Annotated in this window: 50 protein-coding genes and 2 pseudogenes; 17 read left to right on the top strand and 35 right to left on the bottom strand. The window is 62.9% G+C overall.

What is annotated here, in order from left to right:
• Nucleotides 1-128 precede the first annotated feature (128 nt).
• Nucleotides 129-413 (top strand): annotated as a pseudogene (locus E3O19_RS11380) (ATP-binding protein); the annotation flags it as partial.
• A 65-nt stretch (nucleotides 414-478) separates the two neighbouring features.
• Here E3O19_RS11380 and E3O19_RS11375 read toward each other — a convergent pair.
• Complete coding sequence (locus tag E3O19_RS11375) at nucleotides 479-730, bottom strand: DUF6112 family protein (RefSeq protein ID WP_420898607.1); 252 nt, start codon at nucleotides 728-730, stop codon at nucleotides 479-481.
• 177 nt (nucleotides 731-907) lie between these two features.
• On the opposite strand from E3O19_RS11375, the gene E3O19_RS11370 reads away from it, so the two are divergent.
• A complete protein-coding gene (locus tag E3O19_RS11370) occupies nucleotides 908-1,096 on the top strand; it encodes a hypothetical protein (RefSeq protein ID WP_134567700.1) in 189 nt (62 codons plus the stop codon).
• Nucleotides 1,097-1,211: 115 nt separating this feature from the next.
• Here the strand turns inward: E3O19_RS11370 and E3O19_RS11365 are convergent, their stop codons facing one another.
• From E3O19_RS11365 to E3O19_RS11350, 4 genes are all read right to left on the bottom strand, one after another.
• Nucleotides 1,212-1,691, bottom strand: a complete 480-nt coding sequence (locus tag E3O19_RS11365) for a mycothiol transferase (RefSeq protein WP_134567698.1) — start codon at nucleotides 1,689-1,691, stop codon at nucleotides 1,212-1,214.
• Entirely contained in the window at nucleotides 1,684-2,235 is a 552-nt protein-coding gene (locus E3O19_RS11360) for an SRPBCC family protein (protein ID WP_241981340.1), read from the bottom strand. Before E3O19_RS11360 ends, E3O19_RS11365 begins: the two co-directional genes overlap by 8 nt.
• Nucleotides 2,216-2,557 carry an ArsR/SmtB family transcription factor gene (locus tag E3O19_RS18360; protein WP_241981339.1) on the bottom strand — a complete coding sequence of 114 codons (342 nt, stop codon included), beginning with the start codon at nucleotides 2,555-2,557 and terminating at the stop codon, nucleotides 2,216-2,218. The genes E3O19_RS11360 and E3O19_RS18360 overlap by 20 nt, the downstream gene beginning before the upstream one ends.
• A 1,034-nt stretch (nucleotides 2,558-3,591) precedes the next feature.
• Nucleotides 3,592-3,927, bottom strand: a complete 336-nt coding sequence (locus E3O19_RS11350) for a hypothetical protein (RefSeq protein WP_134567695.1) — start codon at nucleotides 3,925-3,927, stop codon at nucleotides 3,592-3,594.
• A gap of 188 nt (nucleotides 3,928-4,115) precedes the next feature.
• On the opposite strand from E3O19_RS11350, the gene mobF reads away from it, so the two are divergent.
• On the top strand, nucleotides 4,116-7,919 hold the full coding sequence (mobF, locus tag E3O19_RS11345; protein WP_134567693.1) for a MobF family relaxase: 3,804 nt from the start codon (nucleotides 4,116-4,118) through the stop codon (nucleotides 7,917-7,919).
• Nucleotides 7,920-7,931: 12 nt separating this feature from the next.
• On the opposite strand, the gene E3O19_RS11340 is transcribed toward mobF, so the two are convergent.
• The 3 genes from E3O19_RS11340 to E3O19_RS11330 form a co-directional block, all read right to left on the bottom strand.
• Nucleotides 7,932-8,612 (bottom strand): DUF3223 domain-containing protein, encoded by a 681-nt coding sequence (locus E3O19_RS11340; protein ID WP_134567691.1) that lies wholly within the window; start codon nucleotides 8,610-8,612, stop codon nucleotides 7,932-7,934.
• Between the two features lie 114 nt (nucleotides 8,613-8,726).
• Nucleotides 8,727-9,896 carry an XRE family transcriptional regulator gene (locus E3O19_RS11335; RefSeq protein ID WP_198413897.1) on the bottom strand — a complete coding sequence of 390 codons (1,170 nt, stop codon included), beginning with the start codon at nucleotides 9,894-9,896 and terminating at the stop codon, nucleotides 8,727-8,729.
• A complete protein-coding gene (locus E3O19_RS11330; protein WP_134567689.1) occupies nucleotides 9,893-10,669 on the bottom strand; it encodes a hypothetical protein in 777 nt (258 codons plus the stop codon). The genes E3O19_RS11335 and E3O19_RS11330 overlap by 4 nt, the downstream gene beginning before the upstream one ends.
• 562 nt (nucleotides 10,670-11,231) lie before the next feature.
• On the opposite strand from E3O19_RS11330, the gene E3O19_RS11325 reads away from it, so the two are divergent.
• The gene (locus E3O19_RS11325) at nucleotides 11,232-11,615 is read left to right on the top strand and encodes a hypothetical protein (protein ID WP_134369915.1); all 384 of its coding nucleotides are present in this window, start codon (nucleotides 11,232-11,234) and stop codon (nucleotides 11,613-11,615) included.
• Complete coding sequence (locus tag E3O19_RS11320) at nucleotides 11,615-12,346, top strand: RES domain-containing protein (protein ID WP_134567687.1); 732 nt, start codon at nucleotides 11,615-11,617, stop codon at nucleotides 12,344-12,346. The genes E3O19_RS11325 and E3O19_RS11320 overlap by 1 nt, the downstream gene beginning before the upstream one ends.
• Before the next feature lie 256 nt (nucleotides 12,347-12,602).
• Here the strand turns inward: E3O19_RS11320 and E3O19_RS11315 are convergent, their stop codons facing one another.
• Nucleotides 12,603-13,160: a hypothetical protein gene (locus tag E3O19_RS11315; RefSeq protein ID WP_134567685.1), complete on the bottom strand. Its 558-nt coding sequence runs from the start codon at nucleotides 13,158-13,160 to the stop codon at nucleotides 12,603-12,605.
• A gap of 284 nt (nucleotides 13,161-13,444) precedes the next feature.
• Between E3O19_RS11315 and E3O19_RS11310 the strand changes: the two genes are divergently transcribed.
• Nucleotides 13,445-14,182 carry a hypothetical protein gene (locus tag E3O19_RS11310; RefSeq protein ID WP_134567683.1) on the top strand — a complete coding sequence of 246 codons (738 nt, stop codon included), beginning with the start codon at nucleotides 13,445-13,447 and terminating at the stop codon, nucleotides 14,180-14,182.
• A 322-nt stretch (nucleotides 14,183-14,504) separates the two neighbouring features.
• Here the strand turns inward: E3O19_RS11310 and E3O19_RS11305 are convergent, their stop codons facing one another.
• On the bottom strand, nucleotides 14,505-14,897 hold the full coding sequence (locus tag E3O19_RS11305; protein WP_134567681.1) for a MerR family transcriptional regulator: 393 nt from the start codon (nucleotides 14,895-14,897) through the stop codon (nucleotides 14,505-14,507).
• 183 nt (nucleotides 14,898-15,080) lie between these two features.
• Between E3O19_RS11305 and E3O19_RS11300 the strand changes: the two genes are divergently transcribed.
• Complete coding sequence (locus E3O19_RS11300) at nucleotides 15,081-16,610, top strand: SulP family inorganic anion transporter (protein ID WP_134567679.1); 1,530 nt, start codon at nucleotides 15,081-15,083, stop codon at nucleotides 16,608-16,610.
• Between the two features lie 102 nt (nucleotides 16,611-16,712).
• On the opposite strand, the gene E3O19_RS11295 is transcribed toward E3O19_RS11300, so the two are convergent.
• Nucleotides 16,713-17,369, bottom strand: a complete 657-nt coding sequence (locus tag E3O19_RS11295; protein ID WP_134567678.1) for a GNAT family N-acetyltransferase — start codon at nucleotides 17,367-17,369, stop codon at nucleotides 16,713-16,715.
• Nucleotides 17,370-17,382: 13 nt separating this feature from the next.
• On the opposite strand from E3O19_RS11295, the gene E3O19_RS11290 reads away from it, so the two are divergent.
• The 3 genes from E3O19_RS11290 (at nucleotide 17,383) to E3O19_RS11280 (ending at nucleotide 20,943) form a co-directional block, all read left to right on the top strand.
• Nucleotides 17,383-18,051 (top strand): ATP-binding protein, encoded by a 669-nt coding sequence (locus E3O19_RS11290; RefSeq protein ID WP_134567676.1) that lies wholly within the window; start codon nucleotides 17,383-17,385, stop codon nucleotides 18,049-18,051.
• 375 nt (nucleotides 18,052-18,426) lie between these two features.
• Nucleotides 18,427-20,181 (top strand): ATP-dependent nuclease, encoded by a 1,755-nt coding sequence (locus E3O19_RS11285; RefSeq protein ID WP_166804547.1) that lies wholly within the window; start codon nucleotides 18,427-18,429, stop codon nucleotides 20,179-20,181.
• Between the two features lie 252 nt (nucleotides 20,182-20,433).
• A complete protein-coding gene (locus E3O19_RS11280) occupies nucleotides 20,434-20,943 on the top strand; it encodes a hypothetical protein (protein WP_134567672.1) in 510 nt (169 codons plus the stop codon).
• 85 nt (nucleotides 20,944-21,028) lie between these two features.
• Here E3O19_RS11280 and E3O19_RS11275 read toward each other — a convergent pair whose 3' ends face one another.
• Genes E3O19_RS11275 through E3O19_RS11235 form a run of 9 tightly spaced genes read right to left on the bottom strand, consistent with a single transcriptional unit; the run spans nucleotide 21,029 to nucleotide 30,733 of the window.
• Nucleotides 21,029-21,538: a hypothetical protein gene (locus tag E3O19_RS11275; protein WP_134567670.1), complete on the bottom strand. Its 510-nt coding sequence runs from the start codon at nucleotides 21,536-21,538 to the stop codon at nucleotides 21,029-21,031.
• Complete coding sequence (locus tag E3O19_RS11270) at nucleotides 21,535-23,253, bottom strand: type IV secretory system conjugative DNA transfer family protein (RefSeq protein ID WP_134567668.1); 1,719 nt, start codon at nucleotides 23,251-23,253, stop codon at nucleotides 21,535-21,537. The genes E3O19_RS11275 and E3O19_RS11270 overlap by 4 nt, the downstream gene beginning before the upstream one ends.
• Before the next feature lie 2 nt (nucleotides 23,254-23,255).
• Complete coding sequence (locus E3O19_RS11265; protein ID WP_241981338.1) at nucleotides 23,256-24,710, bottom strand: nucleotide-binding protein; 1,455 nt, start codon at nucleotides 24,708-24,710, stop codon at nucleotides 23,256-23,258.
• Nucleotides 24,707-26,320, bottom strand: coding sequence for a P-loop NTPase family protein (locus tag E3O19_RS11260; protein ID WP_134567666.1), 1,614 nt, complete (start codon nucleotides 26,318-26,320; stop codon nucleotides 24,707-24,709). Before E3O19_RS11260 ends, E3O19_RS11265 begins: the two co-directional genes overlap by 4 nt.
• The gene (locus E3O19_RS11255; protein ID WP_134567664.1) at nucleotides 26,321-27,817 is read right to left on the bottom strand and encodes an SCO6880 family protein; all 1,497 of its coding nucleotides are present in this window, start codon (nucleotides 27,815-27,817) and stop codon (nucleotides 26,321-26,323) included.
• An 18-nt stretch (nucleotides 27,818-27,835) separates the two neighbouring features.
• Nucleotides 27,836-29,257 carry a TrbL/VirB6 family protein gene (locus E3O19_RS11250; protein ID WP_134567662.1) on the bottom strand — a complete coding sequence of 474 codons (1,422 nt, stop codon included), beginning with the start codon at nucleotides 29,255-29,257 and terminating at the stop codon, nucleotides 27,836-27,838.
• A 1-nt stretch (nucleotide 29,258) separates the two neighbouring features.
• On the bottom strand, nucleotides 29,259-29,561 hold the full coding sequence (locus E3O19_RS11245; protein ID WP_134567660.1) for a hypothetical protein: 303 nt from the start codon (nucleotides 29,559-29,561) through the stop codon (nucleotides 29,259-29,261).
• Between the two features lie 24 nt (nucleotides 29,562-29,585).
• A complete protein-coding gene (locus E3O19_RS11240) occupies nucleotides 29,586-30,191 on the bottom strand; it encodes a M23 family metallopeptidase (protein ID WP_134567658.1) in 606 nt (201 codons plus the stop codon).
• A gap of 2 nt (nucleotides 30,192-30,193) precedes the next feature.
• Complete coding sequence (locus tag E3O19_RS11235; RefSeq protein ID WP_134567656.1) at nucleotides 30,194-30,733, bottom strand: hypothetical protein; 540 nt, start codon at nucleotides 30,731-30,733, stop codon at nucleotides 30,194-30,196.
• A gap of 508 nt (nucleotides 30,734-31,241) precedes the next feature.
• On the opposite strand from E3O19_RS11235, the gene E3O19_RS11230 reads away from it, so the two are divergent.
• Nucleotides 31,242-31,565 (top strand): ArsR/SmtB family transcription factor, encoded by a 324-nt coding sequence (locus E3O19_RS11230; protein WP_134567654.1) that lies wholly within the window; start codon nucleotides 31,242-31,244, stop codon nucleotides 31,563-31,565.
• A 424-nt stretch (nucleotides 31,566-31,989) separates the two neighbouring features.
• On the opposite strand, the gene E3O19_RS18355 is transcribed toward E3O19_RS11230, so the two are convergent.
• Nucleotides 31,990-32,472 (bottom strand): hypothetical protein, encoded by a 483-nt coding sequence (locus E3O19_RS18355; protein WP_241981337.1) that lies wholly within the window; start codon nucleotides 32,470-32,472, stop codon nucleotides 31,990-31,992.
• A 477-nt stretch (nucleotides 32,473-32,949) separates the two neighbouring features.
• Here E3O19_RS18355 and E3O19_RS18350 point away from each other — a divergent pair, with 477 nt between their 5' ends.
• On the top strand, nucleotides 32,950-33,978 hold the full coding sequence (locus tag E3O19_RS18350) for a hypothetical protein (protein WP_241981336.1): 1,029 nt from the start codon (nucleotides 32,950-32,952) through the stop codon (nucleotides 33,976-33,978).
• 185 nt (nucleotides 33,979-34,163) lie between these two features.
• Here E3O19_RS18350 and E3O19_RS17830 read toward each other — a convergent pair whose 3' ends face one another.
• The 9 genes from E3O19_RS17830 to E3O19_RS11185 form a co-directional block, all read right to left on the bottom strand.
• Nucleotides 34,164-34,325 carry a hypothetical protein gene (locus tag E3O19_RS17830; RefSeq protein ID WP_166804546.1) on the bottom strand — a complete coding sequence of 54 codons (162 nt, stop codon included), beginning with the start codon at nucleotides 34,323-34,325 and terminating at the stop codon, nucleotides 34,164-34,166.
• Nucleotides 34,326-34,541: 216 nt separating this feature from the next.
• Nucleotides 34,542-35,684, bottom strand: a complete 1,143-nt coding sequence (locus E3O19_RS11220; RefSeq protein WP_134567650.1) for a glutathione-independent formaldehyde dehydrogenase — start codon at nucleotides 35,682-35,684, stop codon at nucleotides 34,542-34,544.
• Nucleotides 35,685-35,988: 304 nt separating this feature from the next.
• Nucleotides 35,989-36,252, bottom strand: coding sequence for a hypothetical protein (locus E3O19_RS17955; RefSeq protein ID WP_174776928.1), 264 nt, complete (start codon nucleotides 36,250-36,252; stop codon nucleotides 35,989-35,991).
• Nucleotides 36,253-36,277: 25 nt separating this feature from the next.
• Nucleotides 36,278-37,195, bottom strand: a complete 918-nt coding sequence (locus tag E3O19_RS11210) for an SDR family oxidoreductase (RefSeq protein WP_241981335.1) — start codon at nucleotides 37,193-37,195, stop codon at nucleotides 36,278-36,280.
• Nucleotides 37,196-37,286: 91 nt separating this feature from the next.
• A complete protein-coding gene (locus tag E3O19_RS11205; protein WP_134567646.1) occupies nucleotides 37,287-37,907 on the bottom strand; it encodes a hypothetical protein in 621 nt (206 codons plus the stop codon).
• Nucleotides 37,904-38,485, bottom strand: a complete 582-nt coding sequence (locus E3O19_RS11200) for a DUF6286 domain-containing protein (RefSeq protein WP_134567644.1) — start codon at nucleotides 38,483-38,485, stop codon at nucleotides 37,904-37,906. Before E3O19_RS11200 ends, E3O19_RS11205 begins: the two co-directional genes overlap by 4 nt.
• A complete protein-coding gene (locus E3O19_RS11195) occupies nucleotides 38,482-38,793 on the bottom strand; it encodes a hypothetical protein (protein WP_241981334.1) in 312 nt (103 codons plus the stop codon). The genes E3O19_RS11200 and E3O19_RS11195 overlap by 4 nt, the downstream gene beginning before the upstream one ends.
• An 86-nt stretch (nucleotides 38,794-38,879) precedes the next feature.
• Nucleotides 38,880-39,074 carry a DUF2273 domain-containing protein gene (locus E3O19_RS11190; protein ID WP_241981333.1) on the bottom strand — a complete coding sequence of 65 codons (195 nt, stop codon included), beginning with the start codon at nucleotides 39,072-39,074 and terminating at the stop codon, nucleotides 38,880-38,882.
• On the bottom strand, nucleotides 39,071-39,508 hold the full coding sequence (locus E3O19_RS11185) for an Asp23/Gls24 family envelope stress response protein (RefSeq protein WP_134567642.1): 438 nt from the start codon (nucleotides 39,506-39,508) through the stop codon (nucleotides 39,071-39,073). The genes E3O19_RS11190 and E3O19_RS11185 overlap by 4 nt, the downstream gene beginning before the upstream one ends.
• A 175-nt stretch (nucleotides 39,509-39,683) precedes the next feature.
• On the opposite strand from E3O19_RS11185, the gene E3O19_RS11180 reads away from it, so the two are divergent.
• Genes E3O19_RS11180 through E3O19_RS11170 form a run of 3 tightly spaced genes read left to right on the top strand, consistent with a single transcriptional unit; the run spans nucleotide 39,684 to nucleotide 41,160 of the window.
• Nucleotides 39,684-40,196: an RNA polymerase sigma factor gene (locus E3O19_RS11180; RefSeq protein ID WP_420898606.1), complete on the top strand. Its 513-nt coding sequence runs from the start codon at nucleotides 39,684-39,686 to the stop codon at nucleotides 40,194-40,196.
• Nucleotides 40,193-40,834, top strand: a complete 642-nt coding sequence (locus E3O19_RS11175) for an Asp23/Gls24 family envelope stress response protein (RefSeq protein WP_174776927.1) — start codon at nucleotides 40,193-40,195, stop codon at nucleotides 40,832-40,834. Before E3O19_RS11180 ends, E3O19_RS11175 begins: the two co-directional genes overlap by 4 nt.
• The gene (locus tag E3O19_RS11170) at nucleotides 40,831-41,160 is read left to right on the top strand and encodes a hypothetical protein (protein ID WP_134567638.1); all 330 of its coding nucleotides are present in this window, start codon (nucleotides 40,831-40,833) and stop codon (nucleotides 41,158-41,160) included. Before E3O19_RS11175 ends, E3O19_RS11170 begins: the two co-directional genes overlap by 4 nt.
• Before the next feature lie 1,207 nt (nucleotides 41,161-42,367).
• Here E3O19_RS11170 and E3O19_RS11165 read toward each other — a convergent pair.
• The 5 genes from E3O19_RS11165 to E3O19_RS11145 all read right to left on the bottom strand — a co-directional run bounded on the left by E3O19_RS11165 (nucleotide 42,368) and on the right by E3O19_RS11145 (nucleotide 47,208).
• Nucleotides 42,368-43,033 (bottom strand): YoaK family protein, encoded by a 666-nt coding sequence (locus E3O19_RS11165; RefSeq protein WP_241981332.1) that lies wholly within the window; start codon nucleotides 43,031-43,033, stop codon nucleotides 42,368-42,370.
• Between the two features lie 91 nt (nucleotides 43,034-43,124).
• The gene (locus E3O19_RS11160) at nucleotides 43,125-44,699 is read right to left on the bottom strand and encodes a gamma-glutamyltransferase family protein (protein ID WP_134567634.1); all 1,575 of its coding nucleotides are present in this window, start codon (nucleotides 44,697-44,699) and stop codon (nucleotides 43,125-43,127) included.
• 42 nt (nucleotides 44,700-44,741) lie between these two features.
• Nucleotides 44,742-45,497 (bottom strand): amino acid ABC transporter ATP-binding protein, encoded by a 756-nt coding sequence (locus E3O19_RS11155; protein WP_134567632.1) that lies wholly within the window; start codon nucleotides 45,495-45,497, stop codon nucleotides 44,742-44,744.
• A gap of 51 nt (nucleotides 45,498-45,548) precedes the next feature.
• A complete protein-coding gene (locus tag E3O19_RS11150; protein ID WP_134567630.1) occupies nucleotides 45,549-46,337 on the bottom strand; it encodes an amino acid ABC transporter permease in 789 nt (262 codons plus the stop codon).
• 28 nt (nucleotides 46,338-46,365) lie between these two features.
• Nucleotides 46,366-47,208 carry an ABC transporter substrate-binding protein gene (locus E3O19_RS11145; protein ID WP_134567628.1) on the bottom strand — a complete coding sequence of 281 codons (843 nt, stop codon included), beginning with the start codon at nucleotides 47,206-47,208 and terminating at the stop codon, nucleotides 46,366-46,368.
• A gap of 120 nt (nucleotides 47,209-47,328) precedes the next feature.
• Here E3O19_RS11145 and E3O19_RS11140 point away from each other — a divergent pair, with 120 nt between their 5' ends.
• A complete protein-coding gene (locus E3O19_RS11140; protein ID WP_134567627.1) occupies nucleotides 47,329-48,048 on the top strand; it encodes a FadR/GntR family transcriptional regulator in 720 nt (239 codons plus the stop codon).
• A 486-nt stretch (nucleotides 48,049-48,534) separates the two neighbouring features.
• Nucleotides 48,535-48,612, top strand: a pseudogene (locus E3O19_RS18915) (ATP-binding protein); the annotation flags it as partial.
• Between the last annotated feature and the right edge of the window lie 108 nt (nucleotides 48,613-48,720).

The following is a 48,720-nucleotide window of genomic DNA, read 5'->3' as shown; positions in this document are numbered from 1 at the left end:
TGCCGACATCCACGCAGCCGACCCCAGACCACAGACATCGAAAGCACTGGGCGCAAGGCCCGCCGCCCTACCCGCATCGGCATAATCACGGAGTCGGCATAAATCGATTTATGCAGACATCTGCATAAGTCGATGAACTCGGCTACCTGCCGCTGCCCGCCGAGGCCGCGTCAGCGCTGTTCCAAGTCATCAACCAGCGCTACCTGAAAACGTCGATCGTGATCACCACGAACCGGCCCGTCGGCGCCTGGGGCGAGATCCTCGGCGACACGACCGTCGCCGCCGCGATGCTTGACAGGCTCCTGCACCGATCCGTCGTCGTCACCCTCGACGGCGGCTCCTACCGGCTCCGCAACCACGCCGCCCAATCCAACGAGCTCCGCCGCGTGACAACGGGCACAAACTTCCGCTAATCTAACCTCGCGACCTGGGGAGCTTCGATGAGCAGGACTGGGGAATTTCGCTGAGCGCCGTCACTTCAAAGTGTGACGCCGATGTCGAGCAGGAAGTTGATCCAGGCGACGCCGGAGCCCGTGAGGGCTGCCGCGGCGCAGGCGACCCAGAGCCCAAGCCGGGCCCGGGTGGCGGTCTGGAAGTTGCCGTTCGCTGAGGCGAGTGCCCAGGTGACGCCGCTGGTGATCATCATGAGCACCGCGATGATGAGCACGAACGTCAGCAGTGCCCCAACGATGCTCTGCAACTCTTCGGCGCCGCCGACGGCGCCGAAGATCTGAATCGAGACCGGCGGGCACCGACATGCGCGAACACGCCGCGGACAACGCGGCGTGACCCACGCCGGTGAGCGCGACCGCTGGCGCTCACCGGCACTACCCGGCGGCGCTGAAGCGCAATACCCAGTGGCGCTCAAGGGGTCAAATACTCAGTCGACCTCAACCGTGCGATCGCCGTGGCACTGGCGGAGGGGTCGGAGGCTGGGCTCGAGCTGCTGGACATCCTGGACCGCAACGCACATCTCGCCGACTACCACCTACTGCCCGCAGCCCGCGCCGACCTCCGCCGCGGCGGGCGATTCGCCGATGCCCTGCCGCACTACCTGCGCGCCCTCGAACTCGCATCCTCTGATCCGGAGCGTTGATTCCTCCAGCGGCGGATCGACGAGATGCGGACGACCACACAAACTCCGTCGTCGACGGCCCCCCGCCTGGCGGGCCGCATATGCAGGTTGATGCCACCTCACCTCATGTCGGGAATCACCCAACAACTAGGTTCTGATGACCGTCGATGAGCTCGCGCACGATGTCGAGGTGGCCCGCGTGCACGGAGGTCTCCGCAAGGACGCGAAAGATGACCGCGCGCCCGTTCCGCATCGGTGGCCCATCGTAAACGCTGGCTGGGGGCACCCAGAGCGGAGGGGCGTCGAGATCGATCCTTCTGAGCACCTCGTCACTGCGGGCTATCTGCCGCTCGTACACGTTGATTGCTTCAGCACCCGCCATCGGGTCCGACGACCAGCCGTCATGAAGGGCTTCGATCGCTTCCGCGTCATCACCAAGAATGGCTGATATCCAGAACATTTCGTCATCGTATGCGAGGTGGTTGAGAAGCCGGGTGATCGTCCAACCAGACGGGACGAATGCGCGATGCATGTCGTCCTCCGCCAGCCCCCTCACCGTTCTCAGCACATGTTGTCGCTCGTTCGCCAGCTGCGCGAGCAGGGGCGCATCACTCATGATCAGCAGTGTTTGCTCCATCGTGCGTTCTCGTCGGTTGGCGGAGGCGACCGGTGATGATGGCGGTGCTGTGTGCAACTCGGTCGATGGTGGCGCTCCATCCATCGCGGGTGCCGCCCTCGATGAGGTTGCGTACATCCTCATCCGCCAACTGGTCGGGAAAGGTAACCGTGAGCTCGAGGCGAGTGCCTTCTGCGACGTCGTGGAGGTCAACGGTCACGATCGGCGCTCTGTCCTCGTGGTTTCCGGTGAGCTCAGGCCATCCTCCAGTCGCTCCCCACCGAAAGACCAACCGCTCGTTGGGTACGACCTCAAGGTATAGGCCGCCGGTGGGGTATTGGAGGTCGTCATCGACCATCATCTGTTGACGCCACACGCCGCCCACCCTGAGGTCTACCTGGATAGGCGTCGAGGGAGTGGGCATAGCGGGGTTGTAGAACCAGACGAGGTGTTCCGGCTCGGTCCACGCCGTAAAAACTACATTGCGCGGCGCGGGCAAGACGCGGGACAGGGTGAAGCTTCGTTCAGTTCGTGTCCGAGACATCATCGCGCTCCATCAGATTGTCAGAGGTGTAATTCGGGCTGGGGCCAATCATGAGGTGCTTGTCGAGACCGTCTAAACGCGATTCGAAGAACTGGCGATAAGGCACCATCCACTGGTCCATTGCTGGAAGCGACGATGGATTCAAGCGGCAGGACCGCCATTGAGCGGTCCTAGTTTTGGTCACGAGCCCGGCTTTCTCGAGAACTTTGAGGTGCCGGGAAACGGAAGGCAAGGTCAGGGGATGGGGCGCGGCAAGTTCATTCACAGTTGCCTCGCCGTCTGCCAGCCGGGCAAGCAAGGCGCGCCTCGTCAGATCGGACAAAGCCGCAAATACTGCGGTAAACCCGTCCGTGCTTACATTCCATTGCGTTTTCCCGTAAGTACACCATCCGAGGACCAAGCAGTCAAGAGGTCCTCCGGGTGCTCTGGATGTCGATTTCCAAAGTCTTCTGCACAAATTCCCTGACTCGTATGCACAACCTTTTCTGATCTCACGTCGCACACTGGCCCGCCGCCGCCCCGGAACCCACCGACTACTAGGCTTCGGGCGAACTCTCCGCGCACACCAGTTGATCGGACCGCCCGGCATTGACCGGCGAGATTCTGGCGGGAAAGGTCGCGCCTTGGTGTTCCAACGAAGAGAACCGAACACGGGCAGCGTCGCAGCCGAGAGCCAAATGGGTTCAGAGGATAGGGGACTTCCTGGCTTCGCGAAGCGCGAGACCGAGGCGATTGGCCACCTCTGCTTTAGGCGTTTGGGACTGCCCCGAGTTCGAGTATTGAGGCCGCGGCAGTCGTCGCGGGCGGCGGTGCTCCGCTTCACAACGCGTTCTTGGAGGGCTGCGATTTTCGTCTGAGATGGCGCTTCTATTTCATCGAGCGAGTCAGTGGCAACGCCGGGTGTGACGGACTGTCCGATGTCCACGTATTGGCGAGGGCCCACTGCATACGCGGTGGGCCCTCAGCCATCAAAGTAACCGACGACCCTGACAACGCCACCCCGAAGGGGCTCAAACGGCGTGGCCCACAAGATTGAGCCTGGCGACTGACTGGACCGATTGCAGGCCGGGAGCGGGCCGCGCGCCTGCGGGTCTGGGCGACTGGGAGTTTCTTACGAGTTTGGTGAGAGCTACGAAAAAGCCCCGGCTTCACTACACCTGGGGGGAGGAGAGGAATCTACCGGGGCCAATCGTTCGGAGTGGGGGGGACTCCGTCACCAACCGTACGGGGGATGGGCTGAATGTCGACTGGACGAGCCACCGTGTCATGGAAAACCAGCAGACCGACTCTTCATTCACCGAGTTGGTCTGCTCAGGCAGAGGCCCGGGCCGAGCGTGAACCTGATGAGAGTCCGTGTCAGCCGGCGTTGCTTGCGGGGGAGGAGTCTGGCGCGATTGGGGTGGCGAGTGCGCGCAGACGTTTCACGTCTTTGGGATCAAGATCCAGCAGATCGGCGACCCGGCTCGCGTTCTCACCGAGCTCGAAGAGACGGTCCACGCTCTGCCCGATGGTGTTCTCGACGACGGCCAACTGGACGACCAGGGCATCCCGTTCATCACCGGCAGTGAAGAACTCCGCGAGGGTCGCTTCGATCTCGGTGTCGCGCTTCGCACGGACCTGATCAACCCGGGTGCGGGCGAGTCGCGCCCGCTCGCGAGCGTCCAGCTTCTTACCGGTCTGTTTCGTTGCCATCTTCCAACTACCCCCACGTATCCATACTCAGCACGCACCGAACCATCACGGCACACCCAATTAATCACAGAACCAACCAACCCTAAAACTCACTCCAAAAGCCCAAGCAAAGTAGTCACACCTCTTGCACTAATAGTGTCTGAACGGGATTGACCCGTTAACCTGTGTTGAGAGGGGGTGGTTTCACCATGATGACCGTGCATGTTCTTCACGCCGGTGATGGCTACACCTACCTGACCCGTCAGGTCGCAGCCGGGGATCATTCGGTGCGTCGCGGCGAAGACCTTACCGACTATTACACCGCCGAGGGCAACCCGGTGGGGGAGTGGCTCGGGTCTGGACTGGTGAACCTGGGCGTCTCCGGGAACGTCTCCGAAGAGCAGATGCAGGCCTTGTTCGGTGACGGGTTGCACCCGGACGCGGAGGCTGCGATCAGGGATGCTGTGGCCGGGGGAGCGTCCCCGGAGGATGCCGTGCAGGCGTCCCGGTTGGGGCGCCGGTTTCCGCGGATCCAGCCCAAACTGGACGGTTGGGACGACGCCGTCGCCGACGCGTACCAGGCGTTCGAAGTGGAGAACGGGCGCCGCCCCGAGGCCGGGGTGGAGCGGGATCTGATCCGTTGGAACATCGCCGCCGACCGTGTTGCCGCCACGCTGCAGCGTCCGGGCACGGACGCGGAAGTGGCCACGCACCTCTCCCAAATGGGCAAGGCGGCCAGGCAACCTGTCGCCGGTTACGACCTGGTGTTCACCCCGGTGAAGAGCGTGTCCGTGCTCTGGGCCCTCGGTGACGATGCCACCTCCCAGCAGGTCCGCGAGGCCCACAACGCGGCCTGGCAGGCCACGGTTACCTGGCTGGAAACAGAAGCTGGCGTTACCCGGGTCGGTGCCGGCGGTGTCGCCCAGGTCGACACGCACGGGTTCGTGGCCACCGCGTTTGAGCACCGCGATTCGCGCACCGGGGACCCGAACCTGCACACCCATGTGGCCGTGTCCACGAAGGTGCAGGGCTTGGATGGGAAGTGGCGTTCGCTGGATGGCCGGGTGCTGCACGCGCTCGGCGTGGCCGCGTCCGAACGGTACAACACCCTCGTCGAACAAGAGGTCCGGAACCGCCTCGGCGTGACGTTTGTGGATGAGACGCGGGGGCGGAACAAGCGCAGTGTCCGGGAGGTCGCTGGCGTCGGCCGGGAGTTGCGGGACTCGTTCTCGTCCCGTCGTGCGGCGATTGAAGACGCCTACGAAACCCTCGTCCAGGAGTACGTGGCCAAGCACGGGCACACCCCACCGAGGACGGTGCAGCTGAGCTTGGCGCAGCGGGCGACGTTGGAAACCCGTGAGGGCAAGAGCGCGCCGAAGAGCCTGGCCCGCCAGCGCGCTGAGTGGCGGCTGGCCGCGATCAAGATCATCGGCGAGGTCGCCGTCGACAGGATCGGGGCCACGGTGCGGCAGCCGCAGCAACTGTCCGTCACGGACGAGATTCTCGCCGCCTTGAGCGTCGACGAGTTGGCGGAGCGGGTGCTGAACACGGTCGAAGACAGCCGCGCCACCTGGCGCCGATCGCACGTCGCCGCGGAGGCCCAACGCATCGCCCGGGCGTTCGCGAACGTGCGCCCCGGCGTCGACGCCCAGCAGGTCGCCGACCAGGTCGCCCAGGCGGTGATGGCCCGCGTGATCGGCGTCACCGCCCCGGCGCTGAACCCGGTCCCGGAACAGCTGCAACGCCAGGGCGGTGAGTCCATCTATCGGGTCCATGGGACCGAGCGGTTCACGTCGGCGCGGATCCTCGCGATCGAAGACAGCCTCATCGACGCAGCCCGTACCGTCGCCGGCTTCACCGTCGACCCGGAAACTTTCACCACCACCATTGAGGCGTTGAACGCGGCCAGCGAGTACCCGTTGGATGCGTCCCAGGTGGAGTTGGCCCGCCGCTTCGCGTCAGGTGGCCGGCTCCTCGAGGTGGGGATCGGCCCGGCTGGAACGGGGAAGACCACGGCCATGCGCGCATTCGCCCGCGCTGTCGAAGCCGGCGGCGGCCGCGTGCTTGCGTTGGCGCCGACCGCGGCGGCGTCGACGGTTCTCGCGGAAGAGATCAAGGTGGAGGCGGAGACCGCGCACAAGCTCGTCGACGTCCACCGCCACGGCTCACCTGAGCAGCAAGAGTCCGACCAGTACCGCATCGACAGCAACACGGTGCTTCTCATCGATGAGGCGGGCATGGCCTCTACCCCGTTGCTCGCGGACGTCCTCGCCCTCGCGAAGCTGCACGGGGCGACTATTCGGCTCTTGGGCGACCCGGCGCAGCTGGCCGCGGTCGAATCTGGGGGAGCGCTGCGCCTGATCGAGCAGCGCGTGGGTGCCAGTTACCTCGACCAGGTCCACCGTTTCATCGACAGCGACGAAGCCGCAGCGTCCCTTCTCCTCCGCGACGGGGCGAGTGCGGCGCTCGACTTCTACGTCACCGCTGACCGCACCCGAGGCGGGATCCGGCAGGGCATGCTGGAAGAGATCTACGTGGCCTGGGCCGCCGACCGGGCGGCGAACCGACATTCGATCATGGTCGCGGGAACCAACGACGAGGTCGCCGCGCTCAACGCGCGCGCCCGTCTGGACCTGGTCGGCCAGGGCGTCGTTGGTAAGAGCGGGTCGGTGCTGCACGACGGGAACAAGGCCGGCCTGAACGATGTGATCGTGACCCGGCAGAACGACCGGAAGCTGCGCTCCAACCAAGGCAAGGACTTCGTCGCCAACGGCGACCTCTGGACCATCATCGACACCGAGGGCGGCGACCTCAAGGTCAAGAGCCTCCGGCACGGGGGAGTACTTACACTCCCCGCCGAGTACGTGGCCACCCACGTTGAGCTCGGCTACGCCGCGACCATCAATAGGGTCCAAGGCATGACCGTGGACACCTCACACATCCTCGTCGACCCGCAATCCACGTCCCGCGAGCAGCTCTACGTCGCCGCGACCCGTGGCCGCGAGTCCAACCGGATGTATGCCGTCGTCGAAGAAACCCTCGAGGTCGACGCGCACGCCCCCGACCACCTCCGCACCAACATCATCGACGCCCTCACCGCGGTTCTTGCACGGGAGAGCGCGGAACGGTCTGCGACCGAAGAAATACAACGCGCCCAGGACACCGCCGCCAGCCTGGCCACATTGCTACCGGCGTACGAAGACGCCCTCACCCGTGTCTACGACCCGAACCAGCTCGGCCGGATAGAAGCCGCGGTGCGGGACGTGCTCGACACGGAAATCGCCGACCGCGTCGTCCGCGACGAAGCGTGGACGCATCTGGCGAGCCGGCTCGCCGCCCACGAAGCCCACGGCGCCGACGTGCGCACACATCTCGCTGCAGCAGTGCGGGCCGAGGATGCCGGGCCAGGCTCGACCGTCGAATCGCTCGCGAAGATCTATCACCACCGCATCGGAGCGCCGGGGTCGCAAACGGAGACGGGACTCCCAAGCTGGGTCAGTCCACCGCCGGAAGGAGTGGACGGCGGCAATCGGGAGACTCGCGCCTGGCTGCACGCGCAGGCCGAGCTCATCCACGACCGGACCCAGGCGTTGGTTGATACGGCGGCCGCGAAACCGGAACCGTGGAGCGAAAGGATTCGTCCCGCCCCGGATGACGCCTCCCGGCAGAAGGCGTGGCGGCGCGACCTCGGCAACGTGGTTGCCTTCCGCGACCTGCACCAGATCACTGACACCGAATCGCCTCTCGGTGCTGTCCGCACCGACGACGACGCATACACGGCGGCCGCCGCGTCGCTCGAGCGTCTCCGTGTTGTTGAGGATAACGCTGCAGCAGTGGCACGCGGTCGCGTTGCCGGCCTCCGGCAGCGCCTGGCCGAAACCAACGGTGGCGGTCCCGCAGTGGAGGCCGACGAGCGCATCCAGCAGTTACTAGACCGCCAGCTGGTCCGGGAACCGCCGCACTGGGATGATGAACGAGTTCAACGCGGCCCTGGCCAACGCCCCACGGTGTAGGGCGAGCGGCCGTCACAATATGGGTCGATGACCAGCTACTGAATCATGGATCAGGCGGTGGTCCAGGCCAGCTCGACTGAGCGCGGGCGGCGGGCGGCGGGCGGATTCCGATGCTGTGGCGAGGCTGAAGACGGCGTGCTCGTCGAAGAAGGCGAGCCATCGGGATTCGACATCGGAGTTGAGGAGGTGGCTGCCGATTTGGATTTTGCCCCCACCTGAATGGATATCGATCGATTCCCATCCGCCTTCGGATTGCGCGAAGTGAAAAGAGAGCTGCTCCCAACTCGGCGCTAAGTAGACGACGTGGGCATCGGATTGGTGCTCGAACGCGGCGCCGCTAATGTCGCTCAGAACAGGCCCCGCCCCGGAGAACCGAGCTTCGCGATAGTCCAGGCGCCGGTCGGCCACCGCATGGCGTAGACCCTCTTTGACCCGTGACTTCGGGGTGTGGCTCTTTATCGCCGTTATATAGCTGAAGTCCTCCCCCTCTCCGTTGGTTCGGCGGATCCAGATGCCGGTGGCGTTCGGGGAGACAGTCGTTAGATCACCGTCGATGGTTCGGCCTATGTAGAAGTGGTCGATTCCATCTCCTCTCTTGATCGACGCGTCGGGATGCCTGTCGACTAATTCGTGAAGCATGCGGTCGTGCTCGGGGGTCAGATATGCGGTCGTAGACGCTGTACCGGGGGTCATAAAGAATCGCTCGGAATGCAGCCTGGGCGGCTGTTTTGCTTGGCCAAGTGAAGCTGTCGAGTTCCACGGGAATGCTCTTGCCCATCAGTCATGATCTTTCTGTTCGCAACGCGCTTAGACAAGCCGTAATACTGGGCGGTCGTCAATCTCACCAAGGAATACCCGGACTCGTGCTGGCTTCCATGCCAATTCCTTCGCCAACGCGACGACGCTTAGCCCCTGGGCTTCCGCCAGTTCGACCGCCTGCTTAAGTAGGACCGGGACCTCTCCCGGGAACTGATGCACTGGCTGCTCGACGAGTGCGCCTTGTTCCGCGAGTTGATTCAGGCGTATGTATGCGCGGCGGGCGGTGGGATCGGAGAGGAGTCCCATTTCTCGACTGCGGTAGACAAGAGACTTGATGGACACGCCCCACTCCTCGCTCAACCGGCCGAGACGCCCGAAATCTAGCCGTCGAGGCAACACGTTCTGGAGGACAGCGCCGGGAGTAAGGAACTCGGCGGCGAACTTGTCCGCCTCCCTTTCCAGGGACGGATCCCCAGCGGTCTTCCCGCCATGAAGCACCAAGTGACCTAGTTCGTGAGCTGCTGTGAACCGGTGCCGGTGCACGTCGTTGGCGCGGTCCGGAGACAGGACGATCACAGGTCGCGACAGTGACATCGTGGAAAACGCATCGATTCGCGCTACTTCGCGCTCGATGAATGGAACCAAGATAGTTACAATTCCGTGGCTTTCGATCGTGCGCACGACATGCGAAATTGGCTCGTTGCCGAGATTCCATGCTTGTCGGAGTTCACGAGCCGCGGCAGCTGGATCGTTAGAAAACGTTCCCGGCTCAATTTCTCCACCCATAAATCCGGGCAGGTCCACTCGTGGAAGTCGCACGCGCTTTTCTATCGCGTGGACGAGTTCCCACAGTTGCTCGGTGTACGCGGTCGCTTTAGCACGCTGCTTGGAAGTCGTCGATCGCAGGGAGCGGAAAAAGGCGTCACCAGATTCTAGCTTCGCTTGCGGACGGCCGGTCGCAAAGAATTCCCGCGGGACGTCCAAACTGCTCGCCATCTTGGGAATGTGGTCACCACGAGGAAGGGAAACGCCCGACTCATACTGGCCGATCATGGCCGGGGAGACGAGAATATCGCGGGCAAGATCCTGCTTCGTCTTGAGCGCGAGTTGACGAGCCTGTTGTAGTCGATTGGGATCGAATGCTTGGGCGATTTCTCGATCGCTGAGCGGCTTCGATGGTGGTGTGAGCGGTGACATCGCGTCCTTCAAATCGTTCATGACCCGTCAGGCGCATTTGCTGCGGCCGTGCCTTCGCCATCCAGGACCGGGTCGGCGTCGGCTTCGCCCTCGTTGAGCAGACGCAAGAGGTTGGTGGGGAGTGGAGCGTCATCAAAGCGACGAATCGGTTCATCATCGATAAGAGTGAGCAGCGTCGGGGCAATGATGAGTGCAGGCATCGGGAGCTCCTCGCGGTAGAGCCAGAGCACGGAGCCGTCCTGGAGAAGTGCTGCTTCGCCAATATAGACGTGTTGCATTCCGCCCTGCGCGGTGCAGTCGTACGCGACGAAAGCGAGCTTGGTCGCGCTGCCAAGCGATGCCGGGAGCGCCGCAAAGTCCTGTTGGGCCTCCTCTTCAAGATCGAGGCTGCCGAAGTCGAGGGGTTCGCTGACGCTGTCCCGCTCCTCGATGTCGAAGATGCGGGTGACTATACCGGATCTTCCGAGCTTCATGCGATCGGGGCCAACTGTTCCAGCAGGGCACTTGGCTGAGAACAGCACCATCTGATTGAAGACTGGCAGCTGATAGCGCCCACGGGTGGGGCGGATCGTCTCGACGCCAGGGAGGAAGGCCAGATGGGTCACCACTTCTTCGCGGAGGCTGAGCCAGAAGGTGCCATAGGCATCGTTCGTTCGTAGCCCGCTTCCATGCTTCGCCTCGAGGGACCGCTCATGGGCAGCCACTCCAGCTGAAACCAGCGCGCTCATGACCTGCAAGCTGTGCTCACCGAAGTGAGAGAGGAACCATTCGGATGGTTCGGGTGACTCGAGCATCGGGAACTCCTAGGGAAGTGACGGGGACATCCCTAACCCTACAGCATTAACTATAGTTTTTTACTGAAAACAATCAATAAAGCCATATTTATTCTCTGCCTGCGGTCCTAGAAGGGGTATTTTCTTGCATTTCTTGAGATCATCTTCACGAACCGGGGGGCTCCAACCGACGCGTGGCGAACGATCTTGCCGCGAGCGAGCGCGCACCCAAGCAGGTTGCGGACACTTTTCGCAGGTGCTGACTTCGTCGGAGGCGCTTTCTGCATTGAGGGTGCTGCGAGACGTGCCGGCTTGCTCGGTGGCCTGGCTGCCATGTGAACGTCCTTGTTCAGTTCGAAGGGTGCTGGCGACCCCCGATATGCTCCGTCAGCTCGTTCGATCCTCGAGCGATTGTGCAGCCGTCGATCGTGCAGTTGGCCAGCGAGAGACTTCGTACTGATTTCAGTGAAAAGGGCTTTGATCAGGGATTACTTGTCATAATAACTATTATCGGTCATATTGAGTGGGATTTGCATTGGGATATGCTCTGTCACTGGATCTGGGATAGCGGTAGGCTATTTACATGTCACTAACCACTCCCGGACTGCGGGCATACGAGATTTCCATTCGTTCGGATGTTGCTGAACTTGTCGGCCAGCTGCGCGAGCTCCTGGGCGCCCAGTTGGTTGCCTATCTAGGTTCCGTCACGGAAACCCGCGCCGTGCGGCAGTGGGCCGATGGCGTCCGAAAGCCGCCGGCCGAGGTCACGCGCCGGCTGAGGCTCGCGTACCAGGTCGCCGGGCTACTCACCGAGCGGGACCAGCCTCGAGTGGTTCAGGCATGGTTCCAAGGGATGAATCCCCAGCTCGAAGACATCGCGCCGGCACGACTCATCCGCGAAGGCAATCCGGACGAAGTTGGCCCACGAGTGCTGGCCGCTGCTCGCGCGTTCGCCGCCGTCGGATAGTGGACAACACGCCGGACAGAGCCGATCGCATGGCCGTCCGCTCCGACCCCGGCGAGGTCTGGCGCATCGGGTACGGGCCGGATCCCTGGAACTGGGTCGATTGGGCACACGCAATCAACGGCCGATTCAACGGTCGCTGGGACGCGCTCGACTCGGCCTACCGCACGATCTACGCGGGGTCGAGCCTGTTTGCCTGCCTCGTCGAAGTCCTCGCCCGGTTTCGCCCTGACCCGATACTCCAAACCGACATGGGCGGCATCCGCGTCGATGAAGCCGATGCCTCCCTCTATGCGTCCGTACCCGTCGGCATCGTCGACGAGTCCTGGCTCAGCGTCCGCCAGGCTTCCCGCGCAAACTTAGGCGGGCGATACTGCGACGTCGCAGACTCCGCAACGATCGCGGCGCTTCGCCCCACCTTCGTCGCACTCGCAGTTGGCTTTGGATTGGCTGATTTCGACTCGTCGGCACTTCAGAACAGCGAACCACGTGAGCTCACCCAGCGCGTCGGCCGTGAGATCTACGAGATGTCAAACGACGAGGGGCGGCCCTTGTTCGATGGTGTTCGGTTCCTGTCTCGACACGGCAACGATCTGGAACTGTGGACCATTTTTGAGCGGTCGACTGATGGCGCGTTCAGCGCGCAGCTGAGCAATATCGTTGTTGGTGACCTTCGACCTGGTAACCCAGATGTGGAGGCAGCGATGCGGCTCCACGGTCTGAGCTGGGGATAACAGCAGCCCCTCCAGTTCCAATTGCTGCCCCGTTTGACGCACGCGAGTGCGAATCCCTGCCGGGCGGGGCAAACGCGACGGCTCCTTCGGCACAAGTCCCGGACCCTATTCGTGGCGCCGGCGTCTGCGATCAAGGTCCGGTTTGCGGGACACCGGATTTGGGCGTCCTCAATCGGACGCGTCATTCCTTGCCACCGACAGCACCATGATTACGGGCGGGCGCCAGAGCGAAGATAGCCCTCCGCCCCACCAGCGGTCAGCGGAGGGAGTGCTCGGCGTTCGCGAGTTCGAGCGTGCGAGGGACGAGTGATCCGGCGGCCAGGAGGATCCCCAACGGCAGGGCGACCGCTTCGAGCGGCGCCCCCACCAGCAAAAGGATGTCGCGGGCAAGACCGGATCCGACATCCGCCGTACCCGACAGGTCGTACTGCCATGCGGCCAGCGACTCCTGCAGGATCAGCCCCAGCACGACAAGGCCGACACCGGTCCAGAACATTCTGACCAGGGCGCGCTGAGCGGATGCGGCGTCCGGAGCGGTGCCTTCGTGCACCGAGCCGTTCGCTGGCGTGCTGCCGGCCACGCGATGGTGTTCGATTGCCCGGACGACGACGAAGAAGGCGATGAGCGCGAGCCCGAGCTGGAACGCAACTTGAGCCAGAAGTATCTGCGTCCAGTGCAGCGCCGGATTGTTCAGTGCGTCGTTTCCCCAGAGCACGAACACGAGCGACGTGAGGTACAGTCGGGCGGCCAGGCCAACGACGGTGAGGACTATCCCTGTCCACAGCAGATTCCTCGAGGTGAGCGTGGGCGGCATTGCGCTCCTTCTTGTCGGTCGTGACGCGCTCACCCTATCGGAGCTCGAAGCAGTTCTTCACTCGCGGTTCCCAAATGCCACTCCCCCGAGACTTCGGAACTTCAGCGAATTGGCGCCGGATGTGCGTCCGTGAACCGGCCCGACGGGCTGACCGTCACCCTCACCTCGCCGGACCGGATTGCGGTCAGGGAAAGTGGACGGGGTGGCCGCCGCGCGTCGCCGCTAAGATTCGCCACAGGGGGTGCGCTATGGGCAGAATCGCAACGGTGTGCGGCGCGGCGGGGATGCTGGTGCTCCTGGCCGGCTGCACGGCAGGGGTCGGCGGCGCCGGGCCTTCCGCTCCGACGCCGGATTCGTCGCACGTTGACACCGCAACGGACCGTTCGGCGCCCACGGCACCGATCGGCACCATCGGCAGCGGAACGTTCACCTCCGACGACGGCGTGACGGGCACGGTGCGCTTCGACTCCGACGGTCAGCTCCTCAAGCTGTCACTGCACGATCTGGTTCTGCCCACGCAGACCCAGGTGGATGCGATGGCGGCAGTTCGGCCGCTCCCCGCCGGGCAGACCTGCTTCGACAGCGGCCCGCGCATGAGCTTCGGCCCCGCCGGGGCCGGCACCAGCGCCCAGGATGGGCAAGAGCTGCGCTTCGTCGGGGGCGACCCCACCGGCATTGATCAGGTCATTCTCACGACACCGTACGGCTTGGCCGTCGACGGGGATTGCCTGGCCACCATCGTTGCCCGTGCCGACATCAAGTGGACGTTCGCGCCGCTGCGTCCCGACCTCCGCGCCACCGATTCCGGCGAAACCGGCGGTGCTCGCGGCATCGTCGAGACGCGCGACGGCGCATGCGTTGCCTACGTCGTCGCTCCGGGCGATCTCATCGAGGAAGTCGCCGCCCGGTTGGGCATCACGGTCGACGACATCGGCTACCTCAACACGGTTCGGCTGCCCGAACCCCAACAGGCCATCCTGCACGACGGCGAGCGGCTCAACCTCCTCGTCGCCAACCGCTGAGCCGCAACTCGTCCGCCCCGCGTGTCGGATGCGGGCGGCGTCGAGGTGCCACTTGGTGCCCTCTCGGTGCGGCGCTTTGCCGGCGCTCAGACGGCTTCTTCTGGCACGTCGGGGCAGGGCGCCGACAAAGAAGACGCATCTGCCCCGACGCGGGTTCCCCTGCGAAACATCGAGCGAGTCGAGCCCTGGCTCTCCAGTTCGTCCAAACCCGCATCGTTCAAGGTCCGGCTTGCGGGACGGCTCCTGCTCTGTGACGGCACCGGTTGAGGATTCCTACCGTCGCCGACCTGAAACGCTGCTGGAGCGTGATGCCGGTCGGGCCTTATTGTTCGCGCAGGAGTGACAGAAACTCGTCGGCCATGGCGAGTTGCTCCTGTAGCTTCGCCCGGCGCTTGTCGGCCTCTGTGATGAAGGTGTCGAGTTCGCGACGAACCTCAGAGTCGACCGGTGTTGTGCTGTCGCTACTGCTGAGCGTGTCGATCACCCGCAGCAGGTCTGTCATTTCCTCGAGGGGGAAGCCAAGGGGCTTCATTCGTCGGATCAACATCAGTCGGCTGAAGTCCTGGTGCGTGTAGAGGCGGAAGCCGCCATCGGTGCGGCCAGTGGGCTTGAGGAGTCCGACCTCGTCGTAGTGACGGATGGTGCGCAGTGAGAGTCCGGTCTTCTCGGCAAGCTCGCCAATGTGCATTGTGACTGCGGGTGCGTCTGCGTCCATGGCAGTATCTCTTTCAACTTAACTCTAACGTTAGGGTAGTGTTGCAGTTCTGGCCGCCAGTTACCTGGACGCCAACACCCCACCCCCATTGTCGAACACGATAGTGCTGGGCCTGCGCGCTGAAGCGCCCACAGACATTGCCCATCGGCTCTCTTACGGGAGGGCCCGTCACCGGAGTTACCTATGGCTATTGCCGAAAAATCCCCCCAACCTAAAACCAATCGTTACAAAGCCGAACCGTCCGTGCTGACTGCTCTGAGAACACCGCGCATCCTCACCCGCGAGGTGCTCGCCGGCCTCGTCGTGGCGATGGCGCTCATCCCTGAAGCCATCGCATTCTCGATCATCGCTGGTGTCGACCCACGCGTCGGGTTGTTCTCCTCCTTCGTCATGGCCGTCACTATCGCGTTCGTCGGCGGGCGCCCGGCCATGATCACGGCCGCCACCGGCGCTGTTGCACTCGTCATCGCGCCCGTTGCCCGGGATTACGGGATGGAATACTTCATTGCCACGGTCATCCTCGCCGGAGCATTCCAGATCCTCCTCAGCGTGATCGGCGTCGCCAAGCTGATGCGGTTCATTCCCCGCAGTGTGATGGTCGGCTTCGTGAACGCTCTCGCGATCTTGATCTTCACGTCGCAGCTGCCGCAGCTGCTCGGTGTGCCGTTCTTGGTTTACCCGCTCGTCGCCGGTGGCCTGCTCATCATGATCTTCATGCCGCGCATCACCAAGGTCATCCCGGCGCCGCTTGTGGCGATCGTGGTCATCACTGTTGTTACCGTTCTGATGGCTATTAACGTGCCGACGATCGGCGACCAGGGCGAGCTGCCGAAGTCCCTGCCCGAACTCTTGTTCCCGAGCGTGCCGCTGACCTGGGAGACGTTCACGATCATCGCCCCGTTCGCCCTCGGGATGGCGATGGTCGGCATCCTGGAATCCCTCATGGCCGCCAAGATCGTCGACGAAGTCACCGACACCCATTCGAACAAGACCCGCGAGGCCTGGGGCCAGGGCGTTGCGAACATCATGAGCGGCTTCTTCGGAGGGATGGGTGGCTGCGCCATGATCGGCCAGACCATGATCAACGTCAAAGCCTCCGGTGCACGCACCCGCATCTCGACGTTCCTGGCGGGCGTCTTCCTGCTCGTCCTGGTCCTCGGTCTCGGCGACGTGCTGGCCGTGGTACCGATGGCCGCTCTGGTATCGGTCATGATCATCGTCTCCGTGCTCACCTTCGATTGGCACAGCATCCGCCCGTCGACGTTGAAGCGGATGCCCAAGAGCGAGACCACGGTCATGGTCGCCACCGTCATCGTGATCGTTATCACCCACAACCTCGCCATTGGCGTCGTCGTCGGCGTGATCATCGCCATGGTCGCCTTCGCCCGCCGCGTGGCCCATCTCGCCACAGTCGAACGCACCCTCAGCCTCAACGAGGGTCAGGCCCCGACGGCGTACTACACGGTCACGGGCGCGCTGTTCTTCGCTTCGAGCAACGACATGATGACCCAGTTTGAATACGCCGACGACCCAGAACGAATCGTCATCGAGATGTCCGGCTCCCACATCTGGGACGCTTCCACCGTCGCCACCCTGGACGCCATCACGTATAAGTACGAACGCCACGGCAAGCACGTCGTCATCGAAGGTCTCAACGAGGCCAGCACCCTCCTGCACGCCCGACTCGCGGGCAACCTCGGCGGCGGTCACTAACGAGGCCGTCATCTTGTCGAACTACTGCAGGCCGAGTTAGCAAGGGTCGCGGAGGTCCGGCCGGAATTCACTTGCTAGTTCATTTGCCCGCAGAGGGTTGGTCTACGGCGTCAGCCCGAGGAACTCCCGCAGCGGGCGTACGCCGTCGATTTCCAGTTCATGCTCGGGTCGGTTCAGGGCTTCGGCAGTCAGAACCAGTCTCTGGTTCAAGGCCATCTCGCTGTCGCGCCTTTTGAGGCGACCGACGCCGTTTTCCCGGTATCCGGATTTTCTCGACACCGCGAGCGACGCGGGATTGTCCACGAATGCCGCCGAGGTGACCTCGGCGGCGTCTAGGTGATCAAACATGAAGGCGCAGAGAGCTTGACGCATCACCGTCCCGATCCCTCGGCCGTGGTGCTTCATGCCGAGCCATGAGCCAGTTTCCCCTGTTCTCGTGACGAGGTAGTCCTTGGTTGAGATGCTCTGGCAACCGACGACTTCACCGTCGAAGCGAACCGTGGTTTCAAGGGTCCAGGACGCCGGCGACATCGCGGCTCGTTGCGCCCAGTGGTACTGCATGAGTCTCAACCGGATCTCGCCCGTGGAACCCACGGTCCACGGGAAGTAGAAAGGCATCTCAGTTGGCGCGTGGATGCCGGCACGGGCAAGCGCATCGAGTTCGGGTAAGTCAGCGTCGCGGACAGGAGACAAGGTCACGGGTCCACACGTGATTGTCAGTCCAAAGGGTGGCCACAGCTCTTCAATTGGTTCGGACATGTGACCAACCTATGTGCGCCAGCGTCTTCACCGCAGATCGTTCGAAGAACGGGTCCGGCTGGTCGTCGATGACGCTTACTCCACCTTCACTCACTCCAAGGTTGCCGAACTGATCCGACGGGCAGGGCTGCGCTATCCGAACGCGGACATGCGCCGCATCGACCTGCTTGACGAGCGCAGCCTGAACCGGCCGTTACTGACTCAGCTCGGCACCTGCTCGTTCGTGACCCGGCAGCAGAACGTTGTCTTACACGGGTTCACCGGATCAGGGGAATCGTATCTGGGCTGCGCGATCGCCAAGCGCGCCTGCGAGCACCGCATCCGCGCGCACTATGTCCGCATGCCCGACCTCGAGGAAGCGTGGGTCGCCGCCCAAGACACTCCAGGCAGCGCCGGGAAGTTCCTCCGCAAATACGCCGCCTTCACCCTGCACGTCATTGACGAGTGGTTACTGGATCGGCCTACGGAGTTGATGCGCGGCATGCTGCTGGAGCTGATGGAGCGCCGCTACGGCGAATCATCGACGGTGTTCTGCACCCAGTACTCGCAGAAGGACTGGCACCAGCGCCTCGGCTCCGGTGTTCACGCCGACGCGATCATGGACCGCATCATCCACAACACGGTCTGGGTTGAGACAGGCAACTACAACATGCGCGAGCACGCTGCCCTCACTACCGCGTAGTCCGTGATGAGGAGCATCAGTGGTGCTGAGCCACACCACCACTGGTGCTCTCTCGCACGATCGGTGGTGCTGAACCGCACGATTGGGTGGGGCTCAAAGCCTCAAATACTTAGTCTTCGACAGTTCTGTACCGAGCGAGTCAGAAAAACACCCTGCCGTCGGTGAGCGTCGAGCGATAGCGACTAGACACGGCACACGGAGTTCGCCGTCGACGTGATGGTTTTCGTTCCCTGCACCCGGCAGGGCGAGAAGCTACCCTCGAGCGGCCGGTAACCCCCAACTGGGGGCAAGGCGATTTCGTTCCAAACCGTTCATCGGCATGCTGCTGAATCCGTGTGTGCTTCCCGCGCCCTAGTGTTGCGTGAGGGGGGGTCTGTGAAAATCACCAAGGTATCGATCAAGCGGTTCAAGCAGTTCAAGGACGATGAAGTCGAGCTTCGAGATGGGCTGACAATCGTGGCCGGAGGCAATAACGCTGGGAAATCTTCAATGCTCCAGGCCTTAGCTGTGTGGGAGTTCTGCAAGGTGGCAACACTGGCAGAAAAGGGTGCCATCGCTCTTACGGCCAGCGGTCTCGGAGCCCAGGGCCTAGGAATTGGGGACGACGAATTCTCTCCAATCAACGTACCGACGTTGAACCATCTTTGGACCAACCTGCGTTCGTCAAAGGTGCCGGATGTGGACCCTGACGGCTACACACTGTCACTGGGGTGTCGGTGGATTGACGAGAACCAGAAGGACGGTCATCTAGAGTTCTCACTATCCCTCGCGAACGATCGCCTGTTTGTAAAAGTCTCTGATTCAAACTTGGTCGACGGCGATCCCGTTCCGACTATCGCGTATCTCCCGCCTTTCGCAGGGATCTCCGCAAGGGAGGAGCGCGCCACCGGTGCCATGCGACGACGTCGAGTGGGAGAAGGCCTCGCGGGAGCGGTTCTGCGGAACCTTCTGCTGGATATGCGCCTGGCGAATCTGAAAAAGCGCGATAGCTTGCAGATAGGCAAGTCGCGGGTGTCCGATAAAGACCTTACTCACCTTCGTGAGACGGACCCGTGGGAACTTCTACAACGCACTTTAAGAGAAATATTCTCCGCCGAGATTGTCATGGGGGAGTTCAACGAGGAGTACCACTCCTACATTCAAGCCAACGTGGTCAAAGGCACCGTGGACGGGTACAAGCTCACACGCCATCACGGGTATAAACCGCGCGACCTGATGGTCGAAGGCAGCGGTTTCCTCCAGTGGCTCAGCGTCTACACCTTGGCGACCTCGCCTGCGACAAATGTTCTTCTTTTCGACGAACCTGATGCTCATTTGCACGCAGCTCTCCAGGCGCAGATGGTCGACCGGCTCTCGCATCTCGCCGCACAGTTTGGCAAGCAGGTTCTGCTGGCTACCCACTCAACAGAAATCATCCGGGCTACACCAGCGTCCGAGATACTAGAGGTACGGGGGCGTTCAAGTCCCCGCTTCCGATACCTCGGCCAAGACGACCAGAAAGTCGGATTGATGGTGGGCATCGGTAGCGATTACGCCCCACGCATCGATCGCGTGCGAAGAACAAAGCGTGTCCTGTTCTATGAAGGCAAGTCTGACAAAGACATTCTTGGTGCACTTGCCGAGGTGGCCGGAATTGTTTGGCCCAACAACATCGCCGACTGGCAAACGAGCGATCATGTGAAAGAACGAAAGATGGTATGGCGACATCTCCGGACGGAATTCGGAGATGTGCAAGCAATTAGCATTCGGGACCGGGATGATGAAACTGCGGGAAGCGTGGGCTCAGACCTTCTCGACAAGAACATCGGGCACGAAGACGGTTTTAGGGCGCTCAAGTGGCGCCGAAGGTACATAGAGGCCTATCTCATCTGGCCAGATGCAATCGCGGCGGCGGCGAAGATCGATGTCGCGCGGGTGAAGGCGGATCTGGACAGCGAGTTTGGGTTTGGAACGATCGGGGTGGCTTGGACAAAGAGCAACGCCGCGAACGCGTTCATGGACTCGAGAGCAAAGGACGTTCTCGCTCATTTTGGGGTGAATCCCCTGGCCGTCGCGAAGCTGTTGCCAGCCGAGGCCGTATGCGAGGACATCAAAACGTTCCTTCAGGCATTGGCTGGTCTTGCGTCCTGAAGGCTGGCGGCCACGCGTCGACGCGACTTCTACAAGACTCACCGTGGTAAGGGCGCGGTGTAATGTCCTGGGTTCCCTTGCGGGCGCCTCTCAAGGCTTCGATACCGCCGACATCCGAAGATACGGGAACTTCCGTCCTATCGCTTTGACAGCCCGCGCTTGACCCCAGTCCGGGGAGCTGGACGTACGTAGCCGCCTGTGCGCCTGTACCGTCGTTGAAGCGTGATGCCGAATTGAACAAAAGGACGATTTATGACGCTCGAGGAGTTCAGAAGGCAGCTCGCAGAACCTGCCGGCCGCCATCGAATGGGGATTGAGCTCAGTGGAGATCAGGCGGCAGCCATCCTTGCCGACGATGCAATGCTTCATCGCTGGCACGAATACGTTATGACAAATCGACCTGCCGCACCTGACCCGTTCGGCCCGCGACCGACACCCCTCAAGACGCCACTGTCGGGGTTCGCGAAGTTTCTAATCGCATCCCCATTTCTGCTCCTGGTTGCTGGAGGAATAGGTTTCTTGAGTACTCAGACAGGTCATCCTGAGGAGAAGGCATGCACCGACGCAATTGTTGCCGAAATGGGGCCTTCATTCGCCAACTTCGAAGTCACGGAATACGTTGAATCTCCCGGGGGCGCAGTCGACGTCCGAGGCCGCTATGACGGCGGCGAGTTCGCGTGTGGCCTGACCAAGACTCCTCTTACCCTAAATCAAGCTCTTGTTTTCATGGATGGCGGCGAGATACGCACGATCGTCCTCTGAGCCTGACCTATCGCAGTCCCGTCGCTTCGCTGGAGCGGGCATCGCTCGCCGACTTGCCAGTTCTCTATTCCGATGTTCGAGCTAGTTAACTCGAAGCGGCGTAGCGCAGGTACTCGTCGGTCACGGTGAATGATGCCGGGCCGGCGTGGGGTTCGCGATGTTCGCTGCGGTCGCGGCAGCCGGCGAGGCCGGCGCGGAGCTTGAGCGAGTCGAGGGTGGGCCAGAGCGCTCGTTGGTGCCAGTCCACAAGCGCGGAAGACGCTTTCGCGGAGCGGGTGTCGTACGCGGCGCGGTGCGACACCATGAGCGCGGTGAGTTCTTCGACGGCAATGGGGTGTCGGTACCAGCAGCCCGGGAGCCGGAAGCTGGGGTCGGCCAGGTTGGTGAGGTAGCGGCCGTCGAGCCAGGTCACGAACTTGCCCAGTTCGTCCCAAAGCTTCACGGCCTGATCGTGCGGGAGCGCTTCCCAGTAGTAGGGCCCACCTGCGGCGCGGAGTTCGTACATGTCGAAGAGGTCGGGCAGGATCGTTTCGACGTTGACGAGGCGGGCGTCGAGTCCTTCGATACTCTTCGGATCAAGATCGTCGTCGCTCATGCGGTGATGCCCTCCAGCTTCAGCGACCATTCCTGGGACTGGTGGAGCTGGTCGGCGTCGGGGCGTTTCCACCAGGGGGTGAGGTGCACGAGCGCTTCCTTCTCGCGGTAGAGCAGGAGGGCTGTGCCCTCGGGGATCTTGCGGATGTCTTCGACCTTCATCCGGCGCTCTTCCCGCTCACTCGTCGACGTGGAGCGGGTGTCTCGCCCGGCACCGTTTCGCTGCAGGGAGGTGCTGGTTTGGGTGACCTGGTGGGTGCCGATGAGGCGGGAGATCTTTTCGAGGAAAGTTTCGTCGGCGAGTCCGCCGAAGATGATCTTCGCGGCCGAGGACTCAAAGATCGTGGTGGCCGCTTCGGGCCCCCATTTGCCGACGAGTTGAGACATGGATTGGGCGAAGATCCAGGTGTGGAGGCCACGGCCGCCGCCGTCACTCATCAGGTTCGGCAGTTGCGGGAGCGGGGACACGTTGGCGACCTCATCGAGGACCAGCGTCATCGCGGTGGGGAGCCGGCCACTGGTCGTGTGCTGGGACACGGTCTTGGCTTCCTCGATGATCGCGGACACCAGGGCGGTGATGATGGGCGCGGTCGAGGACTCGCGGGAGTCATCGACCAGGCAGTAGACGGTGTCGGTGGAGAGGACGAAGTCCCGCGCCCGAAACGGTGCCACCGGCTTCTCCCCGTCGGTGGCTGTTGCGGGGCAGAGGAGGTCGAGGACGCGCGCGTCGGTAAGGGACGCGGTGATGCGGGAGAGGGTGGTTTTGGTGTTGCCGATGGTTTCGGGGGCGTCTTCTCGGCACCACTGGTCGAGTTCGCGGGCCCAGATCGCCCCATTGGGTGAGAGGTCCCGAAGAATGGCGGAAGGTTCGTGGTCAGTGAAGTCCTGCGCCCACCGGACGACATCGCGCATGTTCCCGCCAGGGATGAGCGCGGCCGCGTGCAGGAGGGAACGGAGGATGATCTTCACGCCTTCGACGAAGTGCGCCGAGTCCTTCATCCCCGCAGAACCGGCGGGGCGGGCGTTGACGATCGCGGCGGCACGGGACTGGGCGGCGTCGGGGTTCTGACAGCCGGCGACCATGTCCCAGCGGGCCTTGTCCGGCCAGCGGGTAATGCCGTCGAAGTCGAACACAAACACATGCCCCAGCTCCGAGCGTTTCTTCACGGTGACCCGGAACACGTCGGCCTTGGTGGACGTGGCGACCACAGCGCCGCCGGCGTCGACGATGCGCCCGATGGCGAGGTAGGCGCTCTTTCCCGCGCGGGGCGGCGCGATCGTGCAGGAGGTGTCTTCTTCCCGGATGGTGACGGGCTTGTCATCCAGGTGCGCGAACGGGAGCACGGCGGGGACGCCGTGACCGGTGACCCGCTTCCGCAGCTCCGCCCCACTGGAGAGCTCAGCGCCCCGGGCGCTCTTCCGCCGGTCCCAGAGGATGAACGAACCACCGGCAGTGAGGGCGATCAGGACGGTCCAGACCCCAACCCAGATGCCGAGCAGTTTCGGGTCCGGCTGGGTCAGGCCGCGCGCGGTGAAACCGGCATCGTTGCCGGTCATGGTCATCACGGCCGCCTGCAGAGTCTGGTCCAGGCGCAACACGCCCTGACCCGTCCCCGCGCAGAGGAACGCCAAGTGCACGGCGAAGACCAGGGCCAGGATCAAGCCGAAGAGCACCCAGGGTGGTTGGTTCTGCTGGGCGGGGCGCGGGGCGGCCATGGTTAGAGCCCGGCCGCGACGGCCGCGCCGGCGGCGAGCCACGCGTTTCGCGTTGGCGTGCTCACCGCGTCGTAGCGGAGGGCGCCGCCGTGGAGGGCCCGGTCGAAGGGGATCGTGACGGCGGCCCGGGCGATGCCGGTGAAGCCGTCCGCGATTCGCTGCGCGTCGGCGAGGGTGCCGTTTTGTTCGGACTGCAAGACGACAACGACCGCGTCGCGGGCGAGGTTGGCCGAGTGCTCGTCGCGCTCGGTCAACGCTTCGAGCAGGAGGGCACCGGATTCGGCGGACTCCCCGAGCGCGGTGGTGGCCACGACGAGTTGGTCGGTGTGGTCGATCATGCGCAGCCAGCGGGGTGCGGATTCGTCGTTGCCGGAGTCGAAAAACACCATCCGGAAATACTTCGCCGCGACCTCGTGGAGGGCGTCGAAGTCGTCCCGGGTGATGCGCTGCTTCGTGGCGAGAAGCTCGGGGTTGGAGCGGAGGACGTCGTATTTGTCGCCGGTCTGGTGGTGCACGAACCGGGCCAGGTCGGAGACCTGCGCGCCCGGGGAGAGGAGGTGGGTGGTGGCGGGGAGGAGGTCCTGCACGGTGGCGTCGTGGGGTCCTTTCTCGGTGCGCCAGCCCAGGGTACCGCGGGTGTCGTTGTTGTCCCAGGCGAGGACACCGGCGCCGCCGTGCCGGGCGAACACGGCCGTGAGCATCGCGGTCGTGAGGGTCTTTCCGACGCCGCCTTTGCCGTTGACGATGGCGATCTTCCGGGGTCCGGGCCAGTGCTGACTGACCGCCTGCACGTGCCCTCGCCGGTTCAGCTCCGCGTGCGACGCGGGAACCTGCAGGCCGGTGCTGCGGGCGATGAAGCCGCGCCACCCGTTGGCGGCCGCGGGCTCACGCCGCTCATCGACGATGAACGACGCCCGCGGGGCCCGCCCGGCCGGCTCCTCCCCCGCAACCTGGGCGGCGACTTCGTCTTCCGCCTGGTCGGCTTCGGGTTCCGTGAGGGCGGGCTGCTCCGTGCTGCGTGCGCGCGTGGCCGGTGCGCCGGGCGCCAGCGCCGGGGCCGGGATCGGGGTGACCGTGGCCAGAGCGCTCGGCTCCAGTGGTGCAGCCTCGGCCGAAACGGGTGCCTGGACGGGTGCCGCGTCGGCGGAGGCCTCGGCGCCGGGAGCGCGGGTGGGTTCGGGGTCGTGGAGTTCGCCGTCGGCGCCGGCGATGAGGCGCCAGTGGCCGGTTTGGTCGTCGACGACGAGGTGTACGTCGCTGCCGAGGCCGCTGGCGAGTTTCATGACCCTCGTCATGATCTTCTTCCGCACGTCGACGTAGGTGTCAGCGGTGAGGGTTTCCGGGTTGCCGAGGACGCTGAGCTGGGCGCTATTGCCGTTGACGACGGCGCGCACCTCATGCCGGGGACTCGTCGCCGTGCTGGTCGTTGTGCAGCTCGTTGGTGCGGTGGTGCTCATTCGGTGGGTCCTGTCTGGTCGGCAAACGGGGTGGGCGGGCTGGCAGGCCAGAGCCGGTCCAGCATCGATTCATCAAAAACCGGTTCCTCCTCCGGGACGAACTGGGGGAAGCGGTGGTCGTCCGCGGAGCCGGCTTCGACGGCGTCGTCGGTCTTGAACAGGCCCCGCTCCCACGGGGTGGAGGTCGCGAATGCGTCCACGATGTAGGAGAAGCGGCCCACGTAGGCCAGGAACACCCCGGTTTGGAGGGTGAGGGCAAGGCGGGCGTGGCCGGGGGTGAGTTTCAGGCGGCTGACCAGGTTGGATTCTTCCTGCGTGTTTTGGCGGAAGATGAACTTGTTTTCCATGTCCCCAGCGATCGAATACGCCAGGGTGCGTTCCTTGGAGCCTTCCTCGCCGACGGCGTCGAAGTCACTCATCTTGTGCAAGATCACGATGTTGGACACCCCGTAGTGACGCGAGAGCTTCAACCACTGCTGATACGTCCTGAGGGCTTGTTCGGTGGCCATGTCTCGCCACCCTTCCTCGCGGACGAGGTAGCGGGTGCGTTTGGCGGACCGGTCGGAGATGACGGCCTGGATCCAGGCCGAGGTACAGATCTGGGTCAACTGCGCCGCCAACTCGGACCGGTCAAACAAAGCGGACGTGTCCACGACGACCATGGGGGCGTCGGGGTCGAACGCGACTGTGCTTTCACCTTCGAACAGGCCCTGCAAGTCGCCGGCCACGAAACGCTCCAGGACGTGGCGGGCGCGTTCACCGTTGCTCTCCATCTCCGGCTTGTACCCCGGCGCTGCGGGGTCTGGGGAGACGAGGGCTTGCCACACGTGGGTGATGGTCGGCCGGTCGTCGGTGACCCGGATGGCGTGCTCGAGGGCCCAGTTGATGGCGGTGTGCTCCATCGGGGACAGCTTCGCCTGGCCCTGGATGGTGGCCTCGATGACACTGGTCAGGGTCGCCCGGCGCCGGTCGCGGACCATGATCTCGTCGACGTCGTCGGAGACCCCGGTCAGGCGGGGTCCGCGGTCGAGGGGGTTCAGCCGGGCGGTGGTGTTCTCCCCGCCGATGGCGATGACTTGCCCGCCGACGGCTTCGGCCACAACCACCCATTCCCCTTTGGAGTCGGAGGGGACCACGACTTGGTGCCCGAACGCCAGGGAGCGGGTGCAGAGCTGCTTGATCGTGCCGGACTTCCCCGACCGGTACGCACCGATCACAAGGATGTTCGTAGACAGGGCCGCTTTCGCAGTCGTGTTCATGTACAAGTCCCACGGGGAGAAGTGCCAGAGCACGTCCGCGTTCAAATCCACACCGAGGAGGGGCCCTTCATGGCCCAGCCCGTCGTCCGCGACGAACGGGTAGATCCCGGCCAGGTTATGGCTCGTGGCCTGGTGCGGGGGCTGGGCCACCTGCAACCAGTTCCAGTACTCCCCCGTCGACACGCCTGGGCCAAGCGGCCCGGCCGCCGCAGCGGGGAACCGGGCGTCGGCACCGGAAGCGCCGGTGTCGTCGGTGGTGCGGCGGAGCTGGTCGACCTGGCGGCGGAGCTCGGCGCGGCGGGCGCGGGTGAGCTTCCCGGGCGGGGTGACGGTGAAGACCTGCTTAGGCATCTACTTCATCCCCTGTCCGAGAGGGAGGGCGTTGACCATCAGGGCTTCGGCTTGCTGGCAGTAGAGGATCTGCGGTTCCATGCCCGCCCGGGTCAGGGCGTTACGCATCCCCGCCAGGGACGAGTTTAACTTCTCCTCGCTGGTGGCGGACACGGTCAGGTAGGCGCCGTACCGGTACTCGCCCTCCCCCGCGACGATGCTCTGCTCCTGATCGACCAGGGCATCCCAGTCCGCGTTATCCGCGGCACTGTCCTGCTGGTTGCGCTTGGCTTTCACACGCTGGTTGGTACGCCAGGTGCGCTTCTCATCGTCGATGCGTTTGAGCGCCGACCGCGTCTTCACCGGCGTCAGCACCAGCGAGAAGATGTGCGTGACGGCTTCACCGGAGTTCGGGTGCCGGGCGAACACCAACGGTTCGATGAAACCGACGTGGGTTTCGGTGCGGGGCCATTCGTGGATCCACATCGTCGAGTGCCACCCCGAATCGGAACGGACGATACCGTTCTTGCCCTTGGGTTCATCAAGCGCCATCGGCCCGATTGCGGCGAGGTCCACGCCGGCGTCTTCTTCGGACCGGTTCTGGGTGGCGGCGAGGTATTCCGGGTCGAACGCGGTCCGGCCAAGGGCCGCCCATTCCCGGACGCTGAGCCACTTCCGCACGTCGAACCGGGCCGCCCGGAGCGCGTCGGTGACGTTGGCCGTTTCGATCCGGGCCAACGCGAGGATCCCGGCCTTGCCACCGCCGAGGTTCTTGATCTGGCCCTGCAGCTTCAGGAGATCGAAGGTCAGGGTGACGTAGTTCTTGTGGGACACGGCGAAGGACTCCGACTGGTCCAGGACGTCGTCATAGTTCCGGGCAACGGGGGAATCCGGGTCCAGGCCCCGGCGGGTGACGGTGTCGGCGTAGAACTGGCGGGCCGGGAGAATCGTCGTGGGCACGGTGCGTTCCTGGAGTGAGACGCGGGCGATGCCGTCGCGCTGGGTGAACCCGGCGAGGACTTGGCCCCAGTTCCGGGACAGCTCGTTGCGTTCGGGCATTTCGAGCATCAGGAACCCCTGCACTTCAAGTTCCGCGGTGATCGAGATGGTTTTGGAGAACGGGTTGTAGGCCACGGCCTGCCCGTCCGTGTCCCACACCTGGATACTCGCCAGGCGCCCGGGCAGGTTCACGGTGCCGGCGATCTGCGGCCGTTCGGGCCGGAACCGGGTCGTGGTGCCGCCGAGGGCGCGGCGCACGTGCAGGGACAGCCACTGCGCCGCGATCCGGGGGAACGCGACCCCGTGATGCTGGGCAAGCCCGGCGATAGCCAGCGGCAACCAGACGGGCATCGACGCGAAGAACGCGGGGAACCCCCACCGGTTGATGGAGATGATCGCGATCCCCGCGGACACGGCCAGGGTGGTCAGGTTCCACATGTCCAGGCCGGCGATGATGCCCTGCGTGCTTTTCCGGGCCAACCGAATCGGACGATCAACGATCGAAGTGTGAATGCTCATGCGTGGATCCTCTGGTCTCTACCTGGTCGTCGGTGTGGTCGTGGGCGCCGCGGACGGCGTCTTGGGCTGCGCGCTCTGCTGCGCCATCTGACCGCCGGACTGTGCGGTTGCCGGGGCGGTGGGGGTGGCCGTATTGCGGGCGGGCCCTGACTGGGCTCGCGGGGCGGGACCGCCGCCGGACGGTGCGGGGCCGGCTTGGGCGCGGCGGCGGTTGGCCGCGGTGCGCATGGCGACGGCGGAGCTGAGGCTCCGGGCGGCCCGGCTGCCGCTTTGCTTAGCGGTGGCGCCGCCGCGGGAGGCAATGTTGTCGATCGCGGACGTAGCGCCCTGGCCGACGAAAGAGAACAGCCCGAACACGGCGACCGGGGCGAAGGCGATCATGATCATTCCCAGGCCCAGCGGGAGAGCCTGGATGCTCCACATACTGTCGACCTCGGCGAACCCTTTGAGGACGAGCATCAAGAAGCCGAGGGTGAGCGGGGTGGTCAGGATCAAGGCGACCACGGCGGAGAACCAGCGGATGACCCATTGCACGCCGATCTTCATCGGGAACAGCATGAACGCCACCGGCCCCAGGGCGACCAGCGCCGCGAGGGCGAGGTTACGGAAACTAAACACGAACACCAGCACCACGACGCCGATCACCAGCAACGTCAGGACGAGTTGGGCGAGCCAAATGTTACCCAGGCCGCCGCCGAAGATGATGTTCTCGACCGTCCGGTAGAGGCCCTCCCCGTTGCCGCCGCGGGAGAGCAACGGGTCCACGAGCTGGTCGACCACGTTCACGATCGTTCCCACCAGCCACAGGGACGCCGCCGAGAGAGGCACGGCGAGGAAGAACCGGATGACAGCTGCGGTCAGTTCGCCGCTATCGCGCGACCACAGTGCCGTCGTGATGGCCACGATCCCGGCGATCAGGATCACGAGTAGGACCACCCAGCTCCACCACGCCCACTCATCAACTGCCGCGCTCCACAGGTAGGAGTTGGTATTGAACGACGTGTTCTCGATCACCCAGGCGATACCGCCGGTAATCACGGACGCAATGCCGCGAGCCATCGACTCCGTCGCCGTGCACACCGCGTCGACCGCGCTGCACCCATATTCCAACTTCAATTCCTTGCCGCCCGTATCTGTGAGGGCACCGATGTTGTCGTCGGACCGGGTGCATACCGTCACGCTGCCGCCGCCGTAGGGAACTTCTTTGAAGCAGCGTTCGGGTTTGCCGTCGGCCGGGTTGTCTGGGGAGCAGGAGATTCGTGCGCTGCTGCCGGTGCAGGTGAGGGGGAATGCGGGGCCGCTCCACGGCTCGCCCTCGATCACGGCAGTGGATGACGCCGCCGCCGGCTGGGGGGTGGCTGCGTGTGCGGGGGCCCCGCCGGTGAGGCCCAGCGTTCCCGTGAGCACGAGGGCAGCGATAACGCCGAGGAGCCAGCGCATATTAGAAGCCGAAGTCGAAACCGACAGCGAACGCGAAAATCGCGTTGACCGCGCCGAGGCCCGCGCCGACCGCGAGGATCTTCAGGATCCACTCCCCCGACCAGGACTGGTACCGCTCCGAGCCGCCACCCTTGGTCACCACACCCACGAACGCGATGATCAACATGATCAGGGTGAGGATTAGCGCCCCGGCCAGAATGTAGGAGCCGATACTGGTCAGGCCGGAGATGAAGGGTGCGTTCCAGTCGGGGCTGATGTCGGGGACATCGACCGCGGTGGGGATGGTCCAGGTGGTGTGCTGCAAGAGGTGCCTTTCAGTGGGGCGTGATTAGAGCGTGATTCCGCGGGCTTGCAGGAACGGGTCCGGGTTGACCCGTTCCCCATTCAGGCGAGTTTCGAAGTGGAGGTGACAGCCCGTGGACTGTCCGGTGGTGCCCTCCCGGGCTATCACCGTGCCGGCCTGGACCGGGTCGCCGGGCGCGACAGTTGCGCTTCCCAGGGCGAGGTGCGCATAGAGGGTCTGGATCCCGCCGGCGTGGTCGATCACGATCCGGAACCCGTAGGAGCCCTCCTCGCCGACCTTCGCGATCCTCCCGGAGCTGGCAGCACTGACGGGCTCGTCGCAGCCGCTGGCCATATCCGAGCCCCAGTGCACGGTGGAGCAATACGCGCAGGGAGCCGCCCGAGGCCCGAAGTCGTCCGTGACCGTGTAGCCGGTCACGGGCAGGGTCCAGGCCCCGTCGGCGACCGGACTCGTTGATGCGGGGACCACGGGGGCGGCCGTGCCAGAACTCACCGCGATCGCGAACACGACAGGAAGGGAGAGCATCGTCCCCAACGACACCGCTAACACCAGGACCAGCATGAGCGCCAACTGGATGATGCGTTTGGGCCCGATCGCTTTGACGGCGGCAACAGCGGCGGGCGCAGCCATGGCTACTTTCTCGTTTCGGGGAAGAAGCGGATGAGCTTGCAGTCAGCGGGCGTCTGACCAGACCCTGCCACGGGCACGGTGCGGCCGCAGAGCACCTGCACGCTCACCGCATAGTGCTCCTGATAGTTGACGTCACCGCGGCCCGTGTAGGTCGCCAGGATGTTGGTCGTGACGAGGTGGTACCCGTCTCTCATGAGCACGTCCAGGGAACCGGGCTGGGGGCTGAGATGGTCGTAGTCGACGAGGACTTTGCCGTCGACTTTCGCCGTCACCGCAATGGTGTTCTTGGCTTGAGCGTCCCAGTCGGTCTCCGGCACGATCACCCGGCGGTTGAGCTCTTCGAGCTTGCTCGCGAGTGCATCCTGCTGATCGGACGCAAGGTCATAGCGAGGGTCGAGGGTGTGCCAGGTGGCAAGGTCGCCCAGGAACTGTTTGCGAGTGGCCAGCGTCGTGTCATAGGTGGATCCCGCGATCGCGGCGGCAACACCGTAGGCCTTCGCGTCGGTCGTGATCGGCTCTGGCAGCCAACCCAACTCGGTCACCGCCGGGTCAACAACAGGTCCAGGGCCGACGGACGGGTCCGCGCTGGGCGAATCAGTACCAGCAGGCGCATCCGACTGTGCTTGACCGCCCTCACTTGGGGTCGACGTGAGCGCCCCGACGAGTCCCACAACACTCCCCAGTACGACGACGCCAGCCGCACTCGCCCAGATGATCTTGCGTGTTCTGCGCTGGCTGTCGGTCAGTGCCACACGTTCTCGCCTGGCCATGTCAATGCCTCTCGGTAGTGGCAGGCAGCACTGAGCGACAACGAGACACTCCCCCGAGGCCGCTGACCGCTCCCGCTCCTGTGGTCATGCGTGTGGGTTCGTGTAACCCGTTTAGGGGTACTTTAGCCGGTGCCAGTGACACGGTCCGCGCACAGTCTGTCTCGATTGCCCTTTCTGGCATTTTGTTTCCCTCCTATCGACTCGTTGTAAGCTAACCATATAATGATTAGGGTTGAAGTAGTTAAGAGGATTGAGCCGGCGGGTCGGGCAGAATGGCAGAATGCCCCGTTATGTCCGCCCCGCTCACGATGAATTCGTGGAGGCAGCCATTGACGCATTTGGAAATCGGGCGCGTGTCGCAGTGCTCAGCTATGTGCGGCAGCACGGTCCCTGCACGCGCGGAGATATCGCGTCGGCGCTCAGCATTGCCCCGCCGACGACATCGAATCATCTGGCCGCTCTCGAGACGGCCGGCCTCATTGTTTCGGCTCCCGCCCGCGACATGGCAAAGAGCGGCCAGTGGGTGCGCTATTCCGTCGTGCCTGCCCGTATCTCTGAACTTTACGAGGCGCTCGGCCGCGAACTCGGCCAGCGCATTATCTGAGTCACAGCGCGAGGCTTGCAAGGGAAAAGTCATTCCCTTTGCGACACGCCTCCGCAGCCTCCCTGTTTCTGATTCAGTATCCCGATACCTTCAAACCATGCCACCCCAACGTTCCTACGGCGGACGCAAAAGCAAAGGCGATCGCCAACCGTTGATTTCCAGAGTCCCATCGCCGATCGCGGACGCCGTGCGCGACCGTGCTGAAGAACGTGGGATGAGCCTGAGCGATTACATCGCTTCAGTCCTTGCGCGGGATGTTGGCCTTGCCACACTCGCTCCCCAGGCATCCATTCGCCACGATGAGGAGCTGCCCATCAATCAGGTCGCTTAAACGAAAAAGCCCGTCGCTTTCACGACGGGCTTTGCAAGTTTCGTAGCTCAAACCCCTCAAGCTTCCCGGCAACGAGGTTAGAGCTAATCCAGATCAAGAGCCCTCACGGGAGGTTTCTCTATGTCCCAGAGCATAGCGCACGCGACGCTTTATGCACCCGTATTGGTGCACGGCGTGTCTACGAATGTGTGGACCCCTTGGGCCTTGACGCGCCGGATTAGTCCTCGGGCTGAGGTGCGGGTGATGGTGCGTGAGGCTGATGGTCTGTTGCACATGAATCAGTACCCGCGTTTGTTCCGGTTGGGTCCGGTCGAACCGACAACGCCGTGGTGTGTTCGCCTGGCTGATGACGACCAGTTGTTTCAGTTGTTGTGCTTTGACTTCGACGCTAAAGGCGGCGATGACGCCGTTGAGCGAGCCGTCGATGACTGCGACGCTCTCTCCACTGTGTTGGATGATTTGGCTGTCCCGCATGTGGTTTGTCAGTCCTCGTCTGGTGGTGGCCGGCACGTCTGGGTCGGCCTCGCCGGCGGCGCCCCGGCCGGGGTGGTGGCTGCGGTCGCGCACGCCGCTCATGCGACGTATCGGAGCCTGGACCACGGGATGCTCTTGAATGTCCGGGAGGGCGCTGCTCGTCCGCCGGGGGCTCCGCACCGTGATGGCAGCAGCTCGATTGTTCTCCGGGGCAGTGTCGCCACGCTCGCCGAGCCGACCACCACCACGGGTGATTTGGAGCGCCTCGCAGGCGTCTTGGGTGAGCGTGTTCCGGCGGCCCGGCCGGAGGATTCCCGCCCGTCGGGACCGGTCGATGCGTCCCACCGGGCGCATCGGGGGTTGAGCCGGTGGGGCCAGGCTCATATGGCCACTGTCGGGGGCGGGGAGAACCCGTCCTGGACGGGGTTCATGTGCTTGTTGGCGGCGGCTAGCGCCGGCTGGGATTTTCCTGATGTTCAGCGGGCCGCGCAGAGCGCCCCGGGGATGGAGCATTTCCGGACGAAGAACAGCGGCCGTGGCACCCGCCGCCCCCGCTCTGCGGGTGAGGCGGCCGAACGGTTGGCTAGGCAGTGGGCCAAGGCCCAGCAGTACTCGGCCCTGCAGCGCCCCCTGCCCGTTGTCCGGGAGCCGGCTGACCTGGCCGAACTCCAGGTCATCGTCTCGGATGTCGATGACCTGTTGACCCGGCTCCGGGTCAGCCCGGGCCGGTGGGGCCAGACTGAGGCCGCCGTCTCCCAGCGGAGCATCCTCACCGCCCTGGCCTACCTGAGCTTGCAGACCGGCAAGCGCGTCGTCGCAGCCTCCATCCGGGACTTGGGCCTGATGGTGGGCCTGGGCCGGACGACCGCAGCGGACGCCCTCCGCGCCCTCCAGACTGCGGGATACATTGACCAGGTCCACTCCCATGACGGCGTCAACGCCACCGAATGGTCCCTAGCCTCGGAGTTTTCCACAGGGTCTAGGTCAGTCCGGTCACAACCATTTAATAACCCCCGCCCCCCTACCGAACTCTTCACGCTGAGGGCCGCGCTCGTGCGCCGGATCGAGGATCAGCTCACTGACCAGCTCCATGACCTCTTCACCCGGAAAGGCCTGGGTCACCTCGCGGGGAGGCTCTACGCGTTGCTGCGCGAGCACGCGTCGCTCACGGTCGAGTCTGCTGCCCGGTTGCTGGGGGTGACGGTCCGGCACACCACGGTGATCTTTAGTCGGTTGCGGCGTTCTCGCCTCCTGGTCAAACACGCTGGTGGGTGGGCCCGGGCCAGGCGGGATCTTCGAGATGTCGCGGCTCGGGTGCTTCGATTAGCGGGCACGTTAGAAGCCAGGATGGAGGCGTATCAGTGTGAGCGTGAGGTGTGGGCGTGGTGGCTGGCCGAACAGTCCACGATGAGTAGCATCCCGAGGGAACGCCCACGGCGTCCCCACGTATCGAGCCGGCCACTATTTGACGCGGCAGCGTCCGGTGAACGGGTGTGGCCGCGCTATCCGCGCGGAAGTGACGGACGCGCCAACCACCGGGAGGCCCGCTACTACGTCAACGCCGGGGTACTCTCCCCCACGAGCCGGTGGCAGCTGGCCATCGCCTGATTCGTCCAAAGATGGGATAGGCCGTTCCGGCCCCTGGAGCCGCTGCGCGGCACCGTCCTAGCCCTGTTTTTTCTTGCCGGCAGCCGATCGTAGTTCGTTCCCGGCCCGGAGTGCCCGGTTTCACAGGCGCGGTCGTGAGCTCCTTTATTTCGCTCATGAAACGGGGCACTCCGGGCCTACCGCTCTCAATCGATCTCTTTTGCCGGAAGGAAAAAAAGGTCGTGGCCGAGTTGATCGAGACCGCCACCACCGACCCGGGCCAGTTCGACCACGCGGTCCAGCGCGCCCGCGACGACCGTACCCAAACCCGCATCCTTGCCGGGACCACCGCCGAGATGGTCGAGCACGGCTTCACCGTGCTCGAGCGCGAACCCGGCTACTACGAAACGGAGCACACCCGCATCCGCGACCTCCGAACCACAACCGGGGACCGAGTCACTGTCTCCTCTCGTGTTTTACACGCTAGGCAGAACGGGAAACTTTGCGGGCTCGTTTCTCGCTGTCGTGTGTTGTTGTGACTTGCGCCGCGAGGGCGGCGTTGACCGGGCTGGTGAGGCTTTGGCCTATTCGGGCTTGAGGATGACTTTTGTCCACCCGTTGGTGCGTTCGTCGAAGTTTTTATAGGCGTCGGCGGCTTTGCTGAGGGGGATCTCGTGGGAAACGATCCAGGATGGCTTGGCCTTGCCCACGGCGATCAAGTCGCGCAATTGCCGGTTGTACTTCTTCACCGGGCATTGGCCACTGCCAACATTTTGGCCCTTGAGCCACTGCAGGCCATAGTCGATGGCAAGCTTGCCCTGCTTGGCGTTCTCGTCGAAGCCGCCGGGATCTGCCGGCAGGAAGACACCAACAACGCCGATTCCTCCGGTGATGCGCACGGACTGGATGAGCTGATTCAGCGTCATCGCGGGGTCTTCGGTGCCCTGGGGATCGTGGGCTTGGTAACCCACGCATTCACATCCCCGGTCTGCGCCGATACCCTTGGTCTGGTCCAGCACGAACTGCACCGGGTCCGTTTTCGAGTCATCAATGGCGATCGCACCGATCTGTTCGGCAAGGGCCAGCCGGTCCGGGCGGCGGTCCACGACCCAGACTTTGCTTGCGCCCTTGATCGTGGCAGACAGGGCGGCCATCAGCCCGACTGGACCGGCTCCGTAGATCACGACGGTGTCACCGGGGATCACGCCGGCCATCTCGGTAGCGTGGTAGCCGGTAGGGAAGATGTCCGAGAGCATCACGTAGTCGTTTTGCTTTTCGATGGCATCTTCTCCCAAGCGCAAACAGTTGTTGTCGCCGTAGGGCACGCGCAGCATTTGGGCCTGCCCGCCGGGATACGGGCCCATTCCAGCGAAGCCGTAGGCTGCTCCCGCGCCAACCGGGTCTGGCTGAGTTGTCATGCAGTAATTAGTGAAACCGCGCTCACAGTTCTTACAGAACCCGCAAGAAATATTGAATGGCAGCACGACGAGTTCGCCGACCTTTACCTTGTCGACGCCGTTACCGACCTCGATGACCTCGCCCATGTTTTCGTGACCGAACGTGCGTCCAACCTCGAAATCGGTGCGTCCCTCATACATGTGTAGATCTGAACCGCAAATGTTTGTGGCCGTGATGCGTACGAGAACGTCAGTGGGGCGTTCGATCTTGGCATCGGGAACTTCTTCAACGTTGACCTCGTTGGGGCCTTTGTAGACGACTGCTTTCATTTCTTTTCACTCCCTGAATTTTTGATCGCGAAAAACGTAAGTTCCGTCTTCACTTTCGGAGGTGTTCTAAGGATGAATATCCGAGCAGAGTCTCAAGCTGCGCAGAAAATGTGCATATCTCATGTTTATCACGATCGCACATGACCCGCCACTGCCCGTCTGGCACAAGATGGCGGGCAGTGCCACGCCCTCGATGGATATACAGGGATGCGTCGACTGTCTTCCGAACTGAACGTCAAACAACCGCGCTCGTTCGTGCACCGCTCGCATGTCGATCTGAAGGTGTTCTAGGTATTGGCTGGCGTTACTCGGGAAGCAGTTCGAACTTGACGCCGTCGTGCTGCACGACGATGCGCAACTTGTCCAGGCTGGCCACGACGAGATCGGCGTCCAGGTCGGCTGCGTCATGGGTTCCTTCGACGCCGATGGTGGCACAGCCGGCCGCGCGCACGGCTTCGAGGCCGGCCGGTGCGTCCTCAACGCCCGCTGCCGCGCTTGCGCACATCGGCGCAGTCCGTGAGGCCGGTGCCACCGCGGCGACCTGATGGAGAACGTGGTCATTACGCATGTCGCTCCTAAAAAATGGTGATCACCTACTTCTGGACACTGATGACTGGGGCGATCAGGTGTGGGCTGACGCACTCAAACGAGATGGGCACTACGGCACCTGAAATGTAGGACGCTTCGGGTGAGGCTAAAAAAACGTAGGCGGCGGCGAGTTCGGCTGGTTGTACTGCCGGGCCGAGCGCGGTCTCCTGACCGAAGGAGGACAGCGTGTCCGACCATGAAGCTGCGGGGCTAAGCGGCGCCCAGGATGGCCCGGGCGCGACTGCGTTAACCCGCACCCCGGCTGGGCCTAATTGTTGGGCGAGCGCTTGCGTGAACGCGACGAGAGCGGCTTTGGTCATGGCGTAGTCGATCAACGCCTGTGCGGGGCCCGATGCCGGGATTGATGACGTGGAGATGATTGATGCTCCCGGCCGGAGGTGCGGGATGGCGGTGTGCGCGATCCACAGAGTCGCATAAAGATTGGTTTTAAATACCCGGTCGAACTTTGCCCGGGACAGGTTTTCTGAACCGGTCCGGTTTTTTTGGTAGGCGGCGTTGAGCACCAGGATATCCAAGCCGCCGAGGGTTGCCACGGTGTCCGTTACGAGGTCGACGCAATAAGTTTCCTCGCGAATGTCGCCCGGTATGAGCAAGACGGTGCGGCCGGCGGCCCGGATTTGTTCTGCCGTGAATTCGGCATCCGTCTGTTCGTTAGGCAGGTAGGAGATCGCAATATCGGCACCATCTTTGGCGTAGGCGATGGCCACGGCCCGGCCGATGCCGGAGTCGCCGCCGGTGATGAGTGCCCGTTTCCCGAGGAGCTTGCCGGCGCCATGGTAGGTGTCTTCCCCACGATCCGGGTGGGACTTAGTTGCCTCGGTCAGGCTGGGTTGACTCTGTTTCTGTTTGGGGTAACCGCCGGTGATGTACTTGGTCCCCGGGTTGTCGTTGTGGTTCGTCAAGTCGTGACTCCCTATCAAAAATCGGTGGATGTTGCCGGTTGAGATAGCACGGTTGACCGCAGCCAGATGACTTCTATGAGCCGGTGAGTTATTAGCGGATGCGGGTGGCCTTGGTCGTTCGCGCGCGGAAGCCGCCGCTGATCTGCACGAGGGCGGGGAGTTGTAGGCCGAGAAGATTATCGAAGGAAAAGAGCACCTCGTTGACAATTTGGTTGGCTTCTCGTGGTGAGATTCCTCGGCGGCAAGTGATGGCCACTTTCAGTGCTGACTGGTTTTTGACGCGGTAGGTGGAAACGTGGGATGCAACAAGTTCCGGTCGGATTGTGAGAGCTTCTTCGATGGCGTGCTCGGCCACTTTCGCCTCGATGACAACTGCGCCACTGCTGGTTTTTCCGTTCAGCGTGACGAGTCGGCTAGTGCGGCCGTGGCCTTGACGCAGGCTGAAGGTGACCAGCACCGCGATGAGCAGCGCTCCAGCGGCGAGAGCGATGAACCATAACCAGCTGCCGCTGACCGGGACCAGAAATTCGGGAAAGGGGGTGGCCTGAAGCAACCGGGTTGCCCTATCGATGCCGACACGAGTTGTGTTCGTCCAGCTGTCGCGGACAAGCGGAATAAGTGCCACCAGGGCCAGGGTCGCCCCACCGGTCAGGACGAGGAGTCCGACCAGGAAAACGAAGATGCGGTTGAGGATGCGATTGGTGGAGTTCATCCGCCCACCCTCCCCGTGGAGACAACAACGACCTTCGCGTGTAGGGAACGCAGCAACCCAAAAGCATTAATCTGTTCGCGCACGGCCGTGAGCACCGCCTGCTGATCTATCGCAGTTCCAGAGGTAGGAGTGAGGTGAACGGTGGCGCTATGGGGGGTCACAGTGACACGCGCGTTGTCTGGGGCCAACTCAGCGACGCGGGCCGCTTCACGAGCCAACGCGGATGCGATCACCTCGTTGTCGACGATCGTCGCGGTCCGTTCGGTCTCGAGCAGATGGCGAGAGCGGCGGCCAGGAGTGACGGCCACGACAAGGAGAAGCAGACCGATGAGGGCGCCGGTGAGGCCGAGCCCTCCCACGAGCACGGATGGTGCAGAGGAGGCGCCCGCAACCGCGCCCGCCATATCCGCAGGGGCCGCGAGGAGCCCCGGCTGGCCGAGCAGGTTCAACACGATCTCGATCATGAGCCAGAGGCAAGCGAAAATGACCAGGATCGCGAGAGTGATCGCTGCAACCGAACGCGGCGAGTAAAGCTCGCGACGGCTGATCCGTTGGTAGGTGGAACGATACTTGGTCATTGCACGCGGCTTTCTGGTCGAATGTCGGCACCGGTGAGCCGCACGGTCACCCGCGACAGGGTAGAACCGGTCAACTCACCCACCCGGTAATGAATGTGCTGTCTGGCGTGTTCGGTTCGCTCCAGAATCGTGCCTCCGGTGCGAGTCACGACGGAGGGATCCCGGTTCACACGGGTGAGCGCAACGACTCGGATGGGGGCGCTGACCGTGAGGGCGAGGCTGCCCTGATCGTCGGTGATCGCGGCACTGACCGCCGAGGGGTCAACGCCCAGAGCGTCCGCCGCGACCGCGCACACAAGCCGATTCAAAGCCCGGGTCGAGACGGTGGTCCGGCCGTGTTTGAGTGCCGCCGGCGACAGCGTACGAGGGGCCGCTAATGCGGAACTGAGGGTTGTCATGACGAAGAACGCTTGCCCCGGAATGCGTCAACCAGGTTCGCAACGCTCAGTTTTCCGTCCATAATGCGCCCGACGATCGCGCCGACAGCCATGGCCGCGGCCACGAACACGAATGGCCAAAAGCCAAGGACCAGCCATGTCAGAGCAAGCACGGTTCCGAACACGGCCCCTGTTTTCGCCAAGGTGCTCACTGAACCCGAGCCTCGGACTTCTCGTCCTTGTCGTCGGTCGGCAGGTGCACGTCGGTGATGTTTACGTTCACCTCGGTGACCTCCATCCCAATCAGGTCTTCGATCGCACGGATCACGGCAGACCGCACCCGCTCGGCCACATCCTGCAGGGCCACGGGGTACTCCGCGACAACGGTGACGTCGGCCGCGACCTGAGTTTCTCCAACCTCCACTTTGATGCCCTGGCTCACGTCCGAGGTGTTCAGGGCATCGCGGATGGCACCGAGCGCCCGAGCGGCGCCGCCGCCAAGGGCGTGCACACCACTGACTTCACGGGCTGCAATGCCGGCAATTTTTGCCACCACAGCGTCGTTGATCACGGTCTTGCCGCGGCCGGGGGTCGCCGAGGCGGAGTTTGGGGCGGTGGAAAGAGTAGGTGTGGTGAGATCTGCCATGGGGAGGCTCCTTGTTCGTGGCCCCTGAACAGGGCGCATTTGAATGGTTACTATGTAGTCGTATGTCACGAGGCGTTCATCACACCCAGTGCGACAGTTCCCAGCGAATCGAGGGGCAACCATTCCCGATAGCAAGAGCAGGGCACTGCTAGCCCACGCTGACGACCGCACCTTGGTGGACCGCGCCGTTGACGGAGACGTTCGAGCATTCGAAGTGCTTGTGCGGCGGTACGGCCCGTTGGTACGCGCCTATGCGACCCGCATCCTGGGCAGCAGCCACGATGCAGATGATGTCGTGCAGGACACGTTCATCACGGCATGGGCGAAGCTATCGACCTTGAAAGATTCTGCGCTGGTAAAAAGTTGGTTGATGCGCATCGCCAGCCACAAGAGCATCGATCGAATCCGCGCACGGCGGCATCACTCCAACCTCGACGACGTCGACGTGCCTGCATCGGAGAACCATTCAACGACGCACATAGTGGAGGCACGGTCACGTAGTGAGGCACTCTCCCAAGTCTTGTCAGCCCTTCCGGAGGATCAGCGACGATGCTGGGAGTTGAAAGAGTTCGGGGACTACCGTTATGCAGAGATCGCCGAGGAACTCGACTTGCCGGTCTCGACTGTGCGCGGTCTCTTGGTTCGTGCCCGCAAAACTCTGATTCGCGAAATGGAGGTTTGGCGATGATTTCATCCGACACGCCTGACTCCGTCGCAGCATGGGGCGGGCCCGACGACGAGGCTGACCAGCTTGACGGCCACACCATCGAGCAACTCAGCGATTACCTTGACCGCAGCAGGACGCCCGCCGATCCCTCGATCGACCACTCGCCGGCCTGCCAGATCGCGCTCGCCTCGTTGGAGCGGCTTCACGGGGCGATGAGTTCGATGGCCCAGGAGGAGGCGGATCGCGCGCCGAGTCTCGACGATAGCTGGGTCACCACCATCCTGGAAGGAATCGTGCGTGACTCTCGGTCCGGTCGCGACATACCCATCTCGCATCCGGCCTCGACAGCCCGACTTGCAATCACCGAGGGAGCTGTCCGCGGACTCCTTCGCGCGGCAGGCGATACCGTCGATAACCTCATCGTGGGTCGATGCCGGCTCGACGGGGAAATCACTACCCTAGGAGCTCCGATCACGGTCACGGTCGACGCGAACGTCTACAAAGGTGAGAACATTCCCGTCCTTGCCGACAAGCTGCGGGACACTCTCTTCGGCGCGCTACGCACCCACACCGAGCTCGCCATCGTGGGCATCGACGTAATCATTCGTGACATCTACCTCACGAAGCCTGAGCCCAGCGACGAAGAAGCAACACTATGACGGATGCCGCCGAGCTCGCAGAGAAGCTCGAAGCCATCGTAAGGTCCGTCCCGGGGGTGACCGTCTTGTACCCGACCACGCCGATCGTCGTCACGATTGTCGGGTCTGTTGTCGAGGCCCTTACGCAGCGGGCAAAGGCGCCGAAACTAGTTACCGTGACGACGGAAAAGGCCCAACTGAGCGTGACCGCGAGAATCGGTGTCGCCGATGCAGCGTCATCCGCCGAGGTGTGCCGACGCGTGCATGACACAATCGCCGCACATCCCGCCGCATTGGCGCTTGCCCCCATCAACACCATCTCTGTCACGGTTGTCAGCATCGGATAGAAGCACGGCCATTTTCTGCCAAGCGTGACGAAACGGCCGGTAACCGGGGGCAAGGCCACCCAAAGCTCGCCGACAGTTCGGCTCGTGTCCTGTCGGAGCGCGATGTCGAAACGCTCAGCTTGGAAACGCTCTCTCTGCCGCGGTCGCGCCCAGCGCATTGAAAAAGCGGTCAACCGGTGCGGGCTTGTTTAAAACAGGCCGCGGGCCTGTCCATAGTGAGATGGACCGGGGCGTTGTCGTGGTGAGCGATCTGCTGAGCCCACTCTGGGTGCGCAACGGCGGCCGCCGTCAGCACCTCCATCGACGCGCTGCGCCGCATCAGTGCGGCTTGTGCGACTTCAGGCACAGCATCCAGTACCAATACGGACACAAGGTCCGGCGGAAGGCCGTACATCGCCGCAGCGAGTTGGCGCTCGTCGGCATCGGACGATGTTGCGAGGGCATGCAGTTCCTCAGCTGTTCCGTGAATGTCAGAGTTCCAGTACGGGCCATGGCCTCTTCGCTACGGGGTCTGAGCCGCATTGGAACGGTCAGTCACGTTTGGGTGTCTCGCGGGCTTGGGCTGACGGGTTCTTGCAGCCTTACCGGGCTCACTGGCCCGGTGCTCCTGAACGGGACGTGAGCCGCCAAGTTTGTAGCGGCAGAGTTTCGCCGCGTGGCCGTTGCGCAACGGCAACCGGCCTGCCATCGAACCGCGTAGCGTAGGATTTTGCGCTACTTCTGTGGTCGCCCCTAAGAGTTTCCGGGTCGGCGGAGAGGGCGGAGTTTCGGGGCGTGGTGGGGAGGGCCCCCGGATTGAGTGCAGGTATCTGACATCTTCACCAGGCACGGAGGCCCTCACCGGGCAGGTTAACGCGAGTGTGGTCTGTCGTGGGTGATTTTGCTCCACGCTTACTGCTGACTTGTGCGAGACCTAGTGTTCTGGGATGCGACGGGCCGGCTGCGAGTGAAGTGGTTTAGCAGTAGCTGCCGGTCTAGGTTGCCCGAGTGAATGTGCCGAGGTTTGGGTTGGCGAACAGAATGGTTTGTCCTGGGGTGACACCGAAAGCTTTACTCACGTACGTGTAGCTCACGGTGATGTTCGCATTGGTGGTTTTGCAGTTGGTGTAGGTGCCCATTTTGTGGTGGCAGTCATCGCCGCCATTCAGGTTTCCGGTTGTAATCGGGTATTCCGAAGCAGAACAATTTTATCCTGCCGTACTGGAAGTTAGAAGCGGACGGCCGTCGCCACGGTTGGGTCTTTAGTGGAGGATGCCCCGATGGAGCCGATGAGGGCGACCCCGAGAGTAATGAAGGCGGAGATCGCGAGGCCGAGCGAAAGGTGAACTTGAATCGCTGCAGCCCCGATCGCTGCGCCGAGTCCGATGAGCACGACGGCTCCGAGTCGGCGCTGCCACATCTGCTTCTTAGCCCCACCAAATCGCGAATCCGCTGCCAAGCCTGTCAACGTTGACGTCACAACAACTGTCGTGACGTCCTTGACGGCGATGTGCCTCGCGGTTCCGGCTTGGATGCCCATTGCAAGTCCCAAGCTGCCTGTCGCTGCAAACTGGACCGGGGCAGGGTGGACCTCGCCGATAATGGCTAGCGCCACGGTCGTGATGATAAGGATTACCCCGACAACTCCAAAGAGTGCCGTCGAATGGTGTGTCCACCCGGCCGCTACCGATCGCAGTACTCGGCCAGCTATTGCTGCGCCGACTACGAACCCGAAGAGAGCAACCACCGGTCCGATGATGGGGAGGTTGTCCGCTCCCACCAGGGCCATGCCCAGGATGACGACGTTCCCGGTCATGTTCCCTGTGAAGACGCGATCGAGTCCGAGGTAGCCCACAGCATCGATGAGTCCCGTTGACATGGTCAACGAGAGCATGAGTCCTAAATGCACTCGGTTCTGGTTTTTTCGTATGGCAAGGAACATGTGTGAAACTCCTCGTTCTGAGCTTGGTCCGGGAATGGTTTGGCTATGGTCTGGAAACGACGACAGCGGACCCGTCCGATCTGGGGTCACTCGCTGCAGTGAAGCCTGCGGGGTTTACTGCGACGACCTGGAGGTGGCCAATCCAGTCTGTAAGCGGGGGGACTTCATGGACACGGAATCCGATGGCTCCTATTGCTGCCTTGGGCTCCGCTGCCAAGTTGGCTTCCAGGTAGATTGTTTCGGGGCCATCGGTTGGTGCCTTCGGACCCACGATCCAACGCGGGCTGGAGACTGTCTCCTCCGGCGTGGACCCGGCGAGGAGTCGGTGTAGGGCTTGAGCGTGAATTTGCGGTTGGCCCTTCCCTCCCATCGTCGCGTTGGCCCAGCGGAGAGCTCCCTTTTTGGTTACCAGGACCGGCATCAACGTGTGGCTCGGCCGCTTGCCCGGCGCGATAACGTTTGGTGATGCGTCATCCAGCGAGAACGACATGCCACGGTTTTGCATGAGGATGCCGGTTGAGGGCTCGAGTACCGCTGATCCGAAGCTGAAGTACACGCTCTGAATGAGGGACACAGCGAAGCCGCCCGAGTCTGCTGCCGCAATGCCGACAGTGTCCCCGGTCGGGATCTGGACGTTGCCAGAACCGTCACCCCCAGGCTTGGATCCGGTAAGTAGCTGGTTGACATCGACGGAAGCGTACCGGGGATCCGCCAGAAGCTCTTCGCGGAATTGGTTTCCCTCGGCAAACAACCTGCTCAGCGCTCCTGCGTCGCATCCGAGCGGGTCTTTGATGTCTTGAGCTTTGAGCTGCTGGAGGACTCGGAGCAGAATGAAACCTTGCGTGTTGGGCGGGCTGGTGAAGACCTCGTGTCCTTGGTACTCGACACTGATCGGAGAGCTGACTTCGGCCCGATAGCTAGAAAAGTCTTCTTGAGTGAACGGGGCTCCCAGTCTCGACAGTCCATTCACTAGTCTCTGACCAACGTCGCCGCGGTAAAACTCATCAGGACCGTTAGTAGCGATGGATTTGAGCGAGATTGCCAGTGCGGGCTGCCGTAATTGGTCTCCCTCGCGCAGCGGTTCGCCGTCCTTGAAGAACACAGAGACCATTCCCGCGTCTTGCTCTATCACGTGGTGGACTGCGGAGAGCGCTGTGGCCAAGGACGGCGAGACGGGGACGCCGTCCACGGCGTACTCGATGGCCCTATTGAATTGTTCCGCCCAGGGAAGGACAGCGCCGAATCCACGAAGTGCCTGCCAGCCAGCTACCGTCCCCGGGAGGGAAATACTATCGACGCCTCGTTCGGGGAGTTTCCCCACATACCGTTCCCGCAGCGAAGCGACATCCACGCTGAGGGCCGCTACTCCGGTCGCATTGACGCAGTGGATCTGGCCCGTCGGTGTCCTGATCAACGCAACGAGGTCCCCGCCGAGCGCGGTGTTGTGGGGGTACACAACGGCTAAGGCTGCTGCCGCGGCTAGTGCAGCGTCGATCGCGTTGCCCCCGGCCGCATACGCTGCCTCCCCGGCGGCAGTGGCAAGAACGTGGGATGTTGCAATGGCCCCGGATTCGACCGTCGCGCTCGGCGCGTCAAGGGGCACTGAAGTAATTGTCATGGGCGTCTCCATCCACGTGACGAGTCACGTTTGTCGGTGCTGCTAGAGGATTTTTGAGAAGAATTCGATGGTTCGCGGATGACGCGGCGCGTTGAAGACTTCCTTGGGGTTGCCTTCTTCAATGATTTGTCCGGCATCCATAATCACGACCCTGTCCGCGACTTCACGAGCGAACCCCATCTCGTGAGTCACGACGACCATGGTCATGTTGTCCCTAGCGAGTTCGCGCATGACGTCGAGCACTTCTCCGACCATTTCGGGATCGAGTGCGCTGGTCGGTTCGTCGAACAGCATGAGGGCAGGGTCCATTGCCAGCGCTCGAGCGATAGCGACCCGCTGCTGTTGCCCACCAGAGAGGTTCCGAGGTTTCGCTGCCGCCTTGTCGAGGAGGCCGACGCGCTCCAGAAGTCGCTCCGCCGTCGCCGTTGCTTCCGCTTTCGACCGCCCAAGAACCTTGATGGGTGCATGGCAGATGTTCTCCAGCACACTCATGTGTGGGAAGAGGTTGAAGTGCTGAAAGACGAAGCCGATACCCTGTCGTTTCCGGGCGATGCCTCTCGCAGAGTCCCTCGAAACTTTGCCGTCGCCGGCCTCCCGATGGCCCACCATCTGACCGTTCACCAGAATCAGGCCCGAATCAATCTCCTCCAGGTGGTTGATGGTCCGCAAGAGGGTGGTTTTTCCCGCTCCTGAGGGACCCACTAGGACAACCACTTCGCCCTCGGAGACTGATAGGTTCACGTCCTTGAGGACCTGGTGTCCACCCAATCGTCGACTGGCCGCCTGAATTTGCACCATTGGAGGTTTACAGAGTCTCCGGTCTACAGTGAGCTCATTTACGTTCGACATCTAGACTCCCGCTTCGATCCGGATCGGGCGTCGGCCGATCAGTTTCTTGATCATCGATTCCGACCTGACGATTCCGACCTGGTCGTTCAACTTGATTTCGATTGCCCTTTGGGTGAACGTCCAGATCGTGGTCAGGGCCAGGTAATACAGGGCAACAACCAAGAAAATTTCGAACGTCCGGAACGTGGTTGCGCTCAGGCCTTGGGCTACGAGGAACATCTCGCTGACTCCGATGATGCTGAGGACGGACGTTGACTTCATCAGCATGTTGAAGATGTTGCCGAGCGGAGGGACCATCGTGCGAAGGGCTTGGGGCAGCACAATCTGTCTCATCGCGGCCAGCGGCGTCATCCCAAGAGCTGCGGCCGCTTCTATTTGTCCGGGATCGACGGACTCAATGCCCGAACGTACGATCTCAGAAATGTACGCCCCTTCATGGACTGTCAAGGTGATGATTGCGGCCTGGACGACCCCCTGGAACACAAGTCCGGAAACCATGATGTCTTGAAAGCGATAGACGCCGAGGGCAGCGAGACCGCTATAGACGAGGACGAGCTGAACGAGCAACGGTGTTCCTCGAATGAGCCAGACGTAACCGCCCGCAAACCAGCGGAGGACAGTGAAGTGTGATCTGCCCATGAGTGCGACAACCAGGCCGACGATGAGTGCGAGAAGCATGGCAGTCACAGAGATGTAGATCGTCCGCCACAATCCCTCGATGAATGCGTCGGTGGGGGTCAGCAGATGCTTCCAGAAAAATTCTGTATCAAAGTTGAGGTCGGTATTCATTTACCCTCCAAGGGGATTGATGACGGAGTCAGCGGAGTGCGAGGGAATCCACATTCCACTTCTTGAGAATCTTGTCGTAGGTGCCTTCCTTTCGAACTTCTGAGAGGGCGGTGGTCAAGGCACCCTGCAGTTCGGCGTTCCCCTTGGACACTGCAGCGCCGACAGTAATCTCGCCGTACGGATCCCCTGCGATCTCGAAGGCGCTTGCGTCCTTCGACTCGTAGTAGAGAACAAGCGCGCTCGTGTCGCTGTAGGCATCAAGTTGCCCGGCTGTCACCTGCTGGAGGCCCTGGGTTTGATTGTCGAGTGACATCACTGTCATCTTGCCCTCGCCCCTGTCTGTGCATGACTGGGCCTGTACGGCGCTCAACGTAGCCGCCGTCGTACCCGTCTTGACTCCGATCTTCAGGCCACACAGAGAGTCGTCCATGCCGGTGATCTTCTTCGGATTGCCGACCCCCACGGCCACGGCCTGTCCCGACATCATGTACGGCACGAAGTCAACGACCTCTTCGCGCTCAGGCTTGATGTAGAGCGAGGCCATGATGACGTCGCACTGGCTCGCCAGCAGCGTTGGGATGATGGAAGCAAACTTTGTCTCGCGGAAGGCCGGTTCAAGGCCCATCTTCTCGGCAAAGATGCGCGCGAGTTCAACTTCTGCGCCCACTTCTTTGTGGTTCTCGTCGTAGAAGTTGTTCGGTGGGCTCTCGAAGGGGGTGCAATACGTGAGTTTGCCGGCAGCAATCGTCGCAGGCGACTCGATGCTAGCGGCGCTCCTCTCCGCCGCCGGCTCGGAAGCGCGGCCAGCGCAGGCCGTTAGTGCCAGCCCCATCACGATGACAATCGGAACAGTTCTTGAAAAAGCCTTCATGGGTTCTCCTGAGATTGTTAGTATCCTGGTAGGACCAACTCGTTTGGTAGGACCAAGATAGCTTTCAAAATTCAACCGTGTCAAGGCAATTAAACTGTTGGTAGTACCAGAAAGGTAACAATGGCACTCAGTCAGAGCCGTCGAAGTACACTTTCAACGCCGGACATCCTTGTCGTGAGAATCGAACGCCTAATTCTTGCCAACGAAATTCAGGCAGGATCCAAGCTCCCTCCGGAACGCGAACTCGCCCAGACGCTCGGGGTCTCTCGCACCTCCTTGCGCGACGCCCTGCGGGCATTGGAAGTGCGAGGGCGCATTCGTCGTCAACCGGGTTTAGGGACGCTGATCACTGATCCGAGCGCCACGCCACACGGCAACGTTCTTGCGTCCGGGCTCGATATTGCACCGGCCGGTCTCGGGGACGTAATGGACGTGCGCGCCTGCATCGAGCCTCCGATCGCCGAGCGAGCGGCGATCCGGGCCTCAGCGACCGATATAGCTCAGCTACGGAATCTGATCGATGAGATGACTGTGAATTTGACACCGCGCGAGTACGCGAAACTCGATCGAGTCTTCCATCGGACCGTCGCACAATGCGCAGACAACCCGCTGCTCATGCGGCTCCTCGACAGAGTCAACGAGATCATTGAACCGAGTCGCGATAATTCCTACCTCACGAAAGCGCGACAGCGGCTCTCCATTGCCGAACACAGGGAGATCGTGAGTGCCATTTCCAGAAGAGACCCTGAGGCCGCATTTCGAGCGGCGACGGCTCACGTTGAGTCGATTCTTGCCCAAGCAGCCAATCAGACGGGGGACGAGGTCCCTGACAGAAAGTGAAAAACGAATGGCCTCCGCAACCTCGGAGACTATTCGTTTCTGGGCGGAGAGCTCGGTACAGAATCAACCCAGTGTGGGATATTTTACTGACCGGGTGTCCTGCCGGGCTCCTCACGTCGGGCCCCCGCCACGTTGGTCTCATCTCGGGTTCGCCATGGCCACGGCCGACCTGCTGGCCAGCCGTGAGGGGACCAACACCCTCACCCCCCAGTTAGGGAAGAACTGCCACGGAAACGTGGGATAACCGGTCCATGTGGGCAGGTGAGTATTTGCGCTTTTGGGGGCCAGCGTTATTGACGTTCGGAGCCACTGGGCGATGCGGCCAGTAGCGTGTTGTGGAGCCAGCGAATATTACCGTTGGGGGCCATCTGCTTAGCTCCTTCCGCCGAGCGTAAGGCACGCTTCGGAATGAGTTAGTCGGTAATGGTACGAAGGATCAAAGCGAAATTGGTTCTCGAACTCCGCGCTGAGGGCATGAAACGCGCGATCGATGAATGGCTCCTCGACGAACCCGACGAGAGCAGCATGAGCATGCTTCTGGAATTCCTCGAGCGCCGCTACGACTAGATGAGTGAGTCCTAATCGATTGGCTTCGCGCTGATCGCGGAGTCCGATTGGACTTCTCCCGCGTGGACGCTGTTAATCGAAGGCGGAGGGTGTTAAACCCTGTTT

Source organism: Cryobacterium algoritolerans (genome assembly GCF_004402785.1).
Classification (GTDB): Bacteria; Actinomycetota; Actinomycetes; order Actinomycetales; family Microbacteriaceae; genus Cryobacterium; species Cryobacterium algoritolerans.
The sequence above is the reverse complement of the archived record's forward strand: the minus strand, read 5'-3'. Positions and strand labels throughout refer to the sequence as shown.

What these genes read in the sequence shown, in the direction of transcription:
- E3O19_RS11365 (WP_134567698.1), bottom strand. Translation starts at nt 1,691, where the DNA reads ATGAGTGATGCGCCCCTGCTCGCGCAGCTGGCGAACGAGCGACAACAT.
- E3O19_RS11360 (WP_241981340.1), bottom strand. Translation starts at nt 2,235, where the DNA reads ATGTCTCGGACACGAACTGAACGAAGCTTCACCCTGTCCCGCGTCTTG.
- E3O19_RS11350 (WP_134567695.1), bottom strand. Translation starts at nt 3,927, where the DNA reads ATGGCAACGAAACAGACCGGTAAGAAGCTGGACGCTCGCGAGCGGGCG.
- mobF (WP_134567693.1), top strand. Translation starts at nt 4,116, where the DNA reads ATGATGACCGTGCATGTTCTTCACGCCGGTGATGGCTACACCTACCTG.
- E3O19_RS11340 (WP_134567691.1), bottom strand. Translation starts at nt 8,612, where the DNA reads ATGACCCCCGGTACAGCGTCTACGACCGCATATCTGACCCCCGAGCAC.
- E3O19_RS11335 (WP_198413897.1), bottom strand. Translation starts at nt 9,896, where the DNA reads ATGAACGATTTGAAGGACGCGATGTCACCGCTCACACCACCATCGAAG.
- E3O19_RS11330 (WP_134567689.1), bottom strand. Translation starts at nt 10,669, where the DNA reads ATGCTCGAGTCACCCGAACCATCCGAATGGTTCCTCTCTCACTTCGGT.
- E3O19_RS11325 (WP_134369915.1), top strand. Translation starts at nt 11,232, where the DNA reads ATGTCACTAACCACTCCCGGACTGCGGGCATACGAGATTTCCATTCGT.
- E3O19_RS11315 (WP_134567685.1), bottom strand. Translation starts at nt 13,160, where the DNA reads ATGCCGCCCACGCTCACCTCGAGGAATCTGCTGTGGACAGGGATAGTC.
- E3O19_RS11310 (WP_134567683.1), top strand. Translation starts at nt 13,445, where the DNA reads ATGCTGGTGCTCCTGGCCGGCTGCACGGCAGGGGTCGGCGGCGCCGGG.
- E3O19_RS11305 (WP_134567681.1), bottom strand. Translation starts at nt 14,897, where the DNA reads ATGGACGCAGACGCACCCGCAGTCACAATGCACATTGGCGAGCTTGCC.
- E3O19_RS11300 (WP_134567679.1), top strand. Translation starts at nt 15,081, where the DNA reads ATGGCTATTGCCGAAAAATCCCCCCAACCTAAAACCAATCGTTACAAA.
- E3O19_RS11295 (WP_134567678.1), bottom strand. Translation starts at nt 17,369, where the DNA reads ATGTCCGAACCAATTGAAGAGCTGTGGCCACCCTTTGGACTGACAATC.
- E3O19_RS11280 (WP_134567672.1), top strand. Translation starts at nt 20,434, where the DNA reads ATGACGCTCGAGGAGTTCAGAAGGCAGCTCGCAGAACCTGCCGGCCGC.
- E3O19_RS11275 (WP_134567670.1), bottom strand. Translation starts at nt 21,538, where the DNA reads ATGAGCGACGACGATCTTGATCCGAAGAGTATCGAAGGACTCGACGCC.
- E3O19_RS11270 (WP_134567668.1), bottom strand. Translation starts at nt 23,253, where the DNA reads ATGGCCGCCCCGCGCCCCGCCCAGCAGAACCAACCACCCTGGGTGCTC.
- E3O19_RS11265 (WP_241981338.1), bottom strand. Translation starts at nt 24,710, where the DNA reads ATGAGCACCACCGCACCAACGAGCTGCACAACGACCAGCACGGCGACG.
- E3O19_RS11260 (WP_134567666.1), bottom strand. Translation starts at nt 26,320, where the DNA reads ATGCCTAAGCAGGTCTTCACCGTCACCCCGCCCGGGAAGCTCACCCGC.
- E3O19_RS11255 (WP_134567664.1), bottom strand. Translation starts at nt 27,817, where the DNA reads ATGAGCATTCACACTTCGATCGTTGATCGTCCGATTCGGTTGGCCCGG.
- E3O19_RS11250 (WP_134567662.1), bottom strand. Translation starts at nt 29,257, where the DNA reads ATGCGCTGGCTCCTCGGCGTTATCGCTGCCCTCGTGCTCACGGGAACG.
- E3O19_RS11240 (WP_134567658.1), bottom strand. Translation starts at nt 30,191, where the DNA reads ATGGCTGCGCCCGCCGCTGTTGCCGCCGTCAAAGCGATCGGGCCCAAA.
- E3O19_RS11230 (WP_134567654.1), top strand. Translation starts at nt 31,242, where the DNA reads ATGCCCCGTTATGTCCGCCCCGCTCACGATGAATTCGTGGAGGCAGCC.
- E3O19_RS18355 (WP_241981337.1), bottom strand. Translation starts at nt 32,472, where the DNA reads ATGAGCGGCGTGCGCGACCGCAGCCACCACCCCGGCCGGGGCGCCGCC.
- E3O19_RS11220 (WP_134567650.1), bottom strand. Translation starts at nt 35,684, where the DNA reads ATGAAAGCAGTCGTCTACAAAGGCCCCAACGAGGTCAACGTTGAAGAA.
- E3O19_RS17955 (WP_174776928.1), bottom strand. Translation starts at nt 36,252, where the DNA reads ATGCGTAATGACCACGTTCTCCATCAGGTCGCCGCGGTGGCACCGGCC.
- E3O19_RS11205 (WP_134567646.1), bottom strand. Translation starts at nt 37,907, where the DNA reads ATGAACTCCACCAATCGCATCCTCAACCGCATCTTCGTTTTCCTGGTC.
- E3O19_RS11200 (WP_134567644.1), bottom strand. Translation starts at nt 38,485, where the DNA reads ATGACCAAGTATCGTTCCACCTACCAACGGATCAGCCGTCGCGAGCTT.
- E3O19_RS11185 (WP_134567642.1), bottom strand. Translation starts at nt 39,508, where the DNA reads ATGGCAGATCTCACCACACCTACTCTTTCCACCGCCCCAAACTCCGCC.
- E3O19_RS11175 (WP_174776927.1), top strand. Translation starts at nt 40,193, where the DNA reads ATGATTTCATCCGACACGCCTGACTCCGTCGCAGCATGGGGCGGGCCC.
- E3O19_RS11170 (WP_134567638.1), top strand. Translation starts at nt 40,831, where the DNA reads ATGACGGATGCCGCCGAGCTCGCAGAGAAGCTCGAAGCCATCGTAAGG.
- E3O19_RS11165 (WP_241981332.1), bottom strand. Translation starts at nt 43,033, where the DNA reads ATGCTCTCGTTGACCATGTCAACGGGACTCATCGATGCTGTGGGCTAC.
- E3O19_RS11160 (WP_134567634.1), bottom strand. Translation starts at nt 44,699, where the DNA reads ATGACAATTACTTCAGTGCCCCTTGACGCGCCGAGCGCGACGGTCGAA.
- E3O19_RS11155 (WP_134567632.1), bottom strand. Translation starts at nt 45,497, where the DNA reads ATGGTGCAAATTCAGGCGGCCAGTCGACGATTGGGTGGACACCAGGTC.
- E3O19_RS11150 (WP_134567630.1), bottom strand. Translation starts at nt 46,337, where the DNA reads ATGAATACCGACCTCAACTTTGATACAGAATTTTTCTGGAAGCATCTG.
- E3O19_RS11145 (WP_134567628.1), bottom strand. Translation starts at nt 47,208, where the DNA reads ATGAAGGCTTTTTCAAGAACTGTTCCGATTGTCATCGTGATGGGGCTG.
- E3O19_RS11140 (WP_134567627.1), top strand. Translation starts at nt 47,329, where the DNA reads ATGGCACTCAGTCAGAGCCGTCGAAGTACACTTTCAACGCCGGACATC.